Raw genomic sequence first — 42,372 nt, 5'->3', positions numbered from 1 at the left:
AGATGTGTATAAGGGACAGTCGTCGTGCTCGGCGCCCTGCTCGCCGCGGCCGCCTCGGCGGCGTGGGGCGCGGCGGGCCCCGCGCTCGCGGACGGCGCCGGCCTCGAGGCGCTGCTCGCCGACGTGGTCAAGGCCGCGGGTGGGGCCGTCGCCGGGGCCGTGGTCGGCTACGCGGCCCTGTGGCACGCGACGTCCGCGATCCGTTCGCGACCGGTGGTCGATCCGGCCCCACGCGTGGGTGCCGACCTGCCAAGATCGGTCCACACGACCGAGGGGGACTGACATGAACCGAGCGCTGGTGGCCGCAGGTGGCGTGCTGATGCTGGGCGGGCTCGTGATCGGCGGGCTGCCCATGCCGCTCGCGGGGTTCGACTGCCCCGCGGCGTTCGCCGCGAGCCCGACCGAGCTGCAGGACATCGAGACGCTCGTCGCGTGCGCACAGATGCGGGCCGAGCGACAGGACGTGGGCCTCGGGCTCATCGTGCTGGGTGCTGCCGCCGCGACGGGCGGCGCTCTGCACCGGCGAGAGCTCGCCTCCGCGCCCGCGCCGCGCACCACGGCGGCATCGGGGCTCGGGAAGGGCTGAGCGCCGTCGCGGGTTGTGCTCGGCATGAGTGAACCCGTGAGCGTGCACGTGTGGTCCGACATCGCCTGCCCCTGGTGCTTCCTGGGCAAGCGCCGCTTCGAGAAGGCGGTGGCGGCGACCGGCGTCGACGTGCAGGTCGAGTACCACTCCTACCAGCTGGCGCCCGAGACGCCGGTGGACTTCGAGGGCAGCGAGCTCGACTTCCTCGTGCAGCACAAGGGGATCTCCGCCGACCAGGTGCGGCAGATGCACGCGCAGATGACGGAGCTGGGCGCGGGCGAGGGGCTGCGCTACGACTTCGCGACCACCGTCCAGACCAACACCGCTCTCGCGCACCAGGCGCTGCACCACGCGAAGGCGCACGGGCTGCAGGCGGAGCTCGTGGAGCGGCTGTTCGCGGCGCACTTCGAGGAGGGTCGGCACGTGGGGCGGGTCGACGACCTGGTCGAGCTCGGCGAGGACGTGGGACTCGAGGGCAGCGCGCTGCGCGAGGCCCTCGAGGAGGGGCGGCACGCGGACGCCGTCGAGCAGGACGTCGCCGCGGCCCACGGCCTGGGCGTGCGCGGGGTGCCCTTCTACGTGCTGGACGAGCGCTACGGCGTCTCGGGTGCGCAGAGCCCCGAGGTGTTCGCCTCCGCGCTCCAGCGCGTGCTCGACGACCGGACCGCGCGGGTGGGTGCGGAGGGCTGAGCGTCCCGGGGCTCAGTCCTCGATGACGTCGCGGCCCTCGGCGCGCAGGCGCGCGAGGCCGTCGAGCATCGTCTGGATCTCGTCGGGCGAGTGCCCCACCCAGGTCGCGAGCTCCTCGACGACGCGCAGGGCGTCCCGCGTGCGGTAGGACGCGGTGGGGTTGCCCGGGAAGCGCTTGTTCGTCACGTTCGGGTCGTCCTCGAACGGGCCGAGCGGCTCGACCACGTAGATCCGTCCGCGATCGTCCTCCCCGGCGAGGGCCGTCGCGAGCTCGGCGCCCCAAGCCGCCGTGTCCACCCGGGCCGTGAAGTAGACGTGGTTCGACACGCGCCCGTCCTGGAAGTTCGAGCCCTGCCCGGGGGTGAGCTCGGTGCCGGGGTCGAAGGTGTGGCGCGTCCCGTGGAAGAACGGGCCCGGCACGTGCTGGTGGTGCTCGAAGGTGACGGGCACGTGCGAGCTCTCGCCGTCGGACACGGAGACCTCCCTGGGCGTCGTCGTGCCCCTATCCCAGCACGGTCACGATGGCGTGCGCCGCGCGAGGAGGGTCGCGTCGTGCACGTCGTGGGTCACGCCGTCGCGCGTCATGGTGCGCGGTCGCTCCTCGGCGACGAGCACCTCGAAGCCGGGCGGCAGACCGGGGAGCAGGTCCGCGGCCACGAACATGGCCCGGCGATGGCTCTCGCTCAGCTGGGTGAAGGTGTCCGACGGCGCGTGCCCTACCACGAGCAGGTGCCCGCCCGGGGCCACGGCCGTGGCGAGGCGTGCGGTCGCCGCGACCATGCCGCCGTCGGGCGGGTGCAGGAAGTGCGTGGTCACCAGGTCCCAGGTGCGCCCGGCGGCGTCGAACGAGCGCGCGTCGACCTGCCACCAGTCGACCTGCGCGGCGACGCCCGACTGCTCGGCGTGCCGTGCGGCCCGGGCCAGGCCGTTCGCCGAGAAGTCGGCCCCCGTGACGTGCCAGCCCTGCCGGGCGAGCCAGATGACGTCGCCACCCTCGCCGCAGCCCACGTCCAGGGCCGTTCCCGGCTCGAGCGCGGAGGCCTCGGCGACGAGCTGGGCGTTCGGCCGACCGGACCAGATCTGCTCGTCGCCCGCGTAGCGCTCGTCCCAGGCCTGGGGCTCGAACATCTCGGTGGCATCGCCCTCGCCGTGCTGGTGCCCGCTCATGGGGCCGCTCCCGTGTGCATGGCGGCAGCATGCGCGGGGCCGGGGGAGCCGGGCAAGACTCCTTGCCGAAGCAGCAACGGGTAGCTCGCGCTCAGGCGGCGACCAGGTCGAACGCGTTGCCCTCCGGGTCCGCGAACGTGCGCGTGCGCAGCGTGCGGTCGGTGGCCGTGCCGAGGCGGCGGGCGCCCAGGTGCTCGAGGCGCCGCGACTCGGCCTCTAGGTCGGTGGTCGTGAGCCGCAGGTGGAGCGGCGTGGCGAGCGGGCGGCCCTCGGTGACCTGTCGGAAGACGACCGCCGGCAGGCCGGCGTCTGCCGAGGGTGCGAGCTCGGCGCGGGCCGAGGTCGCACCCGCCTGCACGTCCACGCGCAGCGCCGCAGCCCAGAAGGAGGCGGCGCCCAGGGCGTCGAACGCGTCGTAGGTCAGGCCGGCGAACGCGGTGCTGGCGGGCCCGACGGCGCCCGTGGGCGTCGTGCGTGGGGTGGGCTCGGCGGGTCGCATGCGGGCCGGCAGGGCGTGCGGTGGCCGCGGCTGCGGAGCGGCGCTCGTCAGTGCATGGACCCCAGTGGTGGGGCGGGGTCCGGAGGGGCGACGGCGGGGCGGGGTGAGGGTGGTCATGGACGTCTCCTCGACGAAGGGGCGGATGACGCCGACGGCGGATCCGCGTAGGCTGAGCGGAGGTTCCTCCGCTTTCCTGAGATCACGACTCTAAGCGGAGGATGCTCCGTTTATCAAGGGATACCTGTGATCGCGTCCACCAAACCGCTGCGGGCCGATGCCCGGCGCAACCGCGACAAGCTCGTCGCCGTCGCGACCGAGGCGCTGCTGCGCGACGTCGAGGTCCCCCTCGAGACGATCGCGGAGCAGGCCGGCGTGGGCATCGGCACGCTCTACCGCCACTTCCCGAATCGCGACGCGCTCGTCGAGGCCGTGTACCGGCACGAGGTCGAAGAGCTCTGCGAAGCGGCCCCCGCGCTGCTCGACGGCCGCCCCGCGCTCGACGCGTTGCGCGAGTGGGCCGAGCACTTCGTCCGCTACGCCGCGACCAAGCGCGGCCTCGCGCCCACGCTCCGCAACGCCGTCGGCTCGGACTCCCCGCTGTTCTCCGAGACGCGCGAGCGGATCCGCCGGGCGCTCGCGGTGCTGCTCGACGCGGGCAAGGCCGAGGGGAGCGTGCGGGCCGACGTCGACTCAGAAGACGTCATGATCGCGATCTCGGCCGTGTGGATGGTGCCCGACGGCGCGCAGTGGGACGCCCAGGTGCGTCGCGTGATCGACCTGGTGGTCGCGGGTCTGCGCCCGCCCTTCTGACCTCCACCGGAAGAGGCAGGGGCCAGGGGGGGCTCACGTGGGGCGGTCGAGGGTGTCGCGGAGGTGGGCGGCGCCGACCGTCGTGGCGCCCAGGGCCTCAACGCGGCGGCGCAGCTCGCGGTCCGAGGTGACCACGAGGACGTCGTCGGGCGCGTAGGTCGGGACCAGCGCGACGATGGTCGCGTCGCCGTCACGCGGCGCCCGCACCACCTCGACGACGTCGCCGTGCGCGGCGATGTCCGCGGCCGACGCGCGTCCCTCGAGCACCACGACCACGCGGCCACCGAGCAGCTCGGGTGCGACCCCGGCGGTCCGGGCGGCGGCGATCGCGGCCACGAGCCGCTCCGCAGCACCGGCCCGGTCGCGCCACCACCCGTCCGGCCGCGCGCCCACCACGTTCGCCCCGTCCACCACCAGCACCCGCACCCCCCGACCCTCCCACCCCGCGGGTGGTGGGGTGGGGGTTACCAGTCGTGGACCGTTCCGTCGGCGAGGCGGTTGTACGGCAGGTAGGCCTGCTCGTAGGGGTACCGCGCCGCCTCGTCGAGGTCGAGCTCGACGCCCAGACCTGGGGCGTCGCCAGGGTGCAGCAGGCCGTCGGTGAAGGTGAACGTCTGGCGGAACACCTCGTCGGTGCGGGCGCCGTGCTTCATGTACTCCTGGATGCCGAAGTTGTGGATCGCGAGCCCCACGTGCATCTGAGCGGCGAGCCCCACGGGCGAGATGTCGGTGGGGCCGTGGAAGCCGGACTTGATCTGGTACTGCGCGGCGTAGTCCATGACCTTGCGCAGCGGGGTGATTCCGCCGAAGTGGGTCGAGGCGGCGCGCACGTAGTCGATGAGCTGCTCGCGGATGATCTGCTGGAAGTCCCAGACCGTGTTGAAGATCTCCCCGATCGCGAGCGGGGTGGTCGAGTGCTGACGCACCAGACGTAGCGCCTCCTGGTTCTCGGCCGGGGTGATGTCCTCGAGCCAGAACAGGTCGTAGGGCTCGAGCGACTTCGCGAGCCGCGCGGCCTGGATGGGCGTCATCCGGTGGTGGCCGTCGTGCAGCAGCGGGATCTCGGGGCCGAACTCGTTCCGCACCGCCTCGAACACCGTCGGCACGTGCCGCAGGTACGAGCGCGTGTCCCAGTCCTCCTCGGTGGGACGGGCGCCGCGCTGGGCCGGCTCGTGGTCGTAGCGCACGCCGCTGTTGCCCTCGAACGTCGCGTTCGACGCGATGCCGTAGATGCTCTTGAGGCCCGGCACGCCGGTCTGCACGCGGATCGCGCGGTAGCCCTGCTCCTGGTGCGAGCGGATCGAGTCGAAGAGCTCGGGCAGCTCCTTGCCGGACGCGTGGCCGTACGCGAGCAGGCCGGTCCGCGAGGCTCCGCCGAGGAGCTGGTAGACGGGCATGCCCGCGGCCTTGCCCTTGAGGTCCCACAACGCCATGTCCACCGCGGCGATCGCGGCCATCGTCACCGGGCCGCGACGCCAGTAGGCCCCGCGGTACAGGAACTGCCACGTGTCCTCGATGCGGTGGGCGTCGATCCCGATGAGCAGCGGCACCACGTGCTCGCGCAGGTAGGCGACGACGGCGAGCTCACGGCCGTTGAGGGTCGCGTCACCCAGGCCCGTGAGGCCGTCCTCGGTGGTGACGCGGAGCGTGACGAAGTTGCGGTCGGGGCTCGTGACGACGACGTCGGCGGCGACGATCTGCATGGTTCTCCTCGGTCGGGTGCCGCCGAGCCTACGCAGCGAGGGAGGGCCGGCCGGTCAGCCGCCGGTTCGGACGAGGGGGACGGGGGAGTCCGGGAGCAGGGCGAGCTCGGCGAACCGGGTGCCCATGAGGCGGTGGGTCGCCGGGTCGGGGTGCAGGTCGTCCGGGAGGGGGTGCGCCTGCGCGTCGCCCTCGCCGTAGAGCTCGCGGCCGTCGAGGTGGTGCAGGTGCGGGTCGTCCGCGCGGCGTGCTTCGACGACCCGTGCGAGCACGTCCCGGATCACCGTGAGGGTCAGCCTGCCGGCCGCGACCTCGGCCGGGTCGCCCGTCGCGCGGAACCCGATCCGGCCCTGCGCGAGGGCGGCCTCGTCGAACGCCCCCGGGCCCGGGGTGTGCTCGTGGATGGGGCAGAGCACGGGCGAGACGAGCAGCAGCGGCGTGGTGGGGTGGCCGTCGCGCACCGTGTCGAGGAACCCGTGCACCGCGCTCTCGAACGCGCGCACGCGCATCGCGTCGGCGTTGACCACGTTGATGCCGAGCTTGAGGCTGATCGCGTCGGCCGGGAGGTCGCGGATGGTGCGGGCGACCAGCTGGTCGACCATCGCGCTGCCGCCGAACCCGAGGTTCAGCAGGTCCGCACCGGCCAGGGTCGCGGCGACCGCGGGCCACGTCCCGCTGGGGTGCACGGCGTTCGAGCCCTGGCTGATCGAGCTGCCGTGGTGCAGCCACACGGGCGCCGTCGTGGGCCACGGCTCGACCGGTGCGTCGGTGCGCAGGGCGACCAGCTCGACCGTCTCGTTGTGGGGCAGCCACACGTCGACACGCTTGGTGCCGGGCGCCAGGCCGTTGAAGCGCAGGGTGCTCGCGCCGGCGGGCTCGGCGGTGACCGCACCCGTGGCGAGGTCCGTCATGACCACCGTCGCCTCGGTGAGGCTCGCGCGGCCGACGACGGCGCCGTCCACGGCCAGCTCGAACACGCCGGCCGGGCGCAGGGGTGCGCCGCGGTAGCCGACGCGTGTCGCGTGCGCGTCGAGCTCGACGACGGTCGCCTCGCTGGCGAACGTCAGACGGACGCCCGCCGGCTGGGACTGCGCCGCCTGCAGCAGGGGGTCGGTGGTCTGCGCACGCGCCCATGCGGGAAGGCGGTGCGCACGAACGCCGTCGGGCCCGTGCTCGAGCTCGACGGCGCCGCGCACGAGCTCGGCGAGTCGAGCGGCCTCGCGGGTGTGGGTGGTCATGGAAGGTCTCCTCGGGTCAGGGGTTCGCGGCCGACGGCGTCGCGGGCCAGTGGGTGAGCGCGGCGTCGAGCGCCTCGAGAGCGCGGGTCCAGCTCTGCTCGCCCGCCGGTGAGCTGTGGCCGAACGAACCGCTCGCCTCGAGGTCGACGAAGCCGTGGATCAGGGCGCCGACGGTGCGGACGGCGTGCGGGACCTCGGCCGGCGGGAGGCCGTAGCCGCGGAGGACGGCGGCGGTGAGCTCCGTGTGGCGGGGGCCGGCGCTGGCGCGTGCGACCTCGGTGCTCAGCGGGTGACGCATCGACGCGTACCGGCCCGGGTGCTCGCGTGCGAACTCCCGGTAGGCGGTCGCGAGGGCGGTCAACGCGTCGCGACCGGCGAGGCCGGCCATCCGGTGCGCCGCGCGGTCGGCCAGCTCCGTGAGGGCGCCGAGGGCGATGCGCACGCGCAGGTCGTCGAGATCGCGCACGTGCACGTAGAGGCTCGCCGGCCGCACGCCCAGCTCGCGCGCGAGCGCCGCGATCGTGACGGCCCGGAACCCGATCCGATCGGCGAGCTCCTCGCCCGCCGCCACGACCCGCGCCGTCGTCAGCCCCGCCCGTCCCACGGCACCCTCCCGACACGTCGCCCTATCAATCGTCGGCTGCAGCCTACACCCCATAGGAAATGCGTGGAGGTGTCGGGTGGGGCCAGGTCCCCGTCCTATCCCCAGTTCGCACTCGCGCACCGAGTTCGCACGCGGGCCGGTGCGAACTCGGTGCGCCGGTGCGAACTCGCGGGGTGAGTCGTCAGGAGAGGGCCGCCAGGACGCGCCGGGTCACCAGGCGGCTCGCGCGGCGGGCGGAGGTGCGTTCCAGCGGCGGGAAGCCGGGCGGCCAGTACGCGCGGAGCAGGGGCCAGCCGCCGTCGGGCAGCTGCCAGGACGCGAGGCGCGCGCGGGCCGCGGCGGTGCGGGTGTCGGGCGGGCCCGTGCGGGTCACCAGGCCGAGCACCTCGACGAGGTCGGTGCGCCAGTCGAGCGGGAACGTGGGCCGCAACCAGTCCTCGGGCCGGTGGGCCGGCACGCCGAGCGGCAGCACCCCGCCCGAGCGCGTGCGCATCAGCCCGCGCTCGAGCAGGGCTTCGCGCACGACGGCGAGCATCGCGTCGAGCTCGCGCGCACCCGGCCCGTCCTGCGACGTGGTGCGCCGCCAGAGCTCGAGCGCGCACCCGGCCTTGACCACGCCGATGAGGCACGACGTCGACGCGAGGCAGCCGCCGTAGCGGACGGCGAGCCCGGGCTCGTAGCGCTCGACCCCGCCGCGACGCGAGACCCCGTGCTCGCACACGTCCTGGTGCCGCAGCAGCCACTCGACCTGCGGCCGCGCGAGGTCGGTCCGGCCGCCGCGCAGGTAGGTGGTCGCCGCGATCGCCACGTAGCACGAGAGCACGCCGTCGCGCCGCGCGGTGCGCGAGAAGACGCCGTCGTCGGCCGAGCCGTGCGTGCGCAGGAACTCGGCCGCGGCCTGCCAGGCCGGTCCGTCGCCAGCGCCCAGCTCGCCCAGCAGCGACGCCGTCCACAGGGTCGGCAGCACGCGTCGTCGGGCGTCGTCGGAGGCGCCCCAGCTGCCGTCGGGGCGCTGGTGCTGGGCGACGACGCCGAGCGGGCCCAGGTCGAGCGGCGCGGCGGCGGCGAGCCAGGCGCGTGCCGCGGCGACGTCGGGCTCGCTCCGGTCGCCGGCCGCCGCGGAGGAGTCCGCCGCGGAGGAGTCCGCCGCAGCGTGCTCCTGCGGCGGTGCGACCGCACCGCGGTGCTCGACCGACGACGACGGGGCCATGGTTCATCGTCGTCCCGGGACCGGCCGCGGGCGAGGGCCCAGGGTCCCGGCGACCTCCGATCCTCCGCGGGAGGGTCAGGTCTCCCAGGTGGGGGTGAGCGGGGTGCGGGGTGCCGGGAGCGGCAGGGAACGGGCCTCGGCCTCGACGGCGCCGCGCTGGCGAGCAGACAGCGCTCCCCACGCGTGGATGGTCAGCCTGTGCTCGGCGCGCCGCCACGTCCCGCGGATCTCGCCGTCGACGAGCACCGCGCCGGGCCACACCCGTGAGGTCCACAGCCGCGTGCGCTGCGACTCGTCGGGCACGACGAGCTCGCGGTCCGTGCCCTGGAACAGGTAGAACGCGTCACCGCTCGGCAGCAGCCGCGCCGGTGCGGCCCGCCCCGGCGCCCGCTGCAGGTCCTCCACGTCGCTGGTCAGCACCCACGCGTCGCACGTGTCGGTACGCACGGGCGTCAGCTCGGGGAGCAGGGCCTCGAACGCGAGGCGGTACGTGGCCGCCCGCAGGCCGGCCCAGTCGCCGAGGCCCTCGGGTGTGCCGGGTCCGAGCACGTGCAGGTAGCGCCGCGCGAGCTCGAGCCGCGCGTCGTCGACCGGCATCGCGGGAGCGGGGATCACACGGACCGTCGGCTGCCGCGCGCCGTCCCACCGGATCAGCACCCGGCCGGTGGTGGTCGCGTACCGCAGCATGCTCGGGTGGGCGCCCATGGCGCGCGCCGGCTCACCGAGCGGCAGCTCTCGGCCGTCCAGGAACGCCTCGAGCGCGTCCGCGAGGTCGGCCGCACGTCGCCGTCGGGCCTCGTCGACCGGTGTGCGGCCCACCGTGAACACAGCGTGGTCCTGGGACGGGACCGCGTAGGTGCTGAAGCGCGGTCCCCAGACCTGTACCAGCTCGGGGGAGTCGAGGGCCGACGGCGTCGTCCCGGCCACCCGCGCGTGCAGCTGCAGGACGGCAGCGCGGGGCGCGCTGTCGGTGAGCCCGGCCCACGCGGCGCGGCGCACGGATGCGGGGCCGGCCAGAAGGCGTTCGTCGAGCGCGCCCACCCTGCGCCGGAACGCGAGCACCTGCGCACGGCTCACCCGCAGCGGCTCCGGCACGGCACCTCCCGTCGCCCTCGCATGGCGCACGCCCGTGGGGACGACGCTAGCCGGGCCTCGTGGCGGCCTACCAGGGTGCGTCGCGAGGGAAAACGCCGGACGCCCTCCCGGCTCCCTGCCATGATCGACCGCGTGCTGCTGACCGTCTCGACCACCGCCGATCGTGCGAGCGACCTCGGCTTCCTGCTGCACAAGCACCCCGGCCGGGTACAGGCCTTCCCGCAGTCGGTCGGCACCGCCCACGTCTTCTACCCCGAGGCCACCGAGGAGCGGTGCACGGTCGCCCTGCTGCTCGAGGTCGACCCGGTCGCGCTGGTGCGTGGCAAGGGCCAGCGCGATGCCGGCTTCAGCCTCGCGCAGTACGTCAACGACCGCCCCTACGCGGCGTCGTCGATGCTGGCCGTCGCCCTGGGCAGGGTCTTCCGCTCGGCCCTCGCGGGGCGGTGCGAGGCCCGCCCCGAGCTCGTCGACCGCGCCTGGCCGCTCGAGGTCCACCTGCCGGCGGTGCCGTGCCGTGGCGGGGCGGCCGTGGCCGAGCGCATGTTCACCCCGCTCGGCTGGGCGGTCGAGGCCGTCCCGGTGCCGCTCGACGACGCGCTGCCGGAGTGGGGCGACTCGCGCTACGTCGATCTCCGCCTGCGCGGCACCCAGCGCCTCGCCGACGCGCTGTCCCACCTGTACGTGCTGCTGCCCACGCTCGACGCGGCCAAGCACTACTGGGTCGGCGCCGACGAGGTCGACAAGCTCGTGCGAGCCGGGGGTGGGTGGCTCGCGGGGCACCCCGCGCGCGAGGAGATCGCGCGCCGCTACCTCGCCCACCGCCGGACCCTCGCGGACTCGGCGCTCGCCCGGCTCGCGGAGGTCGACGACGTCGTGCCGGACGGTCCCGACCACGCGGTGGCGGAGGCCGACGACCTGCTCGACGACGCCTCGGCGAGGCAGGTCGCACCGCTCGCCCGGCTGCGTCGCGAGGCCGTGCTCGCGCGGCTGCGCGAGGTGGGCGCACGCACCGTCGTCGACCTGGGGTGCGGCGAGGGCGAGCTGCTGAGCCTCCTGCTGGACGAGGGGTTCGAGCGGCTCCTCGGGACGGACGTGTCGAGCCGGACCCTGCGCACCGCGGCCCGGCGCCTGCACCTCGACACGCTGCCCGAGCGGATGCGCTCGCGGATCGACCTGGTGCAGTCCTCGGTCACGTACGCCGACGCACGCGTCGCGGGCTTCGACGCCGCCGTGCTCATGGAGGTGATCGAGCACCTCGACCCGCCGCGCCTGGGCGCCCTCGAGCGCGCCGTCCTGGGCGCCGCGGCCCCGGCCACCGTCGTGATCACCACGCCCAACGCGGAGCACAACGTGAGGTACCCGCAGCTCGCGGCCGGTCACCTGCGCCACCACGACCACCGCTTCGAGTGGACGCGCGCCGAGCTGGTTGCGTGGGCGCACGCCGCCGCCGGACGACACGGCTACGGCGTCGAGACCTTCGCCGTGGGTGAGGACGATCCCGAGGTCGGTCCGCCCACGCAGATGGTCGTCCTGCGCCGGAGGGGCGGCGCCGACGGCGAGGAGGGGGAGCGATGACCGCCGACCAGTCGGTGACCACGGACGACGTCCGCACGCTCGCCGTCCCGGCCCTCTCGCTCGTGGTCCTCGTGGGCGTCTCGGGCTCGGGCAAGTCGACGTTCGCGGCCCGCCACTTCGGCGCGTTCGAGACGGTGAGCTCGGACTTCTGCCGGGGCCTGGTGTCCAACGACCCGGACGACCAGGGCGCGACCGCGGCCGCCTTCGACGTGCTCAACCGCATCGTCGGCCACCGCCTCGACGCGGGTCTGCTCACCGTGGTCGACGCGACCAACGTCCAGCAGCACGCGCGCAAGGCCCTGGTGGCGCTCGCGCGCGAGCACGACGTGCTCCCGGTCGCCGTCGTGCTCGACGTGCCCGAGCAGGTGTGCCTCGAGCGCAACCGGTCGCGCCCCAACCGCGGGTTCGGGGACCACGTCGTGCGGCGGCAGCGGGACCAGCTCCGGCGCTCGCTGCGAGGGCTCGCACGTGAGGGCTTCCGCACCGTCCACGTGCTGCGCGGGGTCGACGAGGTCGAGGCCGCGCGGATCGAACGCGTCCCGCTGCGCTCGGACCTGCGGGGCGAGCACGGCCCGTTCGACGTGATCGGCGACGTGCACGGCTGCCGCAGCGAGCTCGAGACCCTGCTCACGAGGCTCGGCTACCACGTGGTGCACGACGCGTCGGGGCGCCCGGTCGACGCCGCCCACCCGGAGGGGCGCCGTGCCGTGTTCGTCGGCGACCTCGTGGACCGCGGGCCGGACAGTCCCGGGGTGCTGCGCCTCGTGATGGGGATGGTCGAGGCCGGGCACGCGCTCGCCGTTCCCGGCAACCACGAGAACAAGCTCGTCCGCGCGCTCGACGGACGCCAGGTGCAGGTGTCGCACGGGCTCGCGGAGACGCTCGCGCAGCTCGAGGCCGAACCACCCGAGTTCCGCACCGCGGTGCGCGAGTTCGCCGACGGCCTCGTGGCACACCTCGTGCTCGACGACGGCGCCCTCGTGGTGGCCCACGCGGGCCTCAAGGAGGCGTTCCACAACCGCGCGTCGGGGCGGGTACGCTCCTTCGCCCTCTACGGCGACACGACGGGGGAGACCGACGAGTACGGCCTGCCCGTGCGGCTGCCGTGGGCGGAGGAGTACCGGGGCCGCGCGATGGTCCTCTACGGCCACACACCCACGCCCGAGCCCGTGTGGGTCAACGGCACCATGTGCCTCGACACGGGGTGCGTGTTCGGCGGTCACCTCACCGCCCTTCGTTACCCCGAGAAGGAGGTCGTCCAGGTCGCCGCGGAGAAGGTCTGGTACGAGCCCGCGCGACCGTTCCCGCCGTCGGACGGGGCGGTCGGGACCTCGACGGCCGCACCCGCCGCACCGGAAGGCGCGCGCCGCGACCCGGACGTGCTCGACGTGACCGACGTGCTCGGCCGGCGCGCGGTCGAGACCGGCCTCGCCGGGCGGGTCACCGTGGCCGAGGAGAACGCGGCGGGCGCGCTCGAGGTGATGAGCCGCTTCGCGATCGACCCGCGGTGGCTGCTGTACCTGCCGCCCACGATGAGCCCGTGCGCCACGGCACCCGACGGTGACCTGCTCGAGCACCCGGCCCAGGCGTTCGACGCCTACCGCGCCGACGGCGTGGACCGCGTGGTGTGCGAGGAGAAGCACATGGGCTCGCGCGCCGTGGTCCTCGTGTGCCGGGACGTGGCGACGGCCGCCGGCCGCTTCGGCATGCCCGACGGCGTCGCGGGGGCGGTGCACACCCGCACCGGTCGTCCGTTCTTCGACGACGCGCGCAGCGAGGCGTTGCTGCAGGTCGTCCGGGACGCCGCGACCGCGACGGGGCTGTGGGAGAGCGCAGGCGGCCAGGACGGTCCGGCCGGGTGGCTCCTGCTCGACTGCGAGCTCATGCCGTGGTCGGTCAAGGCGCGCGAGCTGCTGCGCGAGCAGTACGCGAGCGTCGGGGCGGCCGCCCGCGCCTCGCTGCCCGCGGCCGTCGGCGCGCTCGAGGCCGCCGAGGCCACGGGTCTCCCGGTCGACGAGCTGCTCGCCCGCACGCGCTCGCGCGCGGCGAACGCCGAGTCGTTCACGGCCGCCTACCGGCGGTACGTCTGGCCCACCGACGGGCTCGACGGCGTGCGGCTCGCGCCGTTCCAGCTGCTGGCCGCCGGCGGGTCGGTGGGCGCGACCTTCGAGGAACGGGACCACCTGTGGCACCTGGGCCTCGCCGACGCCATGGTGGAGGCCGACGCGTCGGGCCTGCTGCAGCGCACCGAGCGGCTCGTGGTCGACCTGCACGACGACGCGTCGGTGGCGCAGGGGACGGCGTGGTGGACGGCCCTCACGGCCGCCGGCGGCGAGGGCATGGTGGTCAAGCCCCTCGCGAACCTCGTGCGGCGCGGACGCGGCGTGGTCCAGCCGGGCATCAAGGTGCGCGGCCGGGAGTACCTGCGGATCATCTACGGCCCGGACTACACCGAGCCCGCGAACCTCGAGCGTCTGCGGCAGCGCAACCTGGGCCGCAAGCGCGGGCTCGCCCTGCGGGAGTACGCGCTCGGGATCGAGGCCCTGCACCGTGTCGCGGCCGGCGAGCCCCTGTGGCGCGTGCACGAGGCGGTGTTCGCTGTGCTCGCCCTCGAGTCGGAGCCGGTCGACCCGCGGCTGTGACCGTCGCGCGGACGCAGCCCGGGGCCGGCGCACGACGAGACGGCCCGGCGCCGCGGCCGCCCGACCAGGCGGAACGCACCACCGCGCCGTAGCCTGCCCCGATGACGACCAGCGAGCACACGCCCCGCACAGTCGTGCTGACCGGGGCGAGCGACGGGATCGGCGCCGCCGCGGTCAGGACGCTCACGAACCGTGGTGACCACGTGATCGCCGTCGGGCGCTCACGCGAGAAGACGGCCGCGGTCGCGCGCGAGACCGGTGCCGAGCCGCTCACCGCGGACTTCGCGCGGCTCGACGACGTGCGCGCGCTCGCCGAGCAGGTGGTGGCGCGCACCGACCGCGTGGACGTGCTGGTCAACAACGCCGGCGCGGTGCTGGGGCGGCGTGAGCTCACGGTCGACGGCAACGAGGCCACGTTCCAGGTCAACCACCTCGCGCCGTTCCTGCTCACGCACCTGCTGCGGGACAGGCTGACCGCGGCCGGACGAGCCACCGTCGTCACCACGTCGAGCGCCGCCCACCGGTTCGGCCGGCTCGACCTCGACGACCTCGACCACACGCGCGGCTACACGCCCAACCGCGCCTACGGCCGGGCGAAGCTCGCGAACATCCTCTTCACGCGCGGGCTCCACGACCGCTGGTACGACGACGGCGTCCGGGCCGTCGCGTTCCACCCGGGGATGGTCGCGACGAACTTCGCGGCGTCGTCGGGCAGCTGGTTCCGTCTCGCGTACCGCACACCGCTGCGGCGCCTGCTCCTGACCACGTCCGAGGAGGGCGGGAGCCACCTGACGTGGTTCGTGGACGGTGAACCGGGGCGCACGTGGGAGCCCGGCGAGTACTACGACCTGCGCCGCCACGTCCCCGTCCCGGAGGCCGCCGACGCGGCCCTGGTGGACGGGCTGTGGGAGCGCAGCGTCGAGCGTGCGGGCGTGCGGACCTGACGTCAGCCGCGGCGAGGCGTGACCGATCCGGCGCGACCCACGCCCAGCACGACGTCGTCCGCGGGTCCCGGGCGCGAGATCAGGTAGCCCTGCGCGCTGTCGCAGCCCAGCTCGCGCAGCCGCTCCAGCTGCGCGGGCCGCTCGACGCCCTCGGCCACCACTGTGAGGCCCAGGCTGTGGGCGGCCCCGATCACCCCCGCGACGAGCTGCGCGTCCGCGGTGTGCGTGTCGACCCGGTCCACGATGCTGCGGTCGATCTTGAGGGTGTCCACGGGCAGGTCGCGCAGCATGGACAGGGACGAGTAGCCCGTGCCGAAGTCGTCGAGGTGCACGCGCACGCCCGCCGCCTGGAGAGCGGCGAGCTGCGTGCGGGCCTGCGCGAGGTCGGCCATCGGCGCGCTCTCGGTGATCTCGACCTGGAGCAGCTCGGCGGGCACGTCGTGCACCGCGAGCTCGGCGAGCACGTTCTCGGCGAGCCCGGGCGCGGCGAGCTCGACGGGCGACACGTTGATCGCGACGGACCAGCGGCGCCCCTCGTCGAGCCACGTGCGCACCTGGCGGCACGCCGTCGCGAGCACCCACCGGCCGAGCGCGAGCACCTGCCCGCTGTGCTCGGCCACGGGGATGAACTCGGCCGGCGACACCGGGCCGAGCTCGGCGTCGGTCCAGCGCACGAGCGCCTCGACCGAGGTCGTCGTCTCCGTCGCGAGGTCGAGCTTGGGCTGGTAGGCGAGCGTGAGCGAGCCCTCGGCGAGTGCGGTGCCGAGCCTGCGGCGGATCGCCGCGCGACGCGCCGGGAGCGCCGCGTCGGCGGGGCTCTCGAGCCGGCCCGCGCGCGCCTTTCCCGTGTGCTTGGCGTGCAGCATCGCCCCGTCGGCATGTCGCAGCATCACGTCGAGAAGCGTCAGGACGGGCTCCTCGGCGACGTCCTCCCCGAGCGCGACACCCACCGTCGCCGTGAGGTGCACGCGCTGGCCCTCGACCTCGAACGGCGTGGCCGAGACCCGCACGATCCGGTCGGCCACCGCCATCGCCTCGTCCGGCGTCGCGCCCGTGAGCAGCACCGCGAACTCGTCGCCGCCGAGCCGTGCCACGACGTCGCCGGCCCTGACGCTCGCCGTGAGCCGGTGCGCGAACTCGACCAGCAGATCGTCGCCCGCCCGGTGCCCGAGGGTGTCGTTGACCTGCTTGAACCCGTCGAGGTCCACGTACAGCACGGCGACGCGCTCGCGGGCCGAGTCGAGCAGGTCGGCGCCGCGCTCGTCGAGCATGCGCCGGTTCGGCAGGCCCGTGAGCGGGTCGCGCAGCGCGATCTCGCGGAACTCGAGCCCCACCTCGCGGAACACCGACGCGACCGACGCCGCGCCGGCGGCGCCGTCGTCCGCGAGCACGAGCACGTCGTCGTACCGGGTCTCCTCGCTGCGTGCGAGCACGGCGGCAGCCGCGTCCCGCAGCAGCACCTGCGGGCCCAGCACGACGTCGGCGGCCGGCACCACCTCGCCGACGGTGAGGCGTGCGAGCAGCGCACGGCCGAACCCGAGGCGCCCACCGAGCGCCGCGTGGAGGCGCGCACGGGTGAGGAGGCCCGGGCCCGCGGCGGTCTCGACCACGACGGCGTGCAGGGCCTCGTCGCGCACGAAGCGTTGCTCGACGTCGGGGACGCGCTCGTCGGGTGGCACGCGGGGGCACGGCACCAGCACGTCGGCGAGGCTCTTGTACACGGGCGTCGAGGCGGCGGGGCGCAGCGAGGGTGGCGTCACCTGGGCCTCGCCGCAGGTGCGGTCGACGTGGCCCGCGCAGCGGCAGGGCGGCGGACCGGATCGTGCACGTCGTCGTCGCTCACCGCTCAGCCGCCCACGGGCTCGAGGGTCGGGACACGCACGGCGCCCACGCGGTCGGGGGCGTCCGGGCCTCGCCGCCCCGCACCCTCCGCGAGGCGCCGTCGGGCACCGTGCAGCATGTCGTCGGCGCGCCCCGCGCCGGCGGGCGAGCACACCGCGGCCGAGCGCAGCAGCAGGGAGACCTCAGGGTCGATCGCGAGCGTGGTCGCGAGCAGCGCCTGCACGCGGTCCAGCTGGGCGCCGGCCTGTGCTGCGGCCACCGGACCGGGAAGCACGCCGACGAGTGCGAAGTCGTGCGGGCCGACGCGCCCCAGGTCCCACCCCGCGGGCGCGGCCTGCTGGAGGTGGGCGGTCGCGCGGACGAGGGCGTGGTCCGCCGGGCCGTCACCACGCTCGAGCCGCAGCGCGTCGCCGCCCTCGAGCCGCAGCAGCACGACGGCGACGCGGTGCGGGGAGCCGGCCGAGCGTTCGAGGCGCTCGGCGAGGCCGACGCGCGTCTGGGCGAGGTTGGGCAGGCCCGTGACCTCGTCGCGGAACGTGCGCACCGCGAGCAGGGCCGTCAGGGCGCGGATCAGGTCCGACGGCGCCGCGACCCGCCACTCGGCGGCGCTCACCAGCACGGGGTCGTAGCGGCGCTCGGGCGCGCGCTCGGTCACGCGCAGCGCGGCCGCGACCACACCGGTCCCCGGTGCGAGCACGAGCGGCTGCCAGTCCGCGACCGTCGCCGCGGTGGCCCGTGCGAGCAGCGCGCGCCCGAACCCGAGCTCGCCCGAGACCGACGCGAAGTAGCGCGCACGCGTGAGCAGGCCCGTGCGGTCGCCGTCGTGCACGACGACACTGCCCAGGTGCGGGCTGCGGAACAGGCGCCCGAGCTCGGGCAGCGCGAGCCCGGCGTCCACGACGTCGATCGGGGTCGAGGCCTCGGCGACGGTCGTGGGCAGCGAGGTGCCCGCGGACGTCGTCCGTGGCAGCAGGTCACGCAGCAGGGTCAGGTCGTGCGGCACGGCGTCATCCTCGGCCCGACGCAGGGCCGGACCAGGCGGATCCCGTGAGACGTCACGCGCTGTTGGCCCAAGGTTCACCGCCGCTGAGCCGACCGGGCGACGCCGTCGCGCGTGGCGGCTCGTAGCCGGGAGCGACACGCCGCGGCATCGGTGCGGGCGGCGTGCGGCTGAGTGCCGGGTGGCGGGACGTAGGTCCTGGGCGATGTGCGGGCCGCCCCGGAGGATCACCACATCTGGTGGGTGCTACTCGGGCAGCCACTACATCTAGGGTTTGGAGGTGCGGGGATGAACGGCAGTGCTCCCAGCGGGGTGGTCCGGCGCGACGGCTCGACGGCGGTGTTCGACGTGGCGCGCATCGCGTCGGCGGTCGAGCGCGCGGGTCTCGCGTCCGGTGCGACCGACGGCGAGCACGCGGCCGCCTACGCCGCCCCCGTCGTCGCGCGCGTCCTCGACGAGCTGATCGCCGAGGGCGTCGACCACCCGCACGTCGAGCACGTGCAGGACCTCGTCGAGCAGGCGCTGCTCGCGACCGGCCACACCGGGACTGCGCGCACCTACATCGCCTACCGCGAGCAGCACGCGCGGCTGCGCGAGGGCGCCCGCACCGTCGTGGAGGTCGAGAGCTCGATCGACGAGTACCTCGACCGCTCGGACTGGCGCGTCAACGCGAACGCGAACCAGGGCTACTCGCTGGGCGGTCTCGTGCTCAACACCTCGGGCAAGGTGGTCGCGAACTACTGGCTCTCGCACGTGTACGCCCCCGAGCTCGCGCACGCGCACCGCGACGGGGCGCTGCACATCCACGACCTCGACATGCTCGCGGGGTACTGCGCGGGCTGGTCGCTGCGCACGCTGCTGACCGAGGGGCTCAACGGCGTGCCGGGCAAGGTCGAGGCGGGGCCGCCCAAGCACTTCTCGTCGGCCGTGGGGCAGATCGTCAACTTCCTCGGCACCATGCAGAACGAGTGGGCCGGCGCGCAGGCGTTCAGCTCGTTCGACACCTACATGGCGCCGTTCGTGCGCGTCGACGGGCTGGGCTACGACGAGGTGCGCCAGGGCATCCAGGAGCTCGTCTACAACCTCAACGTGCCCTCGCGCTGGGGCACCCAGACCCCCTTCACGAACCTGACCTTCGACTGGACCTGCCCCGACGACCTGCGCGACCAGGTGCCGGTGATCGGCGGCGTCGAGCAGGACTTCACCTACGGCGAGCTCCAGGCCGAGATGGACCTCGTCAACCGGGCGTACATCGACGTGATGACGGTGGGCGACGCGTCGGGACGGGTGTTCACGTTCCCCATCCCCACGTACAACATCACCCACGACTTCCCGTGGGAGTCCGAGAACGCCGAGCGCCTGTTCGAGATGACGGCGCGCTACGGCCTGCCGTACTTCCAGAACTTCCTGAACTCCGACCTCGAGCCGGGCCAGATCCGGTCGATGTGCTGCCGGCTCCAGCTCGACCTGCGCGAGCTCCTGGCCCGAGGCAACGGCCTGTTCGGCTCGGCCGAGCAGACCGGCTCGCTGGGCGTCATCACCGTCAACTGCGCGCGCCTCGGGTACACGCACCGTCGCGACGTCGACGGTCTCTTCGCCGAGCTGGACCGGCTGCTGCTGCTCGCGCGGGACGGCCTCGAGGTCAAGCGCAAGGTCGTCGACCGGCTGATCGCCGACGGCCTCTACCCCTACACGCGCCGCTACCTGGGGCGCGGGCTCGCGAACCACTTCTCGACCATCGGCGTCAACGGCGTCAACGAGATGATCCGCAACCTCACGGACGACGAGCACGACATCACGACCCCCGAGGGGCACGCGCTCGCGCTGCGGCTGCTCGACCACGTGCGCGCGCGCATGGTCGAGTTCCAGGAGGCCACGGGTCACCTCTACAACCTCGAGGCGACGCCGGCCGAGGGCACCACCTACCGCTTCGCGAAGGAGGACCGCCGCCGGTTCCCCGGGATCCTCCAGGCGGGCACCGACGAGAACCCGTACTACACGAACTCGACCCAGCTCCCGGTCGGCTTCACCGACGACCCGTTCGAGGCGCTCGAGCGGCAGGACGAGCTCCAGGCCAGGTACACCGGCGGCACCGTGCTGCACCTGTACATGTCCGAACAGCTCTCGACGGGCGACGCGTGCCGCACGCTCGTGCGCCGCGCGCTCGAGAAGCACCGCCTGCCCTACCTCACGGTCACGCCGACGTTCTCGATCTGCCCGCACCACGGCTACCTCGCGGGCGAGCACGCGACGTGCCCCACGTGCGCGGCGGCCGACCCCGCGGCCGAGCCGGTGGTGTGCGAGGTGTGGACCCGGGTCATGGGCTACCACCGGCCGGTGAGCTCGTTCAACATCGGCAAGAAGGGCGAGCACGCCGAGCGCGTGCACTTCACCGAGGACTCCGCGGGCCTCGCGCGGCCCGCGCTCGCGGGCGCCGCGCGATGAGCGCGCCCGACGGCGTGCCCCTGGCCGCCCGCGTGCCCACGCCGAGCGCACGGCACGCCGTCGGGCATGCGGCGGAGCCGGTGGTGGTCGCGGGGCTCGTACCGCTGTCGACGTGCGACTGGCCCGGTCGGCTCGTCGCGACCGTGTTCCTCCAGGGCTGCCCGTGGAGCTGCACCTACTGCCACAACCCGGGCCTGATCGACCCGCGGACGCCCGGCTCGGTCGCGTGGGCGCACGTACGGGACCTGCTCGCGCGGCGTCACGGCCTGCTCGACGGCGTCGTCTTCTCGGGTGGCGAGCCCACGCGTCAGGCCGGCCTGGTGGACGCCGTCCGGGAGGTGCGCGAGGCGGGCTTCGGGGTGGGGCTGCACACCGCGGGCGCCTACCCGCGTCGGCTCGCGCAGGTGCTCCCGTGGGTGGACTGGGTGGGGCTGGACGTGAAGGCGCCTCCGGGCCGGTACGCCGAGATCACGGGTGTCCCGGCGAGCGCGCGGCTCGCGCTGCGCTCGCTGCGGCTCGTGCTCGACGCGGGCGTGCCGGTGCAGGTGCGCACCACGGTGGACCCGACGGTCCTGACGTCCGACGACGTCGCCGAGCTCACCGCCCTGCTCGAGGGCATGGGCGTGCGCGACCACGTTCTCCAGGAGGTGCGCTCCACGGGCACCCGCCCCGCCTACGCCGAGGCCCTGGCCGCCGCGCGCTCCTGACCCTCCACCCTCCTCCGCCGAGGTGTCGATCTCCGCAGCGCGTCCCGCCCGGCACGCCGTGGAGATCGTCATCTCGGCGGGTGGGGAGGGGCGAGGCGGGCGGGTCGCGCCCGCCAGGTGGCGGGTCAGGAGGGCTCAGGTGGGCTGGGTCGGCGGTACTCGGGAGCACTTTCGACCGCCAGACTTGTCGGAGCCAGCATCCCCACCCTGGATCGTGACTTCGAAGGAGAAGACATGCGGGACACGCGCTCACGCACCACCTCCGCCCGCCGCACGCTCATGCGTGCCGGGGGCGTCCTCGCCGCCGTGGCCCTCGCCGCGGCCTGCGCACCGCCCGGAGGGGGCGGCACCGACGAGACGGAGGCCCCGGCCGACGACGCGCCCGCGGCCGAGGTGCCGACCGAGCTCACCGACGAGCCGGTCACGCTCGACCTCTACCTCGAGAGCGGCTTCACCGAGGCCTGGGACGCGCTCCAGCAGGAGTTCACGGACCAGTACCCGAACGTCACGTTCAGCGTCCGGGCGGACTCCTTCCAGAACCTCGCGCAGAACGCCGTCCGCATCATCAACGCCCCTGACGCCCCCGACCTGATCCGCTTCCCCACGGTCGCGTCGGCCGCCAAGGACGGCCTGCTCGCGAACCTCGACCCCTACGCCGAGGCGTACGGCTGGAACGACTGGCCGCAGGGCACCCTCAACCAGGTGCGGGTCGACGACGACGGCGCGCGGGGGAGCGGCTCGCTCTACGCCCTGGGCGTGGGCTACAACACCACGGGCCTCTACTACAACAAGGCCAAGGCCGAGGAGCTCGGCCTGACCATGCCTCCGGCCACGATCGACGAGCTCGAGGACATGATGGCGACGGCCGCCGAGGCCGGCGAGGTGCCGATGATGGTCGGCAACGCCGACTTCACGGTGGCGTTCCCCTACCAGATGGTCCAGAACCAGCAGAGCGGTCTCGACGCGCTCAAGGAGTGGATCTACGTCGCCCCGGAGGCCACCTTCGAGCTCGACTCGTCGGTCACCGCGGCTGAGACCATCCAGGAGTGGGCGGGTGCCGGGTACTTCCCGGACGACCTCAACGCGATCGACTACGCGACCATGGTCGGCCGCTTCACCGGTGGCGAGGGCCTGTTCATGCCCAACGGCGACTGGGAGGCCGGCGGACTGACCGCCAACGCGCCGGGGGAGTTCGGCTTCATGCTCTTCCCGACGGTCGAGGAGGGCGACCCGCACGTCGCGATGGCGGCGCCCGCCACCTACGTGGTCCCCGAGACCGCCGCCGACAAGGACGCGATCGCGTACTTCCTCAACTGGATCCACACGGACGAGACGGCGCGGCAGATCGTGCTCGACGTCACCGGCTCGACGCCGGGCGGCCCTGCCGACCTGCCGGCACCCACGGCCCCTGAGGGCTCGGTGATCGAGGAGACCCTCGCCGCCGCGGCCCAGCTCGCCGAGGACGACGGCGCGATCGACTTCATCGGCAACGCGACCACCGGCATCCTCACGTCGACCATCGGCCCGAACCTGCAGCTGCTGGTGACCGACCGCATGACCCCGGAGGAGTTCGCGAGCAGCGTCCAGGCCGCGTACGAGACGGAGCTCGGTCGCTGATGTCCCTCGCACAGCCGCCCGCCGTCGGGGCCTCGGTCCCGGCGGCGGGCGCCGTCCGCGCGACGACGGCGCGTCGTCGTCCTCGCCGGGGCTCCCGGCGCCACCGGTGGCTCGGCTGGGCGTTCGTCGCCCCGGCGCTCGCGATCTACGCGGCGTACGTGCTGCGCCCGTTCGCGATGTCGGTCCAGTACTCGTTCTACGACTGGAACGGCATCGGCACCGCGACGTGGGCGGGCCTCGACAACTACCGCGAGGTCTTCAGCGATCCCGACCGGCTCTCGGCCCTCGCCAACTCGTTCAAGCTCATCTTCTTCTACAGCGTGCTGTCGATCGCGATCGGCCTGGTCGCCGCGACGCTCACGCGCAGCCTGTCCTCGCGCTGGGCGCGCGCGGCCCAGACCGCGCTGTTCCTCCCGCAGGTGGTGCCGCTCGTGGGCGCCGGCATCGCGTGGACGTGGCTGTACGCGAGCGACGGCGCGATCAACCAGATCCTCACGGCCGTGGGCCTCGGCTCGCTCACCCGGCCCTGGCTCGCGGACTTCGACCTCGCGCTGCCCGCCGTCGGCGTCGTCGGTACGTGGGTGCTCGTGGGTCTGTGCACCATGCTGCTCAGCACGGGCATGGCGAAGATCGACCCAGCGCTGTACGACGCGGCCCGCGTGGACGGTGCCGGGCCGGTGCAGGAGTTCTTCGCGGTGACGCTGCCCGGCGTGCGCGCCGAGCTCGCGGTGTGCCTCACGGTCACCCTCATCGCCGCGCTCGCGAGCTTCGACGTCATCTACGTGATGACCCTCGGCGGTCCCGGCGGCGCCACGATGGTGCCAGGCGTCGACATCTACCAGCTCGCCTTCAACCAGTCGCGGGTCGGCGCCGCGTCCGCCATGGCCGTGGTGCTCATGACGCTCGTGCTCGCCGTCGTCGTCCCGCTCCAGCACCTCGTCAGGGAGCGCTCATGAGTGCCGTCCGCACGGGCCGCACCGAGGCGTGGGCGGGCCGGCTGATCCTGCTCGTCCTGGTCGCCTTCACGCTGCTGCCCTTCGTCTCGATGCTCAGTGCGGCGCTCCAGGAGGCCGGGTCCAACCCGACCGGCCTGTCGGTGCCCACGCCCCCGCACCCCGAGAACTTCGCGACCGCGTTCACCATGGCCAAGGTGCCCACGCTCATGGGGTCGAGCGCGCTGCTCGTGCTCATGGTGGTCCCTTTGGCGCTCGTGCTCGCGACCCTGGCCGCCTACGGCATCGCGGTGCTGCGGGTGCCCGGCGGCGGCCTGGCCTTCCTGGTGTTCCTGCTGGGCCTGACCATCCCGTTCGAGGGACTGATCACGCCGCTGTACTACCTGATGCGCGAGGCGGGCATGCTCAACACCCGTCCCGCGATCGCGCTGCCGCTCATCGCGCTCTACATGCCGTTCGGCATCTTCTGGATGCGGGCGCACTTCTCGGGCGTGCCCAAGGAGCTCACCGAGGCCTCGCAGATCGACGGGGCAGGACCCTGGAAGGCCCTGCGGCACGTGCACCTGCCGCTCGCGCGCCCGGCGCTGTCGACCCTCGCGGTGCTCTACAGCCTGTGGACCTGGAACCAGTTCATCGTCGCCCTGGTGATGATGGACGACCCGCTCAAGCGCACCGTCGCGGGCGCGCTCGGTGCGTTCCAGGGCCAGTACGGCACGGACATCGTGCTGCTGTCGGCCGGGGCGTTGCTGATCATGCTGCCCACCATCGTCGTCTTCGTCGTCTTCCAGAAGCAGTTCGTCGCTGCTCTGCTGCAGGGATCGGTCAAGGGATGAGCCACCACACGAGCGCGGCGGTGACCGCACCGCCGCTCGACCCCGAGAGCGCGGCGGCCCTCGCGCTGCAGATGATGGGTGACCCGTCGCCCATCACCGCGGACGACGTGCCGCTCAAGCGGGCCGAGGAGCAGGCGGCGGCCGAGGCCACGCTGACCGTGCTGGACCGCCGCGGCCTGGTGCGCAGGGACCACGCGGTCCGGTCGTTCGACGGCGTCGAGGTCACGATGAGCGTGATCCACCGCAAGGACAGGATCCGCACGAGCCCGCTCGTGTACTACGTGCACGGCGGCGGCATGATGCTCGGCAACCGCTGGAGCGGCGCGGACACGTTCCTCGACTGGATCGACCGCTACAACGCCGTGGTCGCGACGATCGAGTACCGGCTCGCGCCCGAGCACGCGTTCCCCACTCCCCAGGAGGACTGCTACGCGGGGTTGCTGTGGCTCGAGGAGAACGCGGGTGAGCTGGGCCTCAACGTCGAGACGGGACTCATCGCGGGGATCAGCGCGGGCGGTGGTCTCGCCGCCGCCGTGACCCTCATGGCCCGCGACCGCGGCGGCCCCCGCGTGGGCGGTCAGCTGCTGCTCGCCCCGATGCTCGACGACCGCAACGACACGGTCTCGGCGCGGCAGTACCCGACCGGTCTGTGGAACGCCGCGGAGAACGAGCTCGGCTGGCGCTCTCTGCTGGGTGACCTGCACGGGAGCGACGCCGTCCCGGCCCACGCGGCCCCGTCCCGCGCGACGGACCTGGGTGGCCTGCCACCGGCCTTCGTCGAGGTGGGCAGCGCCGAGGTGTTCCGGGACGAGGCCGTCACGTACGCCCAGCGCATCTGGGCGTGCGGCGGCCAGGCCGAGCTGCACGTGTGGGCCGGTGGTTTCCACGGGTTCCAGACGTTGAGCCACACGGCCATCTCGCGCGGTTCGCTCCAGGCGCTGCACAGCTGGATGGACCGTGCGCTCGGCTTCACGGGCCGGCAGTAGGCGGCGCGGTGCGGGCCGTGCCCGACGTCGTGCGCGCGTACCCTGGGTGCGCAGGTCAGCGCGGTGCGGACGCTGCTCCGCGAGCCCGAGGAGGGGTGCGATGAAGGAGCTGCTGCACCGGCTCAGCGCCCTCGACGAGGACGCGTCCGCGGCGCTCAAGATCATCACGTTCTTCGACACGCTGCTCGCGCAGAAGGCCGGACTCGAGCCGTTCGTGCGCGGCGCGGCCGTGCTCGCGGGCTGCCCCGCGGGCTTCGCGCACCCGCTGCACCACATCTGGCTGCGGGTGGACGCCGCTGGGCACGCGATGCCGCCGGTGCACGACATCGAGAGCGTGCGGTCGTGGCCGCACCACGAGCTCGCCGACGGCTCGGGTGGTGTGGTGTGGCTCGAGCGGCCCGCAGGCGAGTCGGCCCACGACGCCGTGCTGCTCGAGCGTCTCGCGAGCTGCCTGCACCTGACGATCGAGCGCGTGAGCCCGCTCGACCTCGACGACGCGGGTGCGATCGAGATCCTGCTCTCGTCGACGTCGACCGACGACGCGCGGCGCAAGGCCTCACGCCGGCTGCGGCTGCGGGACGCGGCGACCGTGCGCGTGGTCGCGGTGCCCGCTGGCGCCGAGGACGCGTCGGTGCCCCGCTCCGCCGTCGTCGCGACGCCGTACGGTCCCGTGCGGGCCTCGATCGTCGGGTCGAGCGAGGACTGGGCGGCGCCCCGTCACGGCGTCGGGAGCCTCGTCACCCTCGCGGGCGTGCCCCGCTCGTGGGACCAGGCGCTCCTGGCGCTGCGCGTCTCGTCCCGGCTCGTGCCGCAGGTGGCGTGGGACGAGCTCGGGGCGCTCGCGGCCCTCGGCGCGCTCGACCTGCACGACGCGCCCCCGCCCGACGTCGTGCGCCTGGGCGCCGCGGCGCGCGAGCCGTGGGCCCTCGACACGCTCGAGGCGCTCGCGCGCACCGAGAGCGTGCGCGCGGCGGCGCAGCTGCTGGGCCTGCACCACTCGACCGTCCAGGCGCGCCAGGCCCATCTCGAGGAGCAGCTCGGCTTCGGTGTCGGCACCGCGCCCGGTCGCGTGCGCGTCGCCGCCGCGCTCGTGCTGCACCGGCTGCGCACCACGCGCTTCGACGAGTCCGGCTGAGCCCGCCCGGGCCACGCGCCGCGCCCGGCCCCGACGCGTGACGACCCGCCCCTGACCTCGCACCCGCACGGAAGGCGACCCATGACCGCACCGGCACAGCCCGCCAGCACGGCGCTGCGCAGCCTCACCGAGCACGACGTCCCGGTCCCGCTGCGGGACGGCACCGTGCTGCGCGCCGTCGTCACGCGTCCCGCCGACGGCGCCCCGGCCCCCGTGCTGCTCATGCGCTCGCCGTACCCGCTCGAGGGCACCCGGTTCGACGTCGACCCGTGGGGGGTGCTGCGACGCGGGCTCGCCCTCGTGCGCGTGAGCCACCGCGGCACGGGCGCGTCCGCCGGCGGGTTCGAGCCGTGGCGCGACGACGCAGCCGACGGCGCGGACGTCATCTCGTGGTGCGCGGCCCAGCCGTGGTCGAGCGGGGACGTGGTGACGTACGGCCGCTCGTACCTCGCCCAGACCCAGCTCTTCGCGGCCGGCGAGCGGCCACCGGCCCTGCGCGCGATGGGGCTCGGGGTGTGCCCGGGAGACCCGTACGACGTGGTGCACCAGGACGGTGCGCTGCTGCTCGGCTCGGGCCTCGGGTGGGCGCTCGCGCAGGCGGGCGGCGGGCTCGCGCGGGCCGCGGCGCGCGGCGAGGCCGACGACGCCGGCCTCGCGCGGTGGCGTCGTGCGATGGCGGACTTCGACACGATCGTCGCGGGGGACGGACCTGCCGACCTGCCGACGGCCGTGCTCGACGTCGGCCTGCCGAGCTGGCGTGCCTGGGTCGACCACCCCGCGCGCGACGACTGGTGGGCGGCACGCGCGCTGCCGGTGCGCGACCCGCTCCCGTCGTTCTACGTGGGCGGCTGGCACGACATCTTCGTGCGCGGCACCCTGGCCCAGTTCGAGCGGTCCCGGCACCCGGCGTCACGCCTCGTCGTCGGGCCGTGGGGGCACGGGCCGGGGCTCGCCTCGCTCGGCGAGGTGCACCACGGCCTCGAGGCCGACGCCCTGGGCCTGGGGCTCGAGGCCGAGATGCTCGACGCCCTCGCGGGATGGGTGCGGGACGAGCCGACGGACCCGCCCGCGGACCCGCCGGTCCGCCTCTTCCTCATGGGCGCGGGCCGGTGGATCGGTACCCGCGCGTGGCCGCCGCCCGAGAGCCGCGACCGCACGTACTTCCTGCACGGCGACGGCACGTTGGCCGTCGAGCCACCCGCCGTCGGCGCACCACCGGTCACCTACGTGCACGACCCGTCCGACCCCGTCCCGACCCTCGGCGGCCCCAACCTGTTCCTGCGCGGCGAGGCCGCGTACGGCACCGGCTCGTGGGACCAGCGCGCCAAGGACGCGCGGCCCGACGTCGTGCGCTTCGAGACCGCACCGCTCGAGGCCGACCTGGACGTCGTCGGCGTCGTGCGGCTCAGCCTCGTCGCGAGCACGTCGGCGCGGGACGCCGACTGGTGCGCGACGCTCGTCGACGTGCATCCCGACGGGCGGGCGCTCAACGTCGTCGACGGCGTGGTGCGCGCCCGCTTCGCGACCTCCGACACGCACGAGACGCTGCTCGAGCCGGACGTCGCGCACCGCCTCGAGATCGAGGTGGGCCCCACCGCCCAGCGCTTCGCGGCCGGCCATCGGCTGCGCGTCGACGTCGCGAGCTCCAACCACCCGCGGTTCGACGTGAACCCCGGCACTGGCGGCACGTGGGCGCACACCCCGCGGGCCGAGCACGTCGTGGCGCACCAGCGGGTGCACGTGGACCACGACGCGGCGTCGTACCTCACGCTGCCGGTCCTGGACGTCGAGGAGACCCGATGAACCTGAGCCCGCTCGCCCTCGAGGTAGGCCCGCACGTGCTGCGCGGCAGCCTCTACCTGCCCGACGGCGTCGCCGGGCCGTGCCCGACGGCGGTGCTGCACCACGGGTTCGGCGGTTCGCGCACCGAGGCCGGGTCGTTCGTCGACCTCGCGCGGGCCCTGAACGCCCGGGGCGTCGCCGTCGTCGCGATGGACCGTGCCGGTCAGGGTGAGAGCGACGGCGACTTCGCCGACATCTCCGTCGAGCGCGACGTGCGCGACTCGGTCGAGCTCCTCGACAGGATCGCCGAGCTCGACGCGGTCGACGCGCACGACCTGCACCTCGTCGGGCTCAGCATGGGCGCCGTCGTCGCGAGCCTGGTCGCGGCGCAGCGTCCGGAGCGCGTGCGCTCGCTGACGTTCTGGTCGGTCGCCGCGGTGTTCGTCGACGAGATCACGGCCGGGCGGCTCCAGGGCCAGCCCACGGACGTCGTCGAGCGCGTGGGCTGGTTCGACTTCTACGGACGGCGCATCGGCCCTGCGCTGTTCGCCGAGGCGCCGGGGTTCGACGTGTACGGGCGGGCGCGCGGGTACTCCGGGCCGGTGCGCGTGCTGCACGGCGACGCGGACTTCGTGCCCGTCCGCTACGCCGAGGCGTACCGCGAGGTCTACGGCGACGCGATGGAGCTCACCGTGGTCCCCGGAGCGGACCACGGCTGGTCCACGGTGCCCACGCGCGACCTGGTGATCCGGGAGACCGTGGCGATGGTGTGCCGGCACGCGGGGACACGCGTGCGGCCGACGGAGGACGTCGAGGGAGGCGTGTGACATGAGCGGGACCTCACCGCAGGGTGCAGGACGGCGCGGAGGCACGGTGCCCGCCGTGCCCACGGGGCCGCAGCTGATCGCCTACGCCGACCGCCTGGGCGGCTCGGTCGAGGCGCTCGCCGAGCTGCTTCGCGGCCCGTTGGCGGGCGCGTTCGACGGCGTGCACGTGCTGCCCTTCTTCACGCCGTACGACGGCGCGGACGCGGGCTTCGACCCCGTCGACCACGCCACGGTCGACCCCCGTCTGGGCACCTGGGAGGACGTCGCGGCGCTCGCGAGCGACCACGTGGTGATGGCCGACCTCATCGTGAACCACGTCTCGAGCGCGTCGGAGGCGTTCGCCGACGTCGTGCGGCACGGGCGCGCGTCGCGGTGGGCCGAGATGTTCCTCACCTACGGGTCGGTGTTCCCCGACGGCGCGACCGAGGCGGAGCTGGCCGCGATCTACCGCCCCCGGCCGGGCCTGCCGTTCACCGCGATGACCCTGGGCGACGAGCGGCGGCTCGTGTGGACCACGTTCACGCCGCAGCAGGTGGACCTGGACATCCGCAGCCCGCTCGCGTGGGAGTACCTCACGCGCGTGCTCGACGCCCAGACGACGGCCGGGGTGCGCATGGTCCGGCTCGACGCGGTGGGCTACGTCGCCAAGGTGCGCGGGACGAGCTGCTTCATGATCCCCGAGGCCGCCGACGCCGTCGCCCGCGTGCGCGAGCTCGCGCACGAGCGCGGCGCGCAGGTGCTGCTCGAGATCCACGGCTACTACCGCCAGCAGATCGAGATCGCGCGCACGGTGGACCACGTCTACGACTTCGCCCTGCCCCCGCTGCTGCTGCACGCCTTCGCGGCGAGCGACCTGGCACCGCTCGCCCAGTGGCTCTCCGTGCGACCCACCAACGCCGTGACGGTGCTCGACACGCACGACGGCATCGGGATCGTCGACGCCGGACGCGGCCCGGCCGGCGAGCCGGGGCTGCTCGAGGACGCCGAGATCGACCACCTCGTCGAGTGGATCCACGAGCAGAGCCGGGGCGAGAGCCGCCGCGCGACCGGGGGAGCGGCGAGCAACCTCGACCTCTACCAGGTGAACTGCACCTTCTACGACGCTCTGGGCGCACGCGACGACCGGTACCTGCTGGCGCGTCTGATCCAGCTCTTCGTGCCCGGGATCCCGCAGGTCTACTACGTGGGCCTGCTCGCGGGGAGCAACGACATGGAGCTCCTCGAGCGCACGGGCGTGGGCCGCGACATCAACCGGCACCACTTCACCCCGGCGGAGGTGGACGCGGCCCTGTCGCGCGACGTCGTACGGCGCCAGCTCGCGGCGTTGCGCCTGCGCGCGGGGCACCCGGCGTTCGGGGGCGCGGCCACGTGGGCCGTCGACGGCCCCGTGCTGCACGTGGCGTGGGCGCACGGCGAGCACCGGGCCGAGCTCGTGGCCGACGTCGCCCGGGCTGACGGCGAGCTCCGCGTGACGGATCACGACGGCGTGCTCCGTACCGCCTCCCTCGGCGACCTCGAGCAGCTCGAGCTCCCGACCCGTCCCTGACCCCAGCACCCTCAGCCCCGCCCCACCAAGCCCGATCTCGGCGGTGCGGGTGCGGGTCGGCGCCCGCGGGGTGGACCGGAGGTGACAGCACGAGTTAGGTGAGGCTAACCTCGCGCCCGTGACCACCTCGGGTGCCGCGCTCAGCGGCCACGGACTGCGCCTCGCGTACCACGGGACCGTCGTCGTGCCCGGGGCCGACGTCGCACTCGCGCCCGGCCGGGTCACCGCGCTCGTCGGGCCCAACGGCTCGGGCAAGTCGACCGTGCTGCGGGCGCTCGCCCGCCTGCACCGCGCGGAGGCCGGCGACGTGCGGCTCGATGACCAGGACGCCTCGGCGTTGAGCGCCAAGGAGTTCGCGCGGCGCGTGACGCTGCTCTCGCAGTCACGTCCCACGCCGTCGGGCGTGAGCGTGCGCGAGGTGGTCGGCTACGGCCGCCACCCGTACCGCGGCCGCTGGCGCCAGGACGACCCCGACGGTGCGCGGGCGATCGCGTGGGCGATGGAGGTCACGGGTGTGGCCGCCATGGCGGAGCGGGCGGTCGACGAGCTGTCGGGCGGGGAGCGCCAACGCGTGTGGCTCGCGACCTGTCTCGCGCAGGACACGCGCGTGCTGCTGCTCGACGAGCCCACCACCTACCTCGACCTGCGCTACCAGGTCGAGATCCTCGACCTGGTGCGTGACCTCGCCGACGAGCACGGCGTCGCGGTGGGTGTGGTGCTGCACGACCTCGACCAGGCCGCGGCCGTCGCCGACCACGTGGTGCTCCTCAGTCGGGGAGAGGTGGTCGGTGCGGGCACCGCCGTCGAGGTGCTCACCGCGGACGCACTCACGGCGACCTACGGCCTGCGCGTCGAGGTCACGGTGCACGACGGCGTCGTACGCACCCACCCGGTGGGCCGGCACGTGCGCCGTCGTCGTCCCGCCGAGCCCGAGCTCGCACCCCTGTGAGCACCTGACCGTCCCTCTCGCGCGCGGCCGGCGCGCCCCAGCCCCACTGCCGTCCGTCTCCACCCATCACCGAGGACACCCATGCGAACCCTGCGCACCCTTCCCGCCGCCGTCGTGACCGGCGCCGTCGCAGCCCTGCTGCTGTCTGCCTGCGGCACCACCGAGGCCCCCGCGGCCGAGTCGGACCCGGCCACCGCCGCGCCCGAGGACGCGGGTCCCGTCACCGTGACCGACGACCGCGGCGAGGTCACGCTCGACGCTCCCGCGACGGACGTCGTCTCGCTCGAGTGGGGGCTCACCGAGAACCTGCTGACCCTCGGCGTGACCCCCGTGGGCCAGGCCGACGTCGCCGGCTACAACACCTGGGCGACCGTGGTCCCGCTCGACGAGTCCGTGCCCGACGTCGGCATGCGGGGCGAGCCGAGCCTCGAGGCGATCGCGGCCCTCGACGCGGACCTCGTGGTCGCGACGACGGATCTGCCCGAGGAGGTCATCGCCCAGCTCGAGGAGCAGGTGCCCGTCATCGCGCTGCGCGGCTCGGACGCCTCCGACCCGATCGGCCACATGGAGCGCACGCTCGACGTGCTCGCCACGGCGACCGGCACGCAGGACGCGGCCGAGGCGGCGCTCGCCGACCTCGACGCGACGGTCGAGCAGGCCAAGGCCGACCTCGCGGAGGCGGGGCTCGAGGGCGCGTCGTACGCGATGGCCGACGGCTGGCTCGCCGACGGCGCGGTGTCGATCCGCATGTACACCGAGGGCTCCTACCTGGGCGGGCTCGCGGGCCTGCTCGGCCTCGAGAACGCGTGGACCGGCGAGGGCGACCCCGACTACGGGCTCGCGTCGACCGACGTCGAGGGCCTCACGCAGCTGGGCGAGGGCACGCACTTCCTGTACGTCGCCAACGACGGCGCGGGCGGCGACCCGTTCGTCGACGGCCTCACCGGCAACGCCGTGTGGGAGCAGCTGCCGTTCGTGACCGCGGACGCGACCCACCGCCTGCCCGACGGCATCTGGATGTTCGGCGGCCCGGCCTCGGGCCAGGCCTGGGTCGAGGCGGCCGTGGAGGCCCTGACCTCGTGAGCCTCGACGTCGACGCACGGCCCGCGGCCGCCCGGGGAGCCCCGGCGGCCGCGGTCGCGCCACGCGTGCGCCCGGCACGGGTCGTCGCGGTGCTGGTCGCGGCCGCGCTCGCCGTCGTCGTCGTCGCCCTCGCCGACCTCGCGGTCGGTACCTCGGACGTGCGGGCGTCCGACCTGCTCGGCCTGCTGCTCGGCAACCGCGACGACCAGGCGCTCGCCGTGCTGGTCGCGTCGCGCGCGCCGCGCGTGGTCGCGGGACTGCTCGTGGGCGCGGCGCTCGGGGCGTCCGGTGCCGCGCTCCAGTCGATCGCGCGCAACCCCCTCGCGTCGCCCGACACGCTCGCCGTCAACGCGGGGGCGTACTTCCTGGTGGTGCTCGCGGGTGTGCTGGGGCTGAGCCTCCCGTTCGCGGTGAGCGGCGGGCTCGCCTTCGTGGGCGGGCTGGCGGCGTCCGGGTTCGTGCTCGCGATCTCGCGCGGCGGGCAGGAGGGCCCCGCCCGGCTCGTGCTCGCGGGTTCGGCCACCATGCTCGCGCTGTCGTCGCTCACCTACCTGCTCATGCTCCTGTTCGAGCAGGAGACCCAAGGCATGTTCGCGTGGGGTGAGGGCTCGATCGTCCAGACCGGCTCCGGGCGCGTGACGCAGGCGGCGCCCGTGGTGCTGCTCACGCTCGTCGTCCTCGTGCTGTGGGCCCGGCGCCTGGACGTGCTCGCGCTCGGGGACGACGCGGCCGCGGTGCTCGGGATGCACGTGCGCCGCACGCGGCTGGTCACCGTGCTGCTCGCGGTGCTCCTCGCCGCGCTCGCGGTGACGATCGCGGGGCCGGTCGGGTTCGTCGGTCTCGCAGCCCCGGTGATCGCGCGACTCGTCGCGGCCCGCGTCCCGGGCCTGCACCGGCACCGGCTGCTCGTGCCGTTCGCATCCCTCGTCGGCTGCGTCGTGGTCCTCACGGCGGACCTGCTGATCCGCCTGCTCGTCCCACTCCGCACGGGCGTGATGATCCCCACCGGTGTCCTGACCACGTTGCTGGGCGCGGCGCTGGTCGTGTGGCTCGCGCGCCGCATGCGCGGCTCCGGGCCGGTGCGCACGACGGCGGCGGTGGGCTCACGACCGGTGACGCGCGGCCGTCACCTGCTGGTGGTCGGCGCGCTGACGGCGCTCGTCACGGGTGCGCTCATCGCGGGGCTGCTCCTCGGTGACCGGATGCTGCTGCTCGGCGACGTCGCCAACTGGCTGCGGGGCACCAGCGGCACGCAGGTCAGCTTCGTGCTCGACCAGCGCGTGCCGCGCGTCCTCGCGGCGCTCCTCGCGGGTGCCGCCCTCGGCCTCGCGGGCACCACCGTGCAGGGCGTGGTGCGCAACCCGCTCGCCGAACCGGGCCTGCTGGGCATCACCGCGGGGGCGGGGGTGGGCGCCGTGCTCGCCGTCGTGCTGGTGCCCGGAGCCTCGGTGTGGGTCGCGGCCGGGGCCGCCGTCGTGGGCGCGCTCGCGACGTTCGCCCTGGTCAACGCCCTCGCGACGCGACGCGGGCTGAGCTCGGAGCGCCTCGTCCTCGTGGGCATCGGCGTCTCCGCCGCGGGCACCTCGCTCATCACGTTGCTCGTGGTCGTCTCGAGCCCGTGGAACACGACGATGGTGCTGACCTGGCTCTCGGGCTCGACCTACGGGCGCACGGCGGCGCAGGTGTGGCCCGTGGCGGTCGCGCTGCTGCTCACCGTGCTGCTCGTGCGGTGGCGGCGGGACCTCGACGTGCTCGCACTCGACGACGACCTGCCGCGCGTGCTGGGCGTGCCGCTCGAGCGCACCCGGCTGGGCCTGCTGACCGTGGCGGCCGCGCTCACCGCGGCCTCGGTCTCGGCCGTCGGCGTGGTCGGCTTCGTGGGCCTCGTCGCACCGCACCTCGCGCGCACGCTCGTGGGCTCGTCGCACGCGCGGGTGATCCCCGTCGCGGCCCTGCTGGGTGCGCTCCTGCTGGGGCTCGCGGACACGCTGGGCCGCACGGTCATCGCGCCCGCACAGATCCCCGCAGGCCTGGTCACCGCGTTGATCGGGGCGCCGTACTTCGTGCACCTGCTCTGGCGCACGCGTCGCATAGCCTGACGACCATGACCGACGCGCCCCCGCCGTTCGACGTCCAGGCCGAGCTCGCGGCGCTGTCGCGGGCCGTGCGGCGCACCGACCGGACCACGGTCACCGCGACCCTGACGCGTACCTTCCCCGCCTCGGCCGACGCCGTGTGGGCGGCCCTGACCGAGCCCGACCGTGTCGCGGCGTGGTTCTACCCGCTCAGCGGCGACCTGCGACGCGGGGGCACCTATCAGCTCGAGGGCAGCATGGGCGGGCGCATCCGCCGCTGCGAGCCGGGCCGTCGGCTCGAGGTCACGTTCGGGATGAAGCAGAGCACGGTCGACGTGCGTCTCACCGCGGACGACGGCGGCACGCGGCTCGAGCTCGCGCACGGGGTGCCGCTCGCGCTCGCAGGCAGCGGTGCGGCCGCGCTCTACGTGGGGCCCGGCTGGGACGGCGCCCTCGTCGTCCTCGGCCTGCACCTCGCCGGGATCGAGGTGGGCGACCCGCTCGTGCTCGCGTCCACGCCCCTCATGGCGAAGGTGCACGACGGCGCCGTCGACGCGTGGGCCGAGGCGGTGGTCGCGTCGGGCACGGCGACCGCCGAGCAGGTCGTCACGGCCCGCGGCGCCGTCGCCCGGGCAGCGACCCAGGCCTGAGCAGCCACACCCCGCGACCCGTCACCCACGCGGGGCGGGAGCGCGAGAAGTGTCACGTCCGTCACGGAGCGCGACCGGCGGTCGACGTCTTCACCCGGTGAGAGGACCTAGGTCCCCTCTCGCGACGGGGTGCGCTGGACGAACCCATGGGCGACGCGCGGCACCGGGCTGCGAGGGGGCGTCGTCCTGTGAGCCTGCGAGGTCCACGATGACCGCCACCGCCTCCTCCCGCACCGCCACCGACGACGTCGCCGCCGTGCCGCCCGGCCGCCGGTACACGCTACGCGCGCGGATCCTCAGCTTCGCGGGAGGGCTCGCGGCGTCGCTCGCGGTCGTCGCCGGCGTCGCGTTCGTGGCCCTCGAGCACGCCGCCGACGCGGCCGACGAGATGGGGACCGCCCAGGTCGCCGTCAAGGGGTCCCTCGTCGACCTCAAGGACGCGCTGTGGACGGTGCGGAACTCGGTCTCCGCGCTGGGTGCGTACGAGGCGCCCGAGCTCAAGGAGGCCCAGCTCGCGAAGGTCGACGCCGCGTGGGCGGGGCTCGACGAGGCCATGCCCACGTTCCTCGCGGCCTTCACCGACGAGACGGGTGGCGAGCCCACGCAGTGGCAGGAGTTCGTGGTCTCGCTGGCCGCCTACCGTGACGTCGTCAACGGCGACCTCGAGGCCGCGGCGATGAGCGACGACCGCGCGCTGTGGGCGCAGGTGCGCGACGGCAGCGCGGCCGAGCTCGGCGGCACGCTGGTGGCCGACCTGACCGCGATCGAGGACGAGGTGGACGCGCTCGTCGTGGGCGTCGCGGAGGAGTCGCACCACGGCGCCCACGCGGCCCAGCGGGTCATGCTCGCGTCGTCCGCGGTGGCGATCCTGCTCGCGCTCGGTCTCGGCCTGCGGATGGCGGCGCGCATCCGGGCGACCGTCCGGGACGTGCACGGGTCGGTGCGCGCGATGGCCGACGGCGACCTCACGGTGGTCCCGACGGCGCGCTCCAACGACGAGCTGGGTGACATGGCCCGTGCCCTCGAGGAGGCGCTCGTGTCGCTGCGCGCGACGCTCGGCGGCGCGGTCGAGGTGGCTGAGACGGTCGCGGCCTCTGCCGAGCAGCTCGCGCTCGCCAACTCCCAGGTGGCCGAGGAGGCCGAGGCCGCGTCGACGCAGGCGGGTGTGGTGGCGGCTGCGGCGGAGCAGGTGTCGCGGAACGTGCAGACGGTGGCGGCGGGTGCGGAGCAGATGGGTGCGTCGATCCGGGAGATCGCGCAGAACGCGTCGGAGGCGGCGAAGGTGGCGTCGCAGGCGACGGGGGTGGCGGAGCACACGAATGCGACGGTGACGAAGCTGGGTGTGTCGTCTCAGGAGATCGGGAACGTGGTGAAGGTGATCACGACGATCGCGGAGCAGACGAACCTGCTGGCCCTGAACGCGACGATCGAGGCCGCGCGCGCCGGTGAGGCGGGCAAGGGCTTCGCCGTCGTCGCGGGTGAGGTCAAGGAGCTGGCGCAGGAGACGGCGCGGGCGACGGAGGACATCGCGCGTCGGGTCGAGGCGATCCAGGCTGATACGACGGGTGCGGTGGGTGCGATCGGTCAGATCAGCGAGATCATCGCGGCGATCAACGACTACCAGCTGACGATCGCGTCGGCGGTGGAGGAGCAGACGGCGACGACGAACGAGATGTCGCGGTCGGTGACCGAGGCCGCGACGGGCTCGAGCGAGATCGCCCAGAACATCACCGGCGTCGCGGCGTCGTCGGCCGCCTCGAGCGAGGTGCTCGTGGACGTGGGTGCGTCGGTCGAGATGATCGCGACCCTCGCGGGCGAGCTCCGCACCTCGCTCGCAGGCTTCAAGCACTGACCCGCCCGACTCCCGTCCCCTCTGCCCGCCCCTGCCTGACGGCCGAGTTCGCCCTCGCGCACCGAGTTCGCACACTCGGGCGTGCGAACTCGGTGCGGCCGTGCGAACTCGCGGCTGACGGCGGGCTCGCGCTGTGGACGAGGGCGAGTGAGGGGGGTGGGCGCACCAGAGTGCGAGGGTGAGCCGACGCCCCGGGGCCCTCTCGCCCGAGCCTCCCGTCCTGCCGCACCTCCACCTCGCCGGCGACTACCACCGTGCTGTCGTGGGCAGCCTCGTGGCGGAGGGCGCGTGGGTCCGGGTCAGGCCGGCCGCCTACGCCGACGCCGCCACCGTCGGCACGGGTCCGCGTGCCCTCGCGCTGGCACGGATCGCCGCCGCGGCTGTCCAGCTCCGGGCGGACGCCGTGCTGAGCCACACGTCGGCGGCCCTGCTCTGGGGTCTGCCGACGCTGCGCGTACCTCAGGTCACCCACGTGGTGCAGCGGTTCCGCGCGCGTACCGGCGCCAGCCCGGACGTGGTGCGCCACTTCTACGAGCTCCACGACGACGACGTCGTCTCGCTCGGGGGCGTGCGCGTCACGAGCCTCGAGCGGACGGTGGTCGACTGTGCGATGTCCGAGCCAGTGCGCGGCGGGGTGGTCGTGGCCGATGCGGCGCTGCACGCCGGCGCCGACCGTGCTCGCTGCGAGGCGATCGCGCGCCGCATGGTCGGGCGCCGGGGTGTGGTTTGCGCACGCACCGTCCTGGAGGTGGCCGACGACGGCGCCGAGTCGGCCGGCGAGAGCCTGGCGCGAGTCCGTTGCTCGCGATCGGCCTCCCGCGCCCCGAGACCCAGGTCCCGGTCGCCACGCGGCTCGGCACCTACTGGGCGGACCTCGGCTGGCCGGAGGCGCGTGTCCTGGCCGAGTACGACGGCGAGGCCAAGTACACCGACGCGTCCCGGGACGTCGTCGTGCGGGAGAAGAGACGCGAGGACGCACTGCTGGACGAGGGCTGGCGCATGCTCCGCCTGACCAAGGACGACCTCCGGCACCCGGCGACCCTGACCCGCCGCGCCCGCCCCCTGTTCCCCGGCATCCCCCTGACCCCGCGCCCGGACCTCACCCTCTGACTGCCCTCCGGGCTCGCTGGCTGGTGAGTTCGCACACCCGCACCGAGTTCGCACACTCGGGGGTGCGAACTCGGTGCGTCAGTGCGAACTCGGTGCGTCAGTGCGAACTCGACGGGTGGGAGGGGTTCGTGGTGGCAGCGCGGGACGGGGGCGGGCGGGTGGCGGGCGTCGTAGGGTCGGCGGGTGACGGTGGGGGACGTGCTGGACTGGCGACGGCGGGTCGCGGAGCTGTACCGGGAGGTCCGGGCCGTGCCCGAGCCCGCCGTCGGGCACGCGCTGTGGGTGGACGGGCGCGCGCGGCTGCTGCGGGAGCACGCGGCCTCCCCCGTCCCGCCCGAGGAGCGCGGCACCACGCGTGCTGGGGAGGTCGCGCCCTACGACCCCGCGTTTCGGTTCGTCGTCCCGGTCGAGCAGGGGCTGCCCGCCGAGCGCCGCGAGGTGATGACCGGGACCGACGGCGTGGTGCCGCTCGAGCGTGTGGGGCGGGTGCGGCTCGGGGAGCTGGGCAGCCTCGACGTGTGGTGGGTCGCGAGCTACGGCGGCGGCCTGTTCGTGCCGCTGCGGGACGCGACGAGCGCACGCAGCACCTACGGCGGCGGGCGGTACCTGCTGGACACGATCAAGGGCGCCGACCTGGGCGGCGGCCTCGACGCGCTCGTGCTGGACCTCAACTTCGCCTACCCGCCGTCGTGCGCGTACGACCCCGCGTGGGCCTGCCCGCTGCCGGGGCCGGGCAACAGGCTCGCCGGCGCGGTGCCGGTCGGAGAGCTGACAGCGCCGTCTCCGTGACCTGAGCGCGTGTGACTGGGCGGCGGGATCCGCACGTGCAAGGCCCTCGGATCTCGGTCAGCGAGCATGATCGAGTAGACAACGTTGTCTGATCGTTATCCACGCGGAGCAGACGACTGTTTGACCCGGCCGCGAGCCTCGGGTAGACATCCGGAGACAACGTTGTCAGGCGTCATCGACGCCGCTCACCCCAGGGAGACCGACCAGTGACTGCATCACGCACCCCTGCACGAATCGGGCGTCGTTCCGCCACGGTGATGGCCCTCGGCAGTGCGGCGGCCCTCACGCTCGCCGCCTGCAGCTCGGACACCGGCGGTGGGAACCCCGAGGCCGTGGCCGAGGGGGAGGAGGTCGGCGTCTCGCTGATCGTCAAGACCACCACCAACCCCTTCTTCGTCGCCATGCAGGAGGGGGCGGAGGCGGCCGCGGCAGACCTCGACGTCAACCTCACCTTTGCCGCGGGCCGTGAGGACGGGGACGAGGACAGCCAGATCCAGGCGATCGAGAACGCCATCTCGCAGGGCCAGGCCGGCATCCTGATCACCCCCAACGGCCCCGCCGTGGTCGACGCCGTCGAGCGGGCTCGCGACGCGGGTCTCTACGTGATCGCCCTCGACACCCCGCCCGACCCGGCGAGCGCCGTCGACATCACGTTCGCGACCGACAACTTCGACGCGGGCCTCCGGATCGGGGAGTGGACCGCCGGACACCTCGACGGAGAGGACGCCGTGATCGCGCTGCTCGACCTGTTCGACGACAAGATCGTCTCGGTCGACTACAACCGCGACCAGGGCTTCCTCACCGGCATGGGCATCGATGTGGCCGATGAGCAGCGCAACGGCGACGAGGCCCCTACCGGCAGCTACAGCGGTGGGAAGTACACCATCGTCTGCAACGAGGCGACCAACGGGGCCGAGGACGGCGGGGCGACGGCGATGGAGAACTGCCTCTCGAAGAACCCGGACATCAACGTCGTCTACACGATCAACGAGCCGGCCGCCTACGGCGCCTACCAGGTGCTCCAGAGCGCTGGGAAGGCCGAGGACGTGACGCTCGTCTCGGTCGACGGTGGTTGCGCCGGCGTCGGCTACGTGAGCGACGGCGTCATCGCGGCGACCTCGCAGCAGTACCCCGTGCGGATGGCCGAGGAGGGGGTGCGGGCCATCGCCGAGCTCGCTCGGGGCGGTGAGGCCCCCGAGCCGACCGAGGGCCTCGACTTCTTCGACACCGGCGTCGCCCTGGTGACCGACCAGCCGGTGGACGGGGTCGAGAGCATCGACAGCGCCGAGGCGGAGGAGATCTGCTGGGGCTGACCCTCACGCGCGGTGGGTGCGGAGTGGCTCCGCACCCACCGCGCACCCGCCCGCGGGCACCGCGTCCGCGCGGCGCCGCAGCCCGTCCTCGAGGAGGAGAGACATGATTTCTGGCACAGCGCCACCCGCCGCCGCGGCTCCGGCGGGGGACACCCACGTCGCCCAGGACTTCCTTCGGCACCAGACCGTCGGCGGCCGCATCCAGTCCGTGCTGCACCGGCACCCGGCCCTCAGCCCGGCTGTCGTCCTGGTCCTGTCGATCGTCGTGTTCGGCGTCCTCAACGACAGGTTCCTGCGGCCGGAGAACCTCTCGCTGGTGACGCAGCAGGTCGCCGTCGTCGGCGCGCTCGCGGTCGGGCAGACGCTCATCATCCTCACGGCCGGCATCGACCTGTCCGTGGGCGCGGTGATGGTGCTCGGCTCGATGGTGATGGCGCAGACCGCGACGGCCAACGGCGTGCCCGGGGTGCTCGCCCTCGGGCTCGGCCTCGTGGTCGGCTTGGCCGCGGGCGCGGTCAACGGTTTCCTGGTGACCAAGGTCAAGCTGCCGCCCTTCATCGTCACCCTCGGGACCCTCAACGTCTTCCTCGCCCTCACGCTGCTCTACTCGCGTGGCGCCACGGTGCGCGGGGCCGACCTGCCGGCGATCCTCACCTGGACCGGGCAGGCGTTCAACGTCGGCGGCGTGCGGATCACCGCCGGGGTGCTGCTGATGCTCGCGCTGTACGCGGTCATCGCCTACGCGCTCGGACGCACCGCCTGGGGACGTCACGTGTACGCCGTGGGGGACGACAAGGAGGCCGCGAGCCTTGCCGGCATCAAGGTCGGCCGCGTGCTCATGAGCGTCTACGTGACCGCCGGCGCGGCGTTCGCGCTCGCCGGCTGGATCCTGGTCGGCCGGATCAACGCGGCCAGCCCGAACGCGGGGGCCGACGCGAACCTCGACTCGATCACGGCCGTCGTGATCGGCGGGACGAGCCTGTTCGGCGGACGCGGGATCGTGTGGGGGAGCCTGCTCGGCGCGCTCATCGTCGGCGTCTTCCGCAACGGGCTGTCCCTGGCGGGTGTGGACCAGCTCTACCAGACCCTCACGGTGGGTTTGCTCGTGATCGTCGCCGTCTCGGTCGACCAGTGGATCCGGAAGGGACGAGCGTGATGACGCAGGAACGAGCAGCACGGGAGCCGGTGCTCCGGGCGCGCGGCCTGGTCAAGACCTTCGGCAGGGTGATCGCCCTCGACGGTGTCGACCTGGAGCTCTACCCCGGAGAGGTGCTGGCGATCATCGGCGACAACGGCGCCGGCAAGTCCTCGTTGATCAAGTGCTTGTCGGGTGCGTACCAGCCGGACAAGGGTGAGCTGTTGCTCGACGGCCGGCAGGTCGCCTTCGACGGCCCGCAGGACGCCCGGGCGGCGGGCATCGAGACCGTCTACCAGAACCTCGCGGTCTCACCCGCCCTGGACATCGCGAGCAACCTCTACCTGGGCCGTGAGGAGCGCCGCCCGGGGGTGCTGGGCTCGGTCTTCCGGATGCTCGACGCCAAGGGCATGCGCGAGAGGTCCGAGCAGCAGGTCAAGGCCTTGGGGATCACCACCCTCCAGGACATGGGGCAGTCGGTCGAGACGCTCTCTGGTGGGCAGCGGCAGGCGGTGGCGGTCGCGCGGGCCGCAGCGTTCGGGTCCAAGGTGGTCATCCTGGACGAGCCGACCGCTGCCCTGGGTGTCCGCGAGGGCGGGCAGGTGCTGCAGATGATCCGGGACCTCCGCGACCGGGGGCTGCCGGTGATCCTGATCAGCCACAACATGCCGCACGTGTTCGAGGTGGCCGACAGGATCCACATCCAGCGGCTCGGCAGGCGCATCGCCGTCGTGAGCCCGGAGACGCACACTCCTCAGGACGCCGTCGCGATCATGACGGGAGCGCAGGCCGCCTGACGGGGGTGTCCGGGCGACGCGGGGCGGGGCCGGGGCCCCGGGGGCCCCGGCCCCCCCCCCCGGCGGCCCCGGGGCGGGCCCCCCCGCCGGGGCCCGTCCCCCCGGGCACGGGACCCACCCGGTTGCCGGGGTGTACCCCCCCCGGGGCGCGGGGGCGGGGCCCGGGGGTCCTGCCCCACCCCCCC

The 42,372-nt window shown here is 74.2% G+C and carries 38 protein-coding genes; 27 read left to right on the top strand and 11 right to left on the bottom strand.

Annotation, left to right across the window (positions count from 1 at the left end):
- Positions 1-24: 24 nt before the first annotated feature.
- Genes GXB85_RS16350 through GXB85_RS16340 form a run of 3 tightly spaced genes read left to right on the top strand, consistent with a single transcriptional unit; the run spans position 25 to position 1,276 of the window.
- Positions 25-282 (top strand): hypothetical protein, encoded by a 258-nt coding sequence (locus GXB85_RS16350; RefSeq protein ID WP_161918731.1) that lies wholly within the window; start codon positions 25-27, stop codon positions 280-282.
- Position 283: 1 nt separating this feature from the next.
- The gene (locus tag GXB85_RS16345; RefSeq protein WP_161918730.1) at positions 284-586 is read left to right on the top strand and encodes a hypothetical protein; all 303 of its coding nucleotides are present in this window, start codon (positions 284-286) and stop codon (positions 584-586) included.
- 24 nt (positions 587-610) lie between these two features.
- Positions 611-1,276 carry a DsbA family protein gene (locus GXB85_RS16340; RefSeq protein WP_161918729.1) on the top strand — a complete coding sequence of 222 codons (666 nt, stop codon included), beginning with the start codon at positions 611-613 and terminating at the stop codon, positions 1,274-1,276.
- A 12-nt stretch (positions 1,277-1,288) separates the two neighbouring features.
- Here the strand turns inward: GXB85_RS16340 and arr are convergent, their stop codons facing one another.
- The 3 genes from arr to GXB85_RS16325 form a co-directional block, all read right to left on the bottom strand.
- The gene (gene arr, locus GXB85_RS16335; protein ID WP_161918733.1) at positions 1,289-1,726 is read right to left on the bottom strand and encodes an NAD(+)--rifampin ADP-ribosyltransferase; all 438 of its coding nucleotides are present in this window, start codon (positions 1,724-1,726) and stop codon (positions 1,289-1,291) included.
- A gap of 66 nt (positions 1,727-1,792) precedes the next feature.
- Entirely contained in the window at positions 1,793-2,443 is a 651-nt protein-coding gene (locus tag GXB85_RS16330; protein WP_161918728.1) for a bifunctional 2-polyprenyl-6-hydroxyphenol methylase/3-demethylubiquinol 3-O-methyltransferase UbiG, read from the bottom strand.
- Between the two features lie 91 nt (positions 2,444-2,534).
- Positions 2,535-3,059, bottom strand: coding sequence for a VOC family protein (locus GXB85_RS16325; protein WP_161918727.1), 525 nt, complete (start codon positions 3,057-3,059; stop codon positions 2,535-2,537).
- Between the two features lie 126 nt (positions 3,060-3,185).
- On the opposite strand from GXB85_RS16325, the gene GXB85_RS16320 reads away from it, so the two are divergent.
- Positions 3,186-3,752: a TetR/AcrR family transcriptional regulator gene (locus GXB85_RS16320; RefSeq protein WP_202628083.1), complete on the top strand. Its 567-nt coding sequence runs from the start codon at positions 3,186-3,188 to the stop codon at positions 3,750-3,752.
- 33 nt (positions 3,753-3,785) lie between these two features.
- On the opposite strand, the gene GXB85_RS16315 is transcribed toward GXB85_RS16320, so the two are convergent.
- The 6 genes from GXB85_RS16315 to GXB85_RS16290 form a co-directional block, all read right to left on the bottom strand.
- Entirely contained in the window at positions 3,786-4,178 is a 393-nt protein-coding gene (locus GXB85_RS16315; RefSeq protein ID WP_161918726.1) for an NYN domain-containing protein, read from the bottom strand.
- 38 nt (positions 4,179-4,216) lie between these two features.
- Positions 4,217-5,455, bottom strand: a complete 1,239-nt coding sequence (gene manD, locus GXB85_RS16310) for a D-mannonate dehydratase ManD (RefSeq protein WP_161918725.1) — start codon at positions 5,453-5,455, stop codon at positions 4,217-4,219.
- 54 nt (positions 5,456-5,509) lie between these two features.
- Positions 5,510-6,691, bottom strand: a complete 1,182-nt coding sequence (locus tag GXB85_RS16305; protein ID WP_161918724.1) for an SGNH/GDSL hydrolase family protein — start codon at positions 6,689-6,691, stop codon at positions 5,510-5,512.
- A gap of 16 nt (positions 6,692-6,707) precedes the next feature.
- Positions 6,708-7,295, bottom strand: a complete 588-nt coding sequence (locus tag GXB85_RS16300) for a TetR/AcrR family transcriptional regulator (protein WP_370524299.1) — start codon at positions 7,293-7,295, stop codon at positions 6,708-6,710.
- Positions 7,296-7,476: 181 nt separating this feature from the next.
- Complete coding sequence (locus GXB85_RS16295; protein ID WP_202628082.1) at positions 7,477-8,505, bottom strand: hypothetical protein; 1,029 nt, start codon at positions 8,503-8,505, stop codon at positions 7,477-7,479.
- A gap of 75 nt (positions 8,506-8,580) precedes the next feature.
- Positions 8,581-9,600, bottom strand: a complete 1,020-nt coding sequence (locus GXB85_RS16290; RefSeq protein WP_161918722.1) for a DNA glycosylase AlkZ-like family protein — start codon at positions 9,598-9,600, stop codon at positions 8,581-8,583.
- A 120-nt stretch (positions 9,601-9,720) separates the two neighbouring features.
- Between GXB85_RS16290 and GXB85_RS16285 the strand changes: the two genes are divergently transcribed.
- The 3 genes from GXB85_RS16285 to GXB85_RS16275 all read left to right on the top strand — a co-directional run bounded on the left by GXB85_RS16285 (position 9,721) and on the right by GXB85_RS16275 (position 14,761).
- Positions 9,721-11,175 (top strand): 3' terminal RNA ribose 2'-O-methyltransferase Hen1, encoded by a 1,455-nt coding sequence (locus GXB85_RS16285; protein ID WP_161918721.1) that lies wholly within the window; start codon positions 9,721-9,723, stop codon positions 11,173-11,175.
- Positions 11,172-13,817, top strand: coding sequence for a polynucleotide kinase-phosphatase (locus tag GXB85_RS16280; RefSeq protein ID WP_161918720.1), 2,646 nt, complete (start codon positions 11,172-11,174; stop codon positions 13,815-13,817). The genes GXB85_RS16285 and GXB85_RS16280 overlap by 4 nt, the downstream gene beginning before the upstream one ends.
- A 101-nt stretch (positions 13,818-13,918) precedes the next feature.
- Positions 13,919-14,761: an SDR family NAD(P)-dependent oxidoreductase gene (locus GXB85_RS16275; protein WP_161918719.1), complete on the top strand. Its 843-nt coding sequence runs from the start codon at positions 13,919-13,921 to the stop codon at positions 14,759-14,761.
- Positions 14,762-14,763: 2 nt separating this feature from the next.
- Here the strand turns inward: GXB85_RS16275 and GXB85_RS16270 are convergent, their stop codons facing one another.
- Complete coding sequence (locus GXB85_RS16270) at positions 14,764-16,521, bottom strand: EAL domain-containing protein (RefSeq protein WP_161918718.1); 1,758 nt, start codon at positions 16,519-16,521, stop codon at positions 14,764-14,766.
- 86 nt (positions 16,522-16,607) lie between these two features.
- Positions 16,608-17,606 (bottom strand): diguanylate cyclase domain-containing protein, encoded by a 999-nt coding sequence (locus GXB85_RS19010; RefSeq protein ID WP_161918717.1) that lies wholly within the window; start codon positions 17,604-17,606, stop codon positions 16,608-16,610.
- Between the two features lie 285 nt (positions 17,607-17,891).
- On the opposite strand from GXB85_RS19010, the gene GXB85_RS16260 reads away from it, so the two are divergent.
- The 20 genes from GXB85_RS16260 (at position 17,892) to GXB85_RS16165 (ending at position 42,187) form a co-directional block, all read left to right on the top strand.
- Positions 17,892-20,048: a ribonucleoside triphosphate reductase gene (locus GXB85_RS16260; RefSeq protein ID WP_161918716.1), complete on the top strand. Its 2,157-nt coding sequence runs from the start codon at positions 17,892-17,894 to the stop codon at positions 20,046-20,048.
- On the top strand, positions 20,045-20,755 hold the full coding sequence (locus GXB85_RS16255) for an anaerobic ribonucleoside-triphosphate reductase activating protein (protein ID WP_161918715.1): 711 nt from the start codon (positions 20,045-20,047) through the stop codon (positions 20,753-20,755). The genes GXB85_RS16260 and GXB85_RS16255 overlap by 4 nt, the downstream gene beginning before the upstream one ends.
- A 234-nt stretch (positions 20,756-20,989) precedes the next feature.
- Positions 20,990-22,372: an ABC transporter substrate-binding protein gene (locus tag GXB85_RS16250; protein WP_161918714.1), complete on the top strand. Its 1,383-nt coding sequence runs from the start codon at positions 20,990-20,992 to the stop codon at positions 22,370-22,372.
- Positions 22,372-23,328: a carbohydrate ABC transporter permease gene (locus GXB85_RS16245; RefSeq protein ID WP_161918713.1), complete on the top strand. Its 957-nt coding sequence runs from the start codon at positions 22,372-22,374 to the stop codon at positions 23,326-23,328. The genes GXB85_RS16250 and GXB85_RS16245 overlap by 1 nt, the downstream gene beginning before the upstream one ends.
- Positions 23,325-24,158: a carbohydrate ABC transporter permease gene (locus GXB85_RS16240; protein WP_161918712.1), complete on the top strand. Its 834-nt coding sequence runs from the start codon at positions 23,325-23,327 to the stop codon at positions 24,156-24,158. The genes GXB85_RS16245 and GXB85_RS16240 overlap by 4 nt, the downstream gene beginning before the upstream one ends.
- Positions 24,155-25,144: an alpha/beta hydrolase gene (locus GXB85_RS16235; protein ID WP_161918711.1), complete on the top strand. Its 990-nt coding sequence runs from the start codon at positions 24,155-24,157 to the stop codon at positions 25,142-25,144. The genes GXB85_RS16240 and GXB85_RS16235 overlap by 4 nt, the downstream gene beginning before the upstream one ends.
- Before the next feature lie 100 nt (positions 25,145-25,244).
- The gene (locus tag GXB85_RS16230) at positions 25,245-26,279 is read left to right on the top strand and encodes a LysR family transcriptional regulator (RefSeq protein ID WP_161918710.1); all 1,035 of its coding nucleotides are present in this window, start codon (positions 25,245-25,247) and stop codon (positions 26,277-26,279) included.
- An 81-nt stretch (positions 26,280-26,360) separates the two neighbouring features.
- On the top strand, positions 26,361-28,082 hold the full coding sequence (locus GXB85_RS16225; RefSeq protein ID WP_161918709.1) for a CocE/NonD family hydrolase: 1,722 nt from the start codon (positions 26,361-26,363) through the stop codon (positions 28,080-28,082).
- Positions 28,079-28,888, top strand: a complete 810-nt coding sequence (locus GXB85_RS16220; protein ID WP_161918708.1) for an alpha/beta hydrolase — start codon at positions 28,079-28,081, stop codon at positions 28,886-28,888. The genes GXB85_RS16225 and GXB85_RS16220 overlap by 4 nt, the downstream gene beginning before the upstream one ends.
- A gap of 1 nt (position 28,889) precedes the next feature.
- A complete protein-coding gene (gene gtfA, locus GXB85_RS16215) occupies positions 28,890-30,434 on the top strand; it encodes a sucrose phosphorylase (RefSeq protein WP_161918707.1) in 1,545 nt (514 codons plus the stop codon).
- 118 nt (positions 30,435-30,552) lie between these two features.
- On the top strand, positions 30,553-31,383 hold the full coding sequence (locus GXB85_RS16210) for an ABC transporter ATP-binding protein (RefSeq protein WP_161918706.1): 831 nt from the start codon (positions 30,553-30,555) through the stop codon (positions 31,381-31,383).
- An 81-nt stretch (positions 31,384-31,464) separates the two neighbouring features.
- Positions 31,465-32,466, top strand: a complete 1,002-nt coding sequence (locus GXB85_RS16205; protein ID WP_161918705.1) for an ABC transporter substrate-binding protein — start codon at positions 31,465-31,467, stop codon at positions 32,464-32,466.
- Positions 32,463-34,565 (top strand): iron ABC transporter permease, encoded by a 2,103-nt coding sequence (locus GXB85_RS16200; RefSeq protein WP_161918704.1) that lies wholly within the window; start codon positions 32,463-32,465, stop codon positions 34,563-34,565. The genes GXB85_RS16205 and GXB85_RS16200 overlap by 4 nt, the downstream gene beginning before the upstream one ends.
- A 5-nt stretch (positions 34,566-34,570) precedes the next feature.
- Complete coding sequence (locus GXB85_RS16195) at positions 34,571-35,191, top strand: SRPBCC domain-containing protein (protein ID WP_161918703.1); 621 nt, start codon at positions 34,571-34,573, stop codon at positions 35,189-35,191.
- 208 nt (positions 35,192-35,399) lie between these two features.
- Positions 35,400-37,043 (top strand): methyl-accepting chemotaxis protein, encoded by a 1,644-nt coding sequence (locus GXB85_RS16190; protein WP_161918702.1) that lies wholly within the window; start codon positions 35,400-35,402, stop codon positions 37,041-37,043.
- Positions 37,044-37,841: 798 nt separating this feature from the next.
- The gene (locus GXB85_RS16185) at positions 37,842-38,153 is read left to right on the top strand and encodes a hypothetical protein (RefSeq protein WP_161918701.1); all 312 of its coding nucleotides are present in this window, start codon (positions 37,842-37,844) and stop codon (positions 38,151-38,153) included.
- Positions 38,154-38,336: 183 nt separating this feature from the next.
- Complete coding sequence (locus GXB85_RS16180) at positions 38,337-38,942, top strand: DUF1684 domain-containing protein (RefSeq protein WP_161918700.1); 606 nt, start codon at positions 38,337-38,339, stop codon at positions 38,940-38,942.
- Between the two features lie 257 nt (positions 38,943-39,199).
- Positions 39,200-40,255, top strand: coding sequence for a substrate-binding domain-containing protein (locus tag GXB85_RS16175; RefSeq protein WP_161918699.1), 1,056 nt, complete (start codon positions 39,200-39,202; stop codon positions 40,253-40,255).
- Between the two features lie 103 nt (positions 40,256-40,358).
- On the top strand, positions 40,359-41,411 hold the full coding sequence (locus GXB85_RS16170) for an ABC transporter permease (RefSeq protein WP_161918698.1): 1,053 nt from the start codon (positions 40,359-40,361) through the stop codon (positions 41,409-41,411).
- On the top strand, positions 41,411-42,187 hold the full coding sequence (locus GXB85_RS16165) for an ATP-binding cassette domain-containing protein (RefSeq protein ID WP_161918697.1): 777 nt from the start codon (positions 41,411-41,413) through the stop codon (positions 42,185-42,187). The genes GXB85_RS16170 and GXB85_RS16165 overlap by 1 nt, the downstream gene beginning before the upstream one ends.
- Positions 42,188-42,372: the final 185 nt, after the last annotated feature.

The sequence above is a fragment of the Cellulomonas sp. APG4 genome, from assembly GCF_009996735.1.
In the GTDB taxonomy this organism is placed as follows: domain Bacteria; phylum Actinomycetota; class Actinomycetes; order Actinomycetales; family Cellulomonadaceae; genus Actinotalea.
The sequence above is the reverse complement of the archived record's forward strand: the minus strand, read 5'-3'. Positions and strand labels throughout refer to the sequence as shown.

Coding starts and splice junctions, on each gene's coding strand:
- GXB85_RS16345 (WP_161918730.1), top strand. CDS start 284: ATGAACCGAGCGCTGGTGGCCGCAGGTGGCGTGCTGATGCTGGGCGGG.
- GXB85_RS16340 (WP_161918729.1), top strand. CDS start 611: ATGAGTGAACCCGTGAGCGTGCACGTGTGGTCCGACATCGCCTGCCCC.
- GXB85_RS16330 (WP_161918728.1), bottom strand. CDS start 2,443: ATGAGCGGGCACCAGCACGGCGAGGGCGATGCCACCGAGATGTTCGAG.
- GXB85_RS16325 (WP_161918727.1), bottom strand. CDS start 3,059: ATGACCACCCTCACCCCGCCCCGCCGTCGCCCCTCCGGACCCCGCCCC.
- manD (WP_161918725.1), bottom strand. CDS start 5,455: ATGCAGATCGTCGCCGCCGACGTCGTCGTCACGAGCCCCGACCGCAAC.
- GXB85_RS16305 (WP_161918724.1), bottom strand. CDS start 6,691: ATGACCACCCACACCCGCGAGGCCGCTCGACTCGCCGAGCTCGTGCGC.
- GXB85_RS16295 (WP_202628082.1), bottom strand. CDS start 8,505: ATGGCCCCGTCGTCGTCGGTCGAGCACCGCGGTGCGGTCGCACCGCCG.
- GXB85_RS16285 (WP_161918721.1), top strand. CDS start 9,721: ATGATCGACCGCGTGCTGCTGACCGTCTCGACCACCGCCGATCGTGCG.
- GXB85_RS16280 (WP_161918720.1), top strand. CDS start 11,172: ATGACCGCCGACCAGTCGGTGACCACGGACGACGTCCGCACGCTCGCC.
- GXB85_RS16275 (WP_161918719.1), top strand. CDS start 13,919: ATGACGACCAGCGAGCACACGCCCCGCACAGTCGTGCTGACCGGGGCG.
- GXB85_RS16260 (WP_161918716.1), top strand. CDS start 17,892: ATGAACGGCAGTGCTCCCAGCGGGGTGGTCCGGCGCGACGGCTCGACG.
- GXB85_RS16255 (WP_161918715.1), top strand. CDS start 20,045: ATGAGCGCGCCCGACGGCGTGCCCCTGGCCGCCCGCGTGCCCACGCCG.
- GXB85_RS16250 (WP_161918714.1), top strand. CDS start 20,990: ATGCGGGACACGCGCTCACGCACCACCTCCGCCCGCCGCACGCTCATG.
- GXB85_RS16245 (WP_161918713.1), top strand. CDS start 22,372: ATGTCCCTCGCACAGCCGCCCGCCGTCGGGGCCTCGGTCCCGGCGGCG.
- GXB85_RS16240 (WP_161918712.1), top strand. CDS start 23,325: ATGAGTGCCGTCCGCACGGGCCGCACCGAGGCGTGGGCGGGCCGGCTG.
- GXB85_RS16235 (WP_161918711.1), top strand. CDS start 24,155: ATGAGCCACCACACGAGCGCGGCGGTGACCGCACCGCCGCTCGACCCC.
- GXB85_RS16230 (WP_161918710.1), top strand. CDS start 25,245: ATGAAGGAGCTGCTGCACCGGCTCAGCGCCCTCGACGAGGACGCGTCC.
- GXB85_RS16225 (WP_161918709.1), top strand. CDS start 26,361: ATGACCGCACCGGCACAGCCCGCCAGCACGGCGCTGCGCAGCCTCACC.
- GXB85_RS16220 (WP_161918708.1), top strand. CDS start 28,079: ATGAACCTGAGCCCGCTCGCCCTCGAGGTAGGCCCGCACGTGCTGCGC.
- gtfA (WP_161918707.1), top strand. CDS start 28,890: ATGAGCGGGACCTCACCGCAGGGTGCAGGACGGCGCGGAGGCACGGTG.
- GXB85_RS16205 (WP_161918705.1), top strand. CDS start 31,465: ATGCGAACCCTGCGCACCCTTCCCGCCGCCGTCGTGACCGGCGCCGTC.
- GXB85_RS16195 (WP_161918703.1), top strand. CDS start 34,571: ATGACCGACGCGCCCCCGCCGTTCGACGTCCAGGCCGAGCTCGCGGCG.
- GXB85_RS16190 (WP_161918702.1), top strand. CDS start 35,400: ATGACCGCCACCGCCTCCTCCCGCACCGCCACCGACGACGTCGCCGCC.
- GXB85_RS16175 (WP_161918699.1), top strand. CDS start 39,200: ATGGCCCTCGGCAGTGCGGCGGCCCTCACGCTCGCCGCCTGCAGCTCG.
- GXB85_RS16170 (WP_161918698.1), top strand. CDS start 40,359: ATGATTTCTGGCACAGCGCCACCCGCCGCCGCGGCTCCGGCGGGGGAC.
- GXB85_RS16165 (WP_161918697.1), top strand. CDS start 41,411: ATGACGCAGGAACGAGCAGCACGGGAGCCGGTGCTCCGGGCGCGCGGC.